This window comes from Actinoplanes awajinensis subsp. mycoplanecinus (assembly GCF_001509495.1).
GTDB classification, from domain to species: Bacteria; Actinomycetota; Actinomycetes; order Mycobacteriales; family Micromonosporaceae; genus Actinoplanes; species Actinoplanes palleronii.
Genome location: NZ_LLZH01000145.1, coordinates 1 through 57,465 on the forward strand (window position 1 = coordinate 1; position 57,465 = coordinate 57,465).

The 57,465-nt window shown below is 71.2% G+C and carries 49 protein-coding genes (1 of these 49 only partly in view); 23 read left to right on the forward strand and 26 right to left on the reverse strand.

Annotated features, from left to right (window positions below):
* Window positions 1–622 precede the first annotated feature (622 nt).
* Window positions 623–1,249, reverse strand: a complete 627-nt coding sequence (locus ADL15_RS17640; RefSeq protein ID WP_067691837.1) for a TetR/AcrR family transcriptional regulator — start codon at window positions 1,247–1,249, stop codon at window positions 623–625.
* Window positions 1,250–1,389: 140 nt separating this feature from the next.
* Here ADL15_RS17640 and ADL15_RS17645 point away from each other — a divergent pair, with 140 nt between their 5' ends.
* The 4 genes from ADL15_RS17645 to ADL15_RS17660 are packed head-to-tail and all read left to right on the forward strand — an operon-like array spanning window position 1,390 to window position 6,887.
* A complete protein-coding gene (locus ADL15_RS17645) occupies window positions 1,390–2,562 on the forward strand; it encodes an acyl-CoA dehydrogenase family protein (RefSeq protein ID WP_067692126.1) in 1,173 nt (390 codons plus the stop codon).
* Window positions 2,552–3,781 (forward strand): acetyl-CoA C-acetyltransferase, encoded by a 1,230-nt coding sequence (locus ADL15_RS17650; RefSeq protein WP_067691840.1) that lies wholly within the window; start codon window positions 2,552–2,554, stop codon window positions 3,779–3,781. The genes ADL15_RS17645 and ADL15_RS17650 overlap by 11 nt, the downstream gene beginning before the upstream one ends.
* Entirely contained in the window at window positions 3,778–5,808 is a 2,031-nt protein-coding gene (locus ADL15_RS17655; protein ID WP_067691842.1) for a 3-hydroxyacyl-CoA dehydrogenase NAD-binding domain-containing protein, read from the forward strand. Before ADL15_RS17650 ends, ADL15_RS17655 begins: the two co-directional genes overlap by 4 nt.
* Window positions 5,805–6,887, forward strand: a complete 1,083-nt coding sequence (locus ADL15_RS17660; protein ID WP_067691845.1) for a CaiB/BaiF CoA transferase family protein — start codon at window positions 5,805–5,807, stop codon at window positions 6,885–6,887. Before ADL15_RS17655 ends, ADL15_RS17660 begins: the two co-directional genes overlap by 4 nt.
* A 124-nt stretch (window positions 6,888–7,011) precedes the next feature.
* Here ADL15_RS17660 and ADL15_RS17665 read toward each other — a convergent pair whose 3' ends face one another.
* The 4 genes from ADL15_RS17665 to ADL15_RS17680 form a co-directional block, all read right to left on the reverse strand.
* Window positions 7,012–8,064: a GGDEF domain-containing protein gene (locus ADL15_RS17665; RefSeq protein WP_067691848.1), complete on the reverse strand. Its 1,053-nt coding sequence runs from the start codon at window positions 8,062–8,064 to the stop codon at window positions 7,012–7,014.
* Window positions 8,065–8,150: 86 nt separating this feature from the next.
* A complete protein-coding gene (locus ADL15_RS17670) occupies window positions 8,151–9,710 on the reverse strand; it encodes a methyl-accepting chemotaxis protein (protein WP_067691851.1) in 1,560 nt (519 codons plus the stop codon).
* A 134-nt stretch (window positions 9,711–9,844) separates the two neighbouring features.
* Window positions 9,845–10,189 (reverse strand): UBP-type zinc finger domain-containing protein, encoded by a 345-nt coding sequence (locus tag ADL15_RS17675; protein ID WP_067691854.1) that lies wholly within the window; start codon window positions 10,187–10,189, stop codon window positions 9,845–9,847.
* Between the two features lie 10 nt (window positions 10,190–10,199).
* Window positions 10,200–10,592 carry a winged helix-turn-helix transcriptional regulator gene (locus ADL15_RS17680; RefSeq protein ID WP_067691857.1) on the reverse strand — a complete coding sequence of 131 codons (393 nt, stop codon included), beginning with the start codon at window positions 10,590–10,592 and terminating at the stop codon, window positions 10,200–10,202.
* Between the two features lie 144 nt (window positions 10,593–10,736).
* On the opposite strand from ADL15_RS17680, the gene ADL15_RS17685 reads away from it, so the two are divergent.
* Window positions 10,737–11,600 (forward strand): SDR family oxidoreductase, encoded by an 864-nt coding sequence (locus ADL15_RS17685; RefSeq protein ID WP_067691860.1) that lies wholly within the window; start codon window positions 10,737–10,739, stop codon window positions 11,598–11,600.
* A 4-nt stretch (window positions 11,601–11,604) separates the two neighbouring features.
* Here the strand turns inward: ADL15_RS17685 and ADL15_RS17690 are convergent, their stop codons facing one another.
* On the reverse strand, window positions 11,605–12,066 hold the full coding sequence (locus tag ADL15_RS17690) for an aminoacyl-tRNA deacylase (RefSeq protein WP_067691863.1): 462 nt from the start codon (window positions 12,064–12,066) through the stop codon (window positions 11,605–11,607).
* 48 nt (window positions 12,067–12,114) lie between these two features.
* On the opposite strand from ADL15_RS17690, the gene ADL15_RS17695 reads away from it, so the two are divergent.
* Entirely contained in the window at window positions 12,115–12,489 is a 375-nt protein-coding gene (locus ADL15_RS17695; protein WP_067691866.1) for a DUF427 domain-containing protein, read from the forward strand.
* Here the strand turns inward: ADL15_RS17695 and ADL15_RS17700 are convergent, their stop codons facing one another.
* The 5 genes from ADL15_RS17700 to ADL15_RS17720 form a co-directional block, all read right to left on the reverse strand.
* On the reverse strand, window positions 12,490–13,497 hold the full coding sequence (locus ADL15_RS17700; protein ID WP_067691869.1) for a TIGR03617 family F420-dependent LLM class oxidoreductase: 1,008 nt from the start codon (window positions 13,495–13,497) through the stop codon (window positions 12,490–12,492).
* A gap of 37 nt (window positions 13,498–13,534) precedes the next feature.
* Window positions 13,535–14,392 (reverse strand): P1 family peptidase, encoded by an 858-nt coding sequence (locus ADL15_RS17705; RefSeq protein ID WP_067691872.1) that lies wholly within the window; start codon window positions 14,390–14,392, stop codon window positions 13,535–13,537.
* A gap of 237 nt (window positions 14,393–14,629) precedes the next feature.
* Window positions 14,630–17,644 carry an FtsX-like permease family protein gene (locus ADL15_RS17710; protein ID WP_067691875.1) on the reverse strand — a complete coding sequence of 1,005 codons (3,015 nt, stop codon included), beginning with the start codon at window positions 17,642–17,644 and terminating at the stop codon, window positions 14,630–14,632.
* Entirely contained in the window at window positions 17,641–19,920 is a 2,280-nt protein-coding gene (locus ADL15_RS17715) for an FtsX-like permease family protein (protein ID WP_338025546.1), read from the reverse strand. Before ADL15_RS17715 ends, ADL15_RS17710 begins: the two co-directional genes overlap by 4 nt.
* Window positions 19,921–19,941: 21 nt before the next feature.
* Complete coding sequence (locus ADL15_RS17720) at window positions 19,942–20,598, reverse strand: hypothetical protein (RefSeq protein WP_067691880.1); 657 nt, start codon at window positions 20,596–20,598, stop codon at window positions 19,942–19,944.
* 193 nt (window positions 20,599–20,791) lie between these two features.
* Between ADL15_RS17720 and ADL15_RS17725 the strand changes: the two genes are divergently transcribed.
* From ADL15_RS17725 to ADL15_RS17735, 3 genes are all read left to right on the forward strand, one after another.
* On the forward strand, window positions 20,792–21,964 hold the full coding sequence (locus ADL15_RS17725) for a hypothetical protein (protein ID WP_157441440.1): 1,173 nt from the start codon (window positions 20,792–20,794) through the stop codon (window positions 21,962–21,964).
* A 129-nt stretch (window positions 21,965–22,093) separates the two neighbouring features.
* The gene (locus ADL15_RS17730) at window positions 22,094–22,975 is read left to right on the forward strand and encodes an LLM class F420-dependent oxidoreductase (RefSeq protein ID WP_067691885.1); all 882 of its coding nucleotides are present in this window, start codon (window positions 22,094–22,096) and stop codon (window positions 22,973–22,975) included.
* A 356-nt stretch (window positions 22,976–23,331) separates the two neighbouring features.
* Window positions 23,332–24,369 carry a LacI family DNA-binding transcriptional regulator gene (locus tag ADL15_RS17735; RefSeq protein WP_067691888.1) on the forward strand — a complete coding sequence of 346 codons (1,038 nt, stop codon included), beginning with the start codon at window positions 23,332–23,334 and terminating at the stop codon, window positions 24,367–24,369.
* A 19-nt stretch (window positions 24,370–24,388) separates the two neighbouring features.
* Here the strand turns inward: ADL15_RS17735 and ADL15_RS17740 are convergent, their stop codons facing one another.
* The 3 genes from ADL15_RS17740 to ADL15_RS17750 all read right to left on the reverse strand — a co-directional run bounded on the left by ADL15_RS17740 (window position 24,389) and on the right by ADL15_RS17750 (window position 27,542).
* The gene (locus ADL15_RS17740) at window positions 24,389–25,288 is read right to left on the reverse strand and encodes a carbohydrate ABC transporter permease (RefSeq protein WP_198170846.1); all 900 of its coding nucleotides are present in this window, start codon (window positions 25,286–25,288) and stop codon (window positions 24,389–24,391) included.
* 2 nt (window positions 25,289–25,290) lie between these two features.
* A complete protein-coding gene (locus ADL15_RS17745) occupies window positions 25,291–26,139 on the reverse strand; it encodes a carbohydrate ABC transporter permease (protein ID WP_067691894.1) in 849 nt (282 codons plus the stop codon).
* 74 nt (window positions 26,140–26,213) lie between these two features.
* On the reverse strand, window positions 26,214–27,542 hold the full coding sequence (locus ADL15_RS17750; protein ID WP_067691897.1) for an extracellular solute-binding protein: 1,329 nt from the start codon (window positions 27,540–27,542) through the stop codon (window positions 26,214–26,216).
* Between the two features lie 271 nt (window positions 27,543–27,813).
* On the opposite strand from ADL15_RS17750, the gene ADL15_RS17755 reads away from it, so the two are divergent.
* The 6 genes from ADL15_RS17755 to ADL15_RS17780 all read left to right on the forward strand — a co-directional run bounded on the left by ADL15_RS17755 (window position 27,814) and on the right by ADL15_RS17780 (window position 36,005).
* Window positions 27,814–30,195: a glycoside hydrolase family 3 N-terminal domain-containing protein gene (locus tag ADL15_RS17755; RefSeq protein WP_067691901.1), complete on the forward strand. Its 2,382-nt coding sequence runs from the start codon at window positions 27,814–27,816 to the stop codon at window positions 30,193–30,195.
* 51 nt (window positions 30,196–30,246) lie between these two features.
* Window positions 30,247–31,452: a PP2C family protein-serine/threonine phosphatase gene (locus ADL15_RS17760; RefSeq protein WP_067691904.1), complete on the forward strand. Its 1,206-nt coding sequence runs from the start codon at window positions 30,247–30,249 to the stop codon at window positions 31,450–31,452.
* A gap of 104 nt (window positions 31,453–31,556) precedes the next feature.
* Window positions 31,557–32,993, forward strand: a complete 1,437-nt coding sequence (locus ADL15_RS17765) for a gamma-aminobutyraldehyde dehydrogenase (protein WP_067691907.1) — start codon at window positions 31,557–31,559, stop codon at window positions 32,991–32,993.
* Entirely contained in the window at window positions 32,993–34,270 is a 1,278-nt protein-coding gene (gene gabT, locus ADL15_RS17770) for a 4-aminobutyrate--2-oxoglutarate transaminase (protein WP_067691910.1), read from the forward strand. Before ADL15_RS17765 ends, gabT begins: the two co-directional genes overlap by 1 nt.
* A 44-nt stretch (window positions 34,271–34,314) precedes the next feature.
* Window positions 34,315–34,770, forward strand: coding sequence for an Lrp/AsnC family transcriptional regulator (locus tag ADL15_RS17775; protein WP_232344186.1), 456 nt, complete (start codon window positions 34,315–34,317; stop codon window positions 34,768–34,770).
* Window positions 34,771–34,772: 2 nt separating this feature from the next.
* A complete protein-coding gene (locus ADL15_RS17780; protein WP_067691916.1) occupies window positions 34,773–36,005 on the forward strand; it encodes an NAD(P)/FAD-dependent oxidoreductase in 1,233 nt (410 codons plus the stop codon).
* Between the two features lie 235 nt (window positions 36,006–36,240).
* On the opposite strand, the gene ADL15_RS17785 is transcribed toward ADL15_RS17780, so the two are convergent.
* On the reverse strand, window positions 36,241–36,636 hold the full coding sequence (locus ADL15_RS17785) for a response regulator (RefSeq protein WP_067691919.1): 396 nt from the start codon (window positions 36,634–36,636) through the stop codon (window positions 36,241–36,243).
* 154 nt (window positions 36,637–36,790) lie between these two features.
* On the opposite strand from ADL15_RS17785, the gene ADL15_RS17790 reads away from it, so the two are divergent.
* Window positions 36,791–37,522 (forward strand): alpha/beta fold hydrolase, encoded by a 732-nt coding sequence (locus tag ADL15_RS17790; protein ID WP_232344187.1) that lies wholly within the window; start codon window positions 36,791–36,793, stop codon window positions 37,520–37,522.
* Between the two features lie 28 nt (window positions 37,523–37,550).
* Here ADL15_RS17790 and ADL15_RS17795 read toward each other — a convergent pair whose 3' ends face one another.
* The 8 genes from ADL15_RS17795 to ADL15_RS17830 form a co-directional block, all read right to left on the reverse strand.
* A complete protein-coding gene (locus ADL15_RS17795; RefSeq protein WP_067691925.1) occupies window positions 37,551–38,933 on the reverse strand; it encodes an aspartate aminotransferase family protein in 1,383 nt (460 codons plus the stop codon).
* A gap of 167 nt (window positions 38,934–39,100) precedes the next feature.
* Window positions 39,101–39,907: an ABC transporter permease gene (locus ADL15_RS17800; RefSeq protein WP_067691928.1), complete on the reverse strand. Its 807-nt coding sequence runs from the start codon at window positions 39,905–39,907 to the stop codon at window positions 39,101–39,103.
* Window positions 39,904–40,767: an ABC transporter permease gene (locus tag ADL15_RS17805; RefSeq protein ID WP_067691931.1), complete on the reverse strand. Its 864-nt coding sequence runs from the start codon at window positions 40,765–40,767 to the stop codon at window positions 39,904–39,906. Before ADL15_RS17805 ends, ADL15_RS17800 begins: the two co-directional genes overlap by 4 nt.
* 4 nt (window positions 40,768–40,771) lie before the next feature.
* A complete protein-coding gene (locus tag ADL15_RS17810) occupies window positions 40,772–41,980 on the reverse strand; it encodes a polyamine ABC transporter substrate-binding protein (RefSeq protein ID WP_232344188.1) in 1,209 nt (402 codons plus the stop codon).
* 41 nt (window positions 41,981–42,021) lie between these two features.
* A complete protein-coding gene (locus tag ADL15_RS17815) occupies window positions 42,022–43,179 on the reverse strand; it encodes an ABC transporter ATP-binding protein (RefSeq protein ID WP_067691937.1) in 1,158 nt (385 codons plus the stop codon).
* Window positions 43,180–43,223: 44 nt separating this feature from the next.
* Window positions 43,224–44,642: an aminobutyraldehyde dehydrogenase gene (locus ADL15_RS17820; RefSeq protein WP_067691940.1), complete on the reverse strand. Its 1,419-nt coding sequence runs from the start codon at window positions 44,640–44,642 to the stop codon at window positions 43,224–43,226.
* Between the two features lie 172 nt (window positions 44,643–44,814).
* Complete coding sequence (locus ADL15_RS17825) at window positions 44,815–46,152, reverse strand: aspartate aminotransferase family protein (RefSeq protein WP_067691943.1); 1,338 nt, start codon at window positions 46,150–46,152, stop codon at window positions 44,815–44,817.
* A gap of 10 nt (window positions 46,153–46,162) precedes the next feature.
* Window positions 46,163–47,653, reverse strand: a complete 1,491-nt coding sequence (locus ADL15_RS17830) for a CoA-acylating methylmalonate-semialdehyde dehydrogenase (protein ID WP_067691946.1) — start codon at window positions 47,651–47,653, stop codon at window positions 46,163–46,165.
* Window positions 47,654–47,712: 59 nt separating this feature from the next.
* Between ADL15_RS17830 and ADL15_RS17835 the strand changes: the two genes are divergently transcribed.
* From ADL15_RS17835 to ADL15_RS17850, 4 genes are all read left to right on the forward strand, one after another.
* Window positions 47,713–49,041: a GntR family transcriptional regulator gene (locus ADL15_RS17835; RefSeq protein WP_067691949.1), complete on the forward strand. Its 1,329-nt coding sequence runs from the start codon at window positions 47,713–47,715 to the stop codon at window positions 49,039–49,041.
* A gap of 81 nt (window positions 49,042–49,122) precedes the next feature.
* Window positions 49,123–49,686, forward strand: coding sequence for a Uma2 family endonuclease (locus ADL15_RS17840; RefSeq protein ID WP_067691952.1), 564 nt, complete (start codon window positions 49,123–49,125; stop codon window positions 49,684–49,686).
* 83 nt (window positions 49,687–49,769) lie between these two features.
* Window positions 49,770–50,336: a Uma2 family endonuclease gene (locus ADL15_RS17845; protein WP_067691955.1), complete on the forward strand. Its 567-nt coding sequence runs from the start codon at window positions 49,770–49,772 to the stop codon at window positions 50,334–50,336.
* A 46-nt stretch (window positions 50,337–50,382) separates the two neighbouring features.
* Entirely contained in the window at window positions 50,383–50,949 is a 567-nt protein-coding gene (locus ADL15_RS17850) for a Uma2 family endonuclease (protein WP_067691958.1), read from the forward strand.
* Here the strand turns inward: ADL15_RS17850 and ADL15_RS17855 are convergent, their stop codons facing one another.
* Window positions 50,950–52,875, reverse strand: a complete 1,926-nt coding sequence (locus ADL15_RS17855) for a serine/threonine-protein kinase (protein WP_232344189.1) — start codon at window positions 52,873–52,875, stop codon at window positions 50,950–50,952.
* A 79-nt stretch (window positions 52,876–52,954) separates the two neighbouring features.
* Between ADL15_RS17855 and ADL15_RS17860 the strand changes: the two genes are divergently transcribed.
* A complete protein-coding gene (locus tag ADL15_RS17860; RefSeq protein WP_067691961.1) occupies window positions 52,955–53,722 on the forward strand; it encodes an inositol monophosphatase family protein in 768 nt (255 codons plus the stop codon).
* A 201-nt stretch (window positions 53,723–53,923) separates the two neighbouring features.
* Here the strand turns inward: ADL15_RS17860 and ADL15_RS17865 are convergent, their stop codons facing one another.
* The gene (locus tag ADL15_RS17865; RefSeq protein ID WP_083971388.1) at window positions 53,924–54,835 is read right to left on the reverse strand and encodes a DUF3618 domain-containing protein; all 912 of its coding nucleotides are present in this window, start codon (window positions 54,833–54,835) and stop codon (window positions 53,924–53,926) included.
* A 40-nt stretch (window positions 54,836–54,875) separates the two neighbouring features.
* Between ADL15_RS17865 and ADL15_RS17870 the strand changes: the two genes are divergently transcribed.
* Window positions 54,876–55,178: a hypothetical protein gene (locus ADL15_RS17870; RefSeq protein WP_067691967.1), complete on the forward strand. Its 303-nt coding sequence runs from the start codon at window positions 54,876–54,878 to the stop codon at window positions 55,176–55,178.
* 634 nt (window positions 55,179–55,812) lie between these two features.
* On the opposite strand, the gene ADL15_RS17875 is transcribed toward ADL15_RS17870, so the two are convergent.
* Entirely contained in the window at window positions 55,813–56,232 is a 420-nt protein-coding gene (locus tag ADL15_RS17875) for a phage holin family protein (protein ID WP_067691970.1), read from the reverse strand.
* Between the two features lie 285 nt (window positions 56,233–56,517).
* On the opposite strand from ADL15_RS17875, the gene ADL15_RS17880 reads away from it, so the two are divergent.
* A protein-coding gene (locus tag ADL15_RS17880) for an autoinducer 2 ABC transporter substrate-binding protein (protein ID WP_067691973.1) crosses the window boundary here: on the forward strand, window positions 56,518–57,465 show its 5' portion. 81 nt of this gene lie beyond the right edge of the window; the window shows 948 of its 1,029 coding nt (coding positions 1–948); it begins with the start codon at window positions 56,518–56,520; the stop codon falls past the right edge of the window.

Genomic DNA, 57,465 nt, shown 5'->3' on the forward strand with positions numbered 1-57,465 from the left:
GCGTTCGCCTTCCTCGCACTGATCTTCCCGTTCGCCGGCGCCGAACAGCCGTTCTTCACCCACGGCGCCTGGGCGCTGCTCCCGATGGCCGCCGCCGCCCTGGTAGGGACCGGAATCGGTCACGCCCTGCGCCACTGGACCGCCACACCGACGTGGACCCCGGCCCACCTGCTCGGCGCGGCCCTGGGTGCGGTGGTCGGCCACACCCTGTTCGGCCTGCTGGCCAACGCCGAGACCCTCCCCGACCGCCTCTTCCTCGCCGCCCTCGCCCTGACCACCACCGCGCTGGCCCCCCCAAGCAATCAAGCGCCGCTAACCCCCAGCGTGGGGACTTTCGGTGCGGAGCGCACCACAACTCCCCACACAAGCCCCACCAACCCCCAGCGTGGGGACTTTCGGCGCGCACCGCACCACAACTCCACACACAAACGCCGCCAACCCGCAGCGTGGGGACTTTCGGCGCGCACCGCACCACAACTCCCCACGCAAGCCCCGCCAACCCCCAGCGTGGGGACTTTCGGCGCGGAGCGCACCACAACTCCACACGCAAGTGCTGCTGAGCCGCGGCGTGGGGACTTTTGGGGAGGAGGGGGGCGTGGCTTTGCCTGCGCGGGGGGCTGGGTTAGAGGGCTTTGGGGAAGACTTTTTCGAGGATGGTGAGCAGGGTGGTGGTCAGCAAGAGGTGCACCTGGTCACGGGTCAGCACGTTTCGTTGGAGCCACTCCCGGGCCGTGTAGGTGGCCATTCCGACATAGGCGCGGGCCATTCCGCGCAGGGCCTCGTCCTGGCGGTCGCCCAGGCCGACCGCGGCCAGGACGCTGTCCGCCGCCACGTCGACGGCCTCGGTGATCACCCGGTCGACGTCGCTGTCGCCGGCCATCCCGCCGGCCGTGATCGCGGCCAGCCAGGACGTGCTGTGCCGGGACACCACGTCGAGGAACCAGGTGACGATCGCGTCCACCCGTTGCGGCGGGTCGCCGACCGGCAGGCGTTCCAGGGCCACCTCGGGCACGGTCAGCATCACCCGGACGACTTCGAGGTAGAGCTCCTTCTTCGTACCGAAGTAGTGGTTGACCAAGCCGCGGGCCACCCCGGCGTCGCGGGCCACGTCGGTGGTGGAGACCTCCGGGTACGGGCGCTCGCCGAACAGCCGGACCGCCACCGACAGGATCTGCTCCCGCCGGGCGTCCGGCTCCAGCCGCCGGCCCCGGATCGCGGTCTGGCCTGGTCGTTCAGCCCCTGTCGACACAGCCGTGACCTTACGGCACGTCGATTCATCGGCTTCCGAGATGCCCGGTTCGCCGATGGCGCCGCCGCGCCGAACGATGGATGCCGCCAATTCGTCACGAGCTTGTTGACACATCGCCAATAGTGCTCGAGGGTATGTCGATGCCGACGCCTGGACTGGAGACCTACGCCGAGCCGTGGCGTAAGCCGGAGCACGACGACCTCGCCGAGCTGGCGCGCACCTTCTTCCTCAAGGAAGTCGTGCCGCACGCCGCCCGCCTGGAGAAGCAGGGCCACCCCGACCGCGAGCACTACCTGCGAGCCGGCGAGCTCGGCCTGCTCGGCCTCTCGGTGCCGGAGGAATACGGCGGCGGAGGCGGCGACGTCACCCACGAGGCGGTGCTGCTGCACGAGCAGACCCTGACCGGCGAGGGCAGCCTCGGGCTGGCCGTGCACAGCGGGATCATCACGGGTTACCTCACGGCGTACGGCACCGAGGAGCAGAAGCAGCGCTGGCTGCCGCAGCTGTGCAGCGGCGAGCTGATCGGGGCGATCGCGATGACCGAGCCGGACGGCGGCTCGGACGTGCAGGCGATCCGTACCCGGGCGGTGCGCGACGGCGACGACTTCCTGGTCAGCGGCGCCAAGACGTTCATCACCAACGGGCACCTGGCCGGGCTGCTGATCCTGGCGGTGACCACCGACCGGTCGGCGAAGGCGCACGGCATCTCGCTGCTGATCTGCGAGCTGACCGACGACGCGCCCGGGTTCCGCCGGGGCCGCAACCTGGAGAAGATCGGGCTGCACGCGAACGACACCGCCGAGCTGTTCTTCGACGACTTCCGGGTGCCGGCCGCGAACGTGCTGGGCGGCGCGGAGGCCGAGAACACCGGCTTCTATCAGCTGATGCGCCAGCTCCCGCAGGAACGCCTGGTGATCGGGGTGGGCGCGGTCGCCGCGATGCAACGCGCTGTCGAGCTGGCCACGGCGTACGCAAAAGAACGAACCGCCTTCGGTAAGCCGTTGATCGGCCACCAGAACACCCGCATGGTGTTGGCGGAGTGCGCGACCCGGACCCGGGTCTCGCGGATTTTCCTGGACGACTGCATCGTCCGGCACGCCCGGGGTGAACTGGACGTGGCGACCGCCGCGATGGCCAAGCTCTACCTGACCGAGGGCCAGTGCGAGGTCGTCGACCGCTGCCTGCAGATCTTCGGCGGCTACGGCTACACCACCGAGTACCCGATCGCCCGGATGTACGCCGACGCCCGGGTCCAGAAGATCTACGGCGGTACCAACGAGATCATGAAGGAGCTGATCGCCCGTGCCCTCTGACGCTTATATCTACGACGCGGTGAGAACACCGCGCGGGCGTGGCAAGGAGACCGGCGCCCTGCACGGCACGAAGCCGATCACGCTGGTCACCGGCCTGATCGACGCCGTACGGGAAAGGTCCCCCGGTCTCGACCCGGACCGGATCGACGACCTGGTGCTCGGCATCGTCACCCCGGTCGGCGAGCAGGGCGGCGACCTCGCCCGCGCGGCCGCCCTGGTGGCCGGACTGCCGGACACCACCGGCGGGGTGCAGCTCAACCGCTTCTGCGCCTCCGGCCTGGAGGCGGTCAACCAGGCGGCGTCGCGGATCCGCTCCGGCTGGGAGCACCTGATCCTGGCCGGCGGCGTCGAGTCGATGTCGCGCAACCCGATGGGCTCGGACGGCGGCGCCTGGTTCCTCGACCCGGAGACCGCGCTGGCCACCAGCTTCGTGCCGCAGGGGATCAGCGCCGACCTGATCGCGACGCTCGAGGGCTTCAGCCGCGACGACGCGGACGGCTGGGCGCTGATCTCCCAGGAGCGGGCCGCCAAGGCGCAGGCCGGCGGCGCGTTCACCCGGTCGATCGTGCCGGTCCGCGACCCGAACGGCCTGGACGTGCTGGCCGTCGACGAGCACCCACGCCCGGACACCACCCGGGCCGGGCTGGGCAGGCTCCGCCCGTCGTTCGCCGGGATCGGCGAGCAGGCCGGGTTCGACGCGGTGGCGCTGCAGAAGTACCACTGGCTCGAGGAGATCAACCACGTCCACCACGCGGGCAACTCGTCCGGGATCGTGGACGGCGCGGCGCTCGTGATGATCGGCTCCGCTGAGACCGGGCGTGCTCTCGGGCTGACTCCCCGAGCCAAGATCGTCGGCGCGGCGGTCAGCGGCGCCGACCCCACGCTGATGCTCACCGGTCCGACCCCGGCCACCCGCAAGGCCCTGGCGGTCGCCGGGCTGGGTGTCGCCGACATCGACCTGTTCGAGATCAACGAAGCGTTCGCCGCGGTGGTGCTCAAGTACATCCGCGATCTGGAACTGGACCCGGAGAAGGTGAACGTCAACGGCGGCGCGATCGCGCTCGGCCATCCGCTCGGCGCGACCGGCGCGATGCTGGTCGGCACGGTCGTCGACGAGCTGGAGCGGCGCGACCTGCACCGGGCCGTAGTCACCCTCTGCATCGGCGGCGGCATGGGCGTCGCCACCGTCATCGAGCGCGTTACGGAGTTCTCCTCATGATCGAGTACGCCCGGGACGAGGCCGGCATCGTCACGCTGACGATGAATGACCCGGACCAATCGGCCAACACGATGAATGCCGTCTACACGGCCGCGATGAGCGCCGCGCTGGACCGCCTCGAGGCCGAGCGCGACCAGGTCACCGGCGTGATCGTGGCCAGCGCGAAGAGCACGTTCTTCGCCGGCGGCGACCTGCCGATGATGAGCCAGGCCCGGCCGGAGGACGCGCCCGCGCTGTTCGACCTGCTCGGCACGATCAAGCGGGACCTGCGACGGCTCGAGACGTACGGCCGGCCGGTGGTCGCCGCGATCAACGGGGCCGCGCTCGGCGGCGGGCTGGAGATCGCGCTCGCCGCACACCACCGGATCGCCCTGGACGCGCCGGGCACCCGGCTCGGCTTCCCCGAGGTGACCCTCGGGCTGCTGCCCGGCGCCGGCGGGGTGACCCGGACCGTACGGATGCTGGGTCTCGCCCCGGCCCTGATGACCTGGCTGCTCACCGGCAAGCGGCTCAAGCCGGCCGCGGCTCGCGACGGCGGCCTGGTCGACGAGATCGTCGCCACCCCGGAGGAGCTGATCACCAAGGCCCGGGAGTGGATCGCGGCGAACCCGGACGCGGCACAGCCCTGGGACCGGCCCGGCTACCGGATCCCCGGCGGCACGCCGGCCACCCCGAAACTCGCCGCGCAGCTGCCGGCCTTCCCGGCCACGCTGCGCAAGCAGCTCAAGGGCAACCGGATGCCGGCGCCCGAGGCGATCCTGGCGGCCGCCGTGGAGGGCGCCCAGGTCGACCTGGAGTCCGCGTTCGTGATCGAGACCCGGCGGCTGATCACGCTGCTCACCGGCCGGATCGCGAAGAACATGATCGGCGCGTTCTTCTTCGACATGCGCGCGGTCAACGGCGGGCAGGCCCGGCCGGCCGTCGAGGTCGAGCCGGCTCGCAAGGTCGCGGTGCTGGGCGCCGGGATGATGGGCGCCGGGATCGCGTACGCCTGCGCGAGGGCCGGCCTCGACGTGGTGGTCAAGGACGTCACGCCGGAAGCCGCGGCCCGCGCCGTGACCGAAGGTGATCCGGCCGTGCTGGCCCGGATCACCACCACCGCCGACGTCGAGGACCTGCGCGGCTGCGACGTGGTGATCGAGGCGGTGTTCGAGGACCCGAAGCTGAAGCACCAGGTGTTCGCGGAGATCGAGCCGGTCCTGGCGCCCGGCGCGCTGCTCGCCTCGAACACCTCCACGCTGCCGATCACCGGCCTGGCCGAGGGGGTGAGCCGGCCGGCCGACTTCATCGGCATGCACTTCTTCTCCCCGGTCGGCAAGATGCCGCTGCTGGAGATCGTGGTCGGCGAGCGGACCGGTGACGCGGCCATCGCCCGGGCGTTCGACCTGGGCCGCCGGATCGGCAAGACGCCGATCGTGGTCAACGACGGGCGCGGCTTCTTCACCAGCCGGGTGATCGGCCAGTTCATCAACGAGGCGATCGGGATGGTCGCCGAGGGGGTGCCGGCCGCGTCGGTCGAGCAGGCCGCGCTGCAGGCCGGGTACCCGACCGGTCCGCTGGCGCTCGCCGACGAGGTCACGCTGACACTGATGCGCAAGATCCACCTGGCGTACCGGGCGGCCGGGGTGGTGGCCGGGCACGAGCGGGCGCACGCTCTCGTCGAGACGATGTTGACCGAACACGATCGGTCCGGGCGGTCGTCGGGGCGCGGTTTTTATGCGTACGAGAACGGGCGGCGCGGCAAGCTCTGGACCGGGTTGGCCGAGCTGGCCACCGACGAGGGACGAGCGGTCCCGTTCGCCGATCTGCAGGAGCGTCTGCTGTTCAGTGAGGCCCTGGACGCGCTGCGCTGTCGTACCGAAGGGGTGTTGCGGACCGACGCGGACGGCAACATCGGATCGATCCTGGGCATCGGATTCCCGGCCTGGACCGGCGGCGTGATCCGCTACGTCGAACAGCACCCCGACTTCAAGGGCCGCGCGTCCGAGCTCGCGGCGCGGTACGGCGAACGGTTCGCACCGGCATGACCGCGCTCAACGGGATCCGGGTGGTGGAGCTGGCCGGGCTGGCTCCCGGGCCGTTCGGCTGCATGATGCTCGCCGACCTGGGCGCCGACGTGGTGCTGATCGAGCGGCCGGGCGGGACCGGACCGCTCGTTCCGCAGGCCGGTCCGCTGCAGCGCGGCCGCCGCACGGTCACCCTCGACCTCAAGTCGCCGGACGGACTGACCGGTCTGCTCACCCTGATCACCGAGGCCGACGTGCTGGTCGAGGGGTACCGCCCGGGCGTCGCCGAGCGGCTCGGCTTCGGTCCGGACCGGTGTGCCGAGATCAACCCGCGCCTGGTCTACGGGCGGATGACCGGATGGGGACAGGACGGTCCGCTGGCCGCCGCGGCCGGGCACGACATCGACTACCTGGCGATCGCCGGCGCGCTCGACCCGCTGGGCCGGGCCGGTGAACGACCGCACGCCCCGATCAACCTGCTCGCCGACTTCGCCGGTGGCGGCATGCTGCTCGCCGTCGGGGTGCTCGCCGCGCTGCTGGAACGCGAGCGCTCCGGCCGGGGCCAGGTCGTCGACGCCGCGATGGTGGACGGCTCGGCGCTGCTCACCACGTTCCTGCACGGCATGATCGGGGCCGGGACGTGGCGTGGCGGGCGCGGGGAGAACCTGCTCGACGGCGGGGCGCCGTTCTACGACACGTACACCACCGCGGACGGCGGGCACGTCGCGGTCGGCGCGCTGGAACCGCAGTTCTACGCCGCGCTGCTCAAGGGGCTGGGACTCGACGACGACCCGGACCTGCCGGCCCAGTTCGACCGGAAGGCCTGGCCGGAGCTGCGCCGGACCTTCACCGCACGGTTCCTGACCCGGACCAGGGACGAGTGGGCGGACGTCTTCGCGGGACTTGACGCGTGTGTCAGCCCGGTGCTCTCGCCGCGCGAGGCACCGGACCATCCGCACAACCGGGCCAGGTCCGCTTTTGTCGAGGTGGGCGGGCAGGTCCAGCCCGCTCCGGCTCCGCGATTCGGTCGTACGCCGTCAAGCGTGCCGGAACCGAGCCGGACCGCGAGTGTCGCCGAAATCTTGGAGTCCTGGTCCTGACCTGCTCGTGAGGGACCGCCCAGCCGGGCCGTTTGCCGGACCGTCCCGGCTGGGCGGCGTCAGCGGGATCAACGCCGGGGCGCGCGGAACGGCACGCGGCATCGCGGGAACGTCAGATGGTGAATCATGCCGCCCGGCGGGCGTGTTTCTCCCGGTACATGGCGGCGTCCGCCTCAGCGGTCAGCGCGTCCAGGTCCGCGGTGCTCCCGGCCGGGCGGAACGCGGCGCCGATGCTCACCCCGACGGTCACCGCGGCACCGCCGCTGATCGTGATCGGCTGGGAGATCGCCGCCCGGATCCGCTCGCCGGTCAGCCGCGCCGACGCGGCGTCACCCTCGGGCAGCAGCACCACGAACTCGTCGCCACCCAGCCGCCCGGCCAGGTCACCGTCGTGCAGCACCGCGCCCAGCCGCTGACCCACCTCGTGCAGCAGCACGTCGCCCGCGGCATGCCCGTACGTGTCGTTGACCTGCTTGAACCCGTTCAGGTCGAGCAGCAGCACGGCGAGCGGCCGGCCGTCGCAGCGCTCGGCCCGCACGGCCAGCTGGGCCCGGTTCGGCAGGCCGGTCAGCGAGTCGTGGCTGGCCTGGTGCTGCAGCTCGCGCCGGACCTGCTGCAGGGTGGTGAGCTGGCGCTGGAACGCGCTGGACTGCGCGCCGGTGATCAGAGCGATCATGATGTTCAGGCAGATCCCGCCGAGGCCCTCGCCACCCGGCAGCGGCATGCTCAGCAGCGCCACCGAGGTGACCACCCACGCGGCCAGCGCGCCGGCCAGCTGGTGCCGGATCGCCGCGATCGCGATCGGCAGGCCGAGCACCGGCCAGGTGGTCTGCGTGGTGTGCGCCTGGGTGACCGCCACGAAGGCGATCACGGTCACCGTGTCCAGGGCGACCTGGAGCACGCTGAGACAGGTGTACCAGCGGGATCCCGGCGCCCGGACGCCGCGCAGCGAGAACACGCAGGACACCGCCATCAGCAGCGCGCCCAGCAGGCTCACCCCGGTCAGCGCCGGCACCGGGTCGGCCGGGCCGATCCCGCCGATGCCGAAGCCGTAGAGCAGCGTGGTCACCAGGCCGATCGACCGCGACAGCAGAGCAGCCATCTCGACCATGCGCCGCCGGGTGAGCAGCGTGTCGTCGAGTGCCGCCGCCCGGTGCTGGACAGTCTCGGTTCCCACGTGCGTTCCATCGGCTCCCCGGCCCGGGACATGAGAGAAGGGCCGGTCGCGTCGGCGACCGGCCCTTCTGCGCTACGTCGTACGGATCAGAACGTGAACGCTCCCACCAGGGCCCGCAGCTCCTCGGCGGTCCGGGAGACCTCTTCGCTGGCCTCGCGGGTCTGGTTGACCCCGCTGACCGTGGCCTGGCTGGCCGACGAGACGTCGGTGATGTTCGAGGCGATCCGGTTCGAGCCGGCCGCCACCTCGCCGATGCTGCGGCTCATCTCGCCGGTGGTGGCGGTCTGCTCCTCCACCGCCGAGGCGATGGTGGTCTGGAAGTCGTTGATCTGCGCGATCACCTCGGAGATCCGGTTGATCACCTCGACCGCGCCGCTGGTGTCCTGCTGGATCGCGAGGACCCGGGTGCCGATGTCCTCGGTGGCCCGGGCGGTCTCCTGGGCCAGGTCCTTGACCTCGGAGGCGACCACGGCGAAGCCCTTGCCGGCGTCGCCGGCCCGCGCCGCCTCGATGGTGGCGTTCAGGGCGAGCAGGTTGGTCTGCTCGGCGATGCTGGTGATCAGCTTGATCACGTTGCCGATCTCGGCCGACGAGTCGCCGAGCTTGCGGATCGTCTCGGTGGCCCGCGCGGCCTCACCGACCGCGATCGAGGCGACCTGGGCGGCCTCGGCGGCGTTGCGGGAGATCTCCCGGATCGACAGGCCCATCTCCTCGGAACCGGCCGCGACGCTCTGCACGTTGCGGGAGATCTCGTCCGCCTCGGTGGCGGCCGAGCTGCTCTGCCGGTCGGTGTTGTCGACCGCCGAGGCGATCTCCGCGGAGACCGCGGCCAGCTCGGTGGCCGCGGTGGCCAGCGAGTCGGAGTCCTTGGCGATGGTGGTCATCGAGTCACGCAGCTTGTCCAGCGAGCGGTCCAGGCCCTGTGCCATCACACCCAGCTCGTCGCGGGACTTGATGTGGCTGCGCCCGGTCAGGTCACCGCGGTCCAGCGCCTCGATCACCAGGCCGATCCGGCGGATCGGGCCGAGGATCGAGCGGACCATCGGGATCGCCATGCCGACCAGCAGGGCCAGCGCGATCAGGGCGACCACGATCGCGGTGTTCCGGGTGGAGCCGACGGTGCTGCCCATCGCGGCCTGCTGCGCCGCGACCTCCTTCTCCACCACCTCGGTGATCGCGTCCAGGTCGTCGTCGGTCTGGTTGTTCTTCTCGGCGATCTGGTCGATCTTGTCGATCACCGACTTGGGGTTGGCCACGCCGGCCGCGACGAAGTCGTTGATGAACGTGTTGAAGTCGGCGAAGTCCGCGTCGTAGCTCGTGAACTGCTCGACGATCGGAGCCGGCAGGCCGCAGGAGTTCACCCCCGCCGAGGCGTCGACCGAGGACTGGATGTCGTCCGCCGCGTCCTGGGTGACGTCCTGGCCCAGGGCCGCCCGGTAGGCGTCCACCTTGAGCTCGCTCTGCCGGTTGTTCAGGTGGTTGAGCGCGGCCTGGCCGCACTGCAACTGGCCCACCCGCAGCGCCTGGTCGGCCAGGCTGTCCTGGCCGATCAGGGTGATGGCAGCCATGCCACCGAGCGCGACCGCGCCGGTGACGACGATGATGCCCAGCCGTTTGGCTGTGCCGATGTTCTCCAGGCCGAGCATCTTCCCTCCAGGGTTGGCTGACTGCCCACACGATCGACCGTGAGCTTGGCCACCTGAGGAAGACGCAGGGCCTTCGTGCGGTTTGCTCGGTTTCCATCCGGTTGCAACCGCCGAACGCCGGAGAGGTCTGACTCCTACCGGTGAATCTTGGTGCGCCAGTCCGCCGGTACGGCGCCGTCCGGGCCGGGCACCGGCTGATCGTCCGGGTGACTGGTGGGTGCGGCCAGTTCGGGGCCGTTGTCCGCCTGCTCACTCCGATAGTCCCAGAACCAGTCCTCGCCCGGTTCAAAAGACTGGATCACGGGGTGGCCGGTCTCCCGGAAGTGTGCCGTGGCGTGCTGCGAGGGCGAGGTGTCGCAGCAGCCGATGTGCCCGCACTGCGCACATCGGCGCAGGTGGACCCACCAGCCGGCGGACTCCAGACACTCCGCACAACCGGTGCCGGACGGCAGGACCTCGGGCTGAATCGACGCGCTCACGACCGAAAACCTACCTCACCGGGGCGGGGTGCTCCCGGTCGTACTCCTCGCGCGCCGACTGCACCTGGTCGACCTCGCCCTCGAGCAACTCGATCAGCTCGATCAGCTTGGCGGCCACCCGGGCGCCGAGCGGGGTCAGGGTGTATTCCACCCGCGGCGGGATGGTGGCCTGCACCTCGCGGTGGACCAGGCCGTCGCGCTCGAGCGCCTGCAGGGTCTGGGCGAGCATTTTCTCGCTCACGCCGTCGACCCGGCGGCGCAGGGCGTTGAATCGGAAGGCGCCGTCGTGCAGCGCGGCCAGGGCCAGGCCGCCCCAGCGACCGGTGACGTTGTTCATCACGCCCCGGGAGGTGCAGTCCCGGGCGAAGACGCTGGGGATCAGGTCGTCGGCCGGATCAGTCATGCGTCGAATCTACCCCGCCCCACCGTGCCTCCCTGGGTGACGGCGCCCACGTTTCGTTTGCGCTTTCGAAAAGTTAGTGCATTCTCAGATGCAGCACTTCCGCCGGTTCGTTGTCGTCCCGCCCCGTTCTTCAGAGGAGCTCTCATGACCACCATCGCTGTCACCGGCGCCACCGGACACCTCGGCCGTCTCGTCGTCGAGTCCCTGCTCAGCCGAGGTGTCGAGCCGAGCTCGATCATCGCGGCGGTGCGGTCCCCGGAGAAGGCGGCCGGGCTGCTCGCCCGCGGCGTCCAGGTCCGTGCGGCCGACTTCGACAAGCCGGAGACCCTGGCCACCGCGTTCGCCGGCGTCGACCGGCTGCTGCTCGTCTCCACCAGCTCGCCGGGCAGCCGGCTCGCCCAGCACCACGCGGCGATCGAGGCGGCCAAGGCGGCTGGCGTCGGGTTCGTGGCCTACACCAGCATCCTGCGGGCCGACACCACCCCGGTCCTGCTGGCCGCCGACCACAAGGCGACCGAGGAGGCCCTCGCGGCGTCCGGCCTGAAGCACTCGTTCCTGCGCAACGGCTGGTACCACGAGAACTACACCGCGCAGATCCCGACCGCGACGGCGAACGGCGGCTTCCTGGGCAGCTCCGGCGAGGGCCGGATCGCCGGGGCCAGCCGCGCCGACTACGCCGAGGCGGCGGCCGCGGTGCTGGTGGCCGAGGACGTCAAGTCCGTGTACGAGCTGGGCGGGGACGCGCCGTTCACGATGGCTGAGCTGGCGGCCGAGGTGAGCAAGCAGACCGGGACGGAGATCGGGTACAGCGATGTGCCCGCCGACCAGTTGGTCACGATCCTGGCTGGTGCGGGGGTGCCGGAGGGGTTCGCGGCGATCCTGGCGGACACCGACGTGCACATCAAGGAGAACGGGGCGCTGGACAACCCGGGCAGTGACCTGCGGGAGCTGATCGGGCGGCCGACGACGTCGCTGAGCGACGCGGTGGCGGCGGCACTGAAGGGCTGAACTGCTACGCGGGGTCGGTGACGTCGGCGAAGGTGCCGCTCAGCGCGGTCACCGCGTCGTCGGCGCCGACCCGCAGGCCCACACCGTGCTCCCCGCCGCCCAGACTGATCGTCCGCCCCCGGGTCCGCTCGTCCGCGATCACCGGCCACGCCGTCGCCGACCCGAACGGTGTGATCGTCCCCCGCTCGTACCCGGTGACCTCCTTGGCGGTGCCGGCGTCCGGCATCGACAGGCGGTTCACCCCGAGCAGCGCCCGCAGCTTCGGCCAGGAGATCGACCGGTCCCCGGGCACCAGCACGAACAGGTACTCGTCCGGCCCGCGCCGCACCACGAGCGTCTTCACCAGGTCGCGCAGCTCGACACCGAGGGCCTCGGCCGCCTCGGCGACACTGCTCACCCGGCCGTGCCGGACCACCTCGTATCCGATCCCGGTCCCGTTCACGGCAATGATCGCGGCGCTCGTCACGTTGCCACCGTAGTAGCTTCGGAACTGTCGAAATCAGGAGGCTGGACAATGAGTGACAAGCCCCGGCTGCTGCCCGGACCGGATCACCCGATCACCATCACGCCGACCGGCAAGCGGGTCGTGGTGACCGTCGCCGGCAAGGTGGTGGCCGACACGCAAGACGCGCTCAGCCTGCAGGAGTCGACGTATCCGGCGATGCAGTACGTGCCGCTCGCCGACGTCGACCGGTCGCTGCTGACCCGCACCGAGACCCGGACGTACTGCCCGTACAAGGGTGACGCCGGGTACTACTCGGTCACGGTCGACGGCCACACCGTGGTGGACGCGATCTGGGAGTACGTCGCGCCGTACGACGCGGTCGCGCAGATCAAGGACCACGTCGCGTTCTACCCGGACCGGGTGGACAGCATCCAGGTCGGGTGACTAATCAGCGCGTAGTGCCGAGCGGACCGCTGCCAGCTGGTAGCGGTCCGTTTCGTACGGCGTGTAGAGCGAGATGCGGTCGATCGTCGTACCGAATCGGTCCTTGAGCCCGGCCGCGACCGTCGCCGGATCGCCGGCCACCGCGAACGTGTCGAGGACCTCGTCGGTGACCTCGGCGGCCATCGCGGTCCAGTCCTGGCGGCGGGACAGCACGTTGAGCCGGTCGGCCAGGTCACCCCAGCCGTGCACCTCGAGCACCGGACGGTACGCCGGAGTGGAGGCGTAGAACGCGATCTGCGCGCGCACCGCCTGCTCGGCCCGGGAGCGTTGTGCCTCGTCGGCGCCGAGCACCACCATCGCGCCCAGCCCGATGGTGAAGCCGTCGAGTGAGCCGCCGCGTGCCGCGCGCACGGCCGGCAGGGTCCGCTCGGCGAGGTACGTGACGCTGGTCAGCGGGTGAGCGAGCAGCCCGTCGGCGACCCGCCCGGCCACCGCGGTCATCAGCTCACCCACCGCGGCCAGCTCGATCGGCGGGTTGCCGTGCGGGTTCGGGCCCGGGTCGAAGAACTCGGTCATCAGGGTGTGCTTGTAGAACTCGCCGCGGAACATCAGCCGCTCGCCGGTGGCCCAGGCGTGCCAGATCGCCCGCAGGGCGGCCACGAACTCCTCCATCCGCGCCGCCGGCCGGCTCCACGGCATCGCGAACCGGCGCTCGATGTGCGGCTTGACCTGGGAGCCGAGCCCGAGCCGGAACCGGCCCTCGGAGATCAGCCGCAGGTCGTTGGCGAGCACCGCCACGGTCATCGGGTTGCGGGCGAACGCCACCGCGATCGCGGACTGCAGCGAGATCCGTTCGGTGGCCCGGGCCACCAGGGCGAGCGTGGTGAAGACGTCGTGCTTGGTCTCCGCCGCCCCGAAGCCGTCATAACCGACCTGCTCCGCCGACACGGCCGCGGCTTCCGCCTCGGCCGGGGACGCCGCCACCGGCGCGGTGAAGTCAACAAACATCCCACAGTGATAACACCAGGACGATCCAGGAAAAACCTCAGGGGTACGCCACGGCGGCCCGGATCGCCGCCGCCATCGTCTCGGTGGTCACCGCGCGCAGCAGGTCCAGGTCGACGTCCGCGGTCAGCTCGCCGGTGGCCAGGGCGACGACGGCGTCACCGTCGTAGCGGGAGTGCGCCGGGTGCAGCGCCCTGGCGAAGCCGGTGTGGCCGCTCTGCGCCAGCAGATGACAGTCGTTCTTGGTCAGCTTCGCGTCGGTGAGCACCACCGCGATCGTGGTGTTCGCGCGCTGGAACGGCATGGCGGCCTGGTACGTCTCGGCACCGCCGAAGAACGGCCGGCCGTCCGGGGCGAGCACGTCGCCCCACGCGTTGACCACGACCAGGGCGGTCACCCGGGCGGGGCCGGCCCGGCCGTCGGCGCGGCCAAGCCCGCCGGGGTCGGCACGGCCGCGCCACGTCCCGGTGTGCGCGCCCGCGCCGGCCCCGGTGGCGCCGGTGCGGAACTCGTCGCCGTCCAGGGCCGCGAGCGCGGCGGCCCGGCCGGCCTCGGCGGTCGGCGGCGTCCCGGCCACCGAGCCGTCGAAGATCGACATGCCGACCACGATCGGGACCGGGCCGAGCGCGGTCGGGAAGCCCAGGCCGCGTTCGCGCAGCAGGGTCATCACACCGTCCGCGGCGGCCAGGCCGAACGCCGAGCCTCCGGAGAGGACGACCGCGTCCACCCGGTCGACCAGGCGGGCCGGGTGCAGCAGGTCGAACTCGCGGGTGGCCGGTGCGCCGCCGCGCACCTCACCGGACCCGACGGTGCCGGGCGGCGGCAGGATCACGGTGACGCCGGTGCCGTCGCCGGTCCAGTTCCCGGCGTGCGCGGAGAGCAGCTGCGGTTCACTCACCGGCCCAGCCTAGAGACCCCGGCTGGATCTCAGGGGTGCCTCAAGGGCTCCGAGACACCCCTGAGAGCCAGCCGGAACCCGCAGGCGCGCCACGGCCCGGAGCGACAGCGACCTCGCGCGGCGGCCGGCAGCCCGCAGGCGCGTCGTGGTCCGGGACGAGCGGGCCTCGCGCGGGACCGGCCCGGGGCGTGGCTCGTAGCCTGCGGCGGGGCGCTCGGTATCCGTACCGGAAAGGTTTTATCGGATCTTGCGGAGGGTGCGGCGGCCGGCGAGCAGGGCGGTCCCGCCGAGGACTGCCGCGAGGGTCGCCGCGGCCAGCAGCACGCTGAGCGCCGACGGCCAGGACGGCCGGGGCAGCGGGGACGGGTCCAGACCGGCCAGCGGCAGCGCCCACCCGGTCGCCGCCCAGCCGGCCAGGGCGATCACCACGCCGACCGGCACCGCACCGGCCACCAGGACCGGGTACGCCCACAGCGCCGCCCGTCGCATCGCGCCCCGGCTCAGCCCCTGCGCCCGCAGCGCGGACAGGTCCTCCACCTGCCGGTCCCGGCCGGCCGCGGCGGTCAGCACCAGCACCCCGGCGGCCAGGATCGCGACGAGGGCGGCGACCAGCCCGGCGTATCCGAGCGCGACGGCCGGGCCCTGCCGGTCCAGCCGTGCGGCCGTCTGCCCGGCCCGGATGTCGGCGGTGACCTCCAGACCCTGCGCGGCCAGCCGGTCGAGCACGTCGGCGGGCGCCTTCGCGGAGAGCCAGACCTGGGCGCCGGGCGTGGGCGCGCCGTCGGCGGACACCCGGTCGGCGTACTCCAGGTCGATCAGCGCGGCGGGCGCGCCCACCCCCGGTACGGCCGGCAGCCGACCGGCCACCGTGACCGGGACCTGGCGATAGTCGAGTCCGGTCACCGAGCCGGGCACGTACGTGCCGGTGGCCACGATCGGCAGTGGCCACGGCACGTCGGCCGGCTGCACCAGCAACCCCTCCGGCAGACCGTCCAGACTGGTCACGTCGATCCGCAGCCCGTCCGGGGCGGCGCTGAGCCGGCCGCCCTCGGTGACCCGCCAGGCCGCCGGGTCGCCGCTGCCCCAGCCGTGCACGGTGAGCACGCCGTGCACGCCCAGGACCGCGTTGCCGCCGGCGATCCGCAGCGCGTTCAACCGGCAGCCCTCGGCGCACCCGGCCGCCGAGTACGTGTAGGTGTGCCGGCCCGGGTCGATCACGCCCATCGGCGCGACCACGTCCGGCCCGTGGCCGTCGGCCGGGGTCAGCACCGCGTCCATGCTGACCCCCTTGCCGTGCTCGAAGTCCGCGGCGGTCACGTCCAGGGTGACGGTCGCGCCGCGGGGCGCCTCCAGCGGCGCGGGCGCCTCCGGGTGCAGCGCCGCGACGATCTCGTCCGGGTCGGCGGCGCCGCCACCGGGCCAGCTGGCCACCGCGGGCAGCCGTGACGAGTCGACGCCGAGCAGCGGCGGCTCACCGGGGGTCTGGGTGATCCGGACCGCGGCCATCGCGAACGCGCCGTCCGGGTCGACCGCCCGCACCGCGGCGAGCAGCTGGTTGCGGCCGGTGTCCCGGATCGACAGCACCCGGTCGGCGCCGGTGCCCAGCCCGGCCTCCACCTGCCGGCCGCGGGCCGCGACGTCGGACGCGGCGACCAGGTAGCAGCTCACCGCGACCGCCGCGACCAGCAGCGCGAACACCCGGCCGGTGGACGGCCGGCGGGACAGCAGCAGGCCGGTCAGGCCGGGGCCGAGCCGGCCGCGCTCCAGCGCGCGGTGCCCGGAGCGGGCGGCCAGCGGGCGCAGGGCGCGCGCCACCAGCAGGGCCAGGGCCAGCATGACCAGGGCCGGGGCGGTCGCGCCGACGCCGACCAGGTCGCCGCCGCCGAGCGCGAGCTGCACCGCCGCAGCGGCCGCGAGCGCGCCGATCAGGATGTCCACGGTGAGCCCGGCCCAGCGGCCCGGTGCCGGGGCGCGGCGCAGCAGCTCGCTGACCGGGCGCAGCATCGTCGCGCCCTGGGCGAGCAGCACGGCCAGCACCACGGCGGCCGCGGCGAGCGGGGCGTAGACGAACGACCCCGGGTGCGGGTCGGCGCCCACCCCGGGCCAGCGGACCGCCACCACGGCGTCGACCAGCCACTGCCCGGCCAGGGCACCGGCCACCGTGCCGGCCAGCACCGCGACCAGGCTCTCCCCGGTGGCCAGCAGCCAGCGGTGCGGACGGCGGGCACCCCGCAGCGCCAGCACCGCGGTCTCCGGGCGGCGGACCTCGGCGACGGCCGCGACGGCGAGCAGGATGGCCAGGCAGGCCAGCACGATCAGGGCGACGGCGGGGACCGGGACGATCCGGCCGGCCGTGGTGCGCCCCTCGTCGATCCGGGCCATCAGCGCCGGCATCTGCGACTCCAGCCGCAGCCCGGCACTCGTCGTACCGGGGACGGAGAGGTCGGCGCCCAGGTCGGCGACGGTCGCGCCGAGCCGGTCGAGGGCGGCGCGCAGAGCCGGCAGGCGATCCACGTCCAGGGCGCCCGGCCCGGCCCAGCCGTCCACGCCGAGCTCGGCGTCGCCGTGTTCCATCAGGGCGAACGTGGTCTGGTCGGTGAACGCCGGCTCACCCGGGGCCAGCTCGTCCGGCGCGAAGTAGCCGTGCGTGCCCCAGTACGCCTCGGCCGGGTCCGGCACCCGGTAGACGCCGGCCACGAAGAACCGTTTCGGGGCGCCGTCCGCGGTGTACTCCATCACGTCCGGGTCCTTGCTGAACACCGCGTACGACAGCGACACCGACTGCCCGGCGACCAGCTTCAGCCGTGTCGCGGTCTGCTCGCCGAGCACCACGTCACCCTCGCCGAGCAGGCACCGCCCGGTGACCATGACCAGGTGCGCGCAGACGTCCTGCCGCTGCACCAGCCGGGTCCGGCGCCGGTCGTCCCGTTCGAGGCCGACGGTGGCGAACTCGGCCGAGTACGCGTACCGGAACCCGGGCAGGTCGACGAGGCTCACGCCGGTGGTGGAGAGGTCGACCCCGCCGCCCGGTCCGGTGCCGGCCGCTCGATGGTCCTTGTCGTCGGCCCGGATGCTGACCGTCCGCTCGGCCGGTGCGGCCTGCGCCACCTGCCCGGCGGCCACCACCCGGCCGGCGGCCCGCAGGTAGGCCGGCGCCGCGACCGCCGGTGCGACCGCGAACGCGGCCAGCACGGCCAGGACCAGCGCCGGACCGCGCCGGGCCCAGACCATCGCGAACACCAGCGCGATCATCGGGGTGTCCCCTCGGTCCGGGTCCGTTCGACGGCCGCGGTCAGCCAGCCCAGCACCCCCAGCACCAGGAACCCGGCCAGTGCGGCGCCGAGCAGCGGCAGCCAGCCGAGCGCCTCGGGTGGTGGCAGCAGCCGCCAGCCGTCGGCGAAGAACGACGCCGGCTCACCGACCACCCGGCGGGCCACCAGCGCGGCCAGCACGCCACTCGCGGTGCCCGCCACGACCAGGGCGAACGGTCCGAGGTGGCGGGTCGCGGCGGCCGTCGACGCGGGCAGCCCCTGCACCCGCAGGGCCCGCGCCGAGGCACGCTGCGGGGCCCGGTCGACCGCGGCCGCCACCGCGCCCGCGGCGGCCGCGGTGAGCAGCGCGATCACCGCGCAGAGCAGGGCGAACGACCCGGCCGGCGCGGTGCCCCGGCCGGGCGTGCGGCCGGCCCGGGCGGTGACGGTCTCGTCGGCCAGCACGATCAGCCCGGCCCCGGTCAGCCGGTCGACGACGGCGGCCGGGGTGTCACTGGTCAGCCACACCTGGGTGATGCCGGTGGCGCCGGTCTCGGCCGCGATCCGGCGTACCGCGTCGAAGTCGGTGAGCACCCCGGTGGCGCCGAGCACCGGCAGCGCGGCGACCTCCGCGGTGACCCGGGCCGGGACCTGACCGGCGCCGAGCACGTTGATCGCCGGTTCGCCGAACCGCCACGCCACCGGGATCGGCCCGGCCAGCAGCAGGGGGAGGGGGAGGGTGGCGTCCACGGCGTACAGCCGGTCGGCACCGCTCTTGACGGCGGTGCGGCCGGCCGCGACGGTCAGGCCGCCGGCGCCACCGGCCAGTGCCAGGCCGGCGTCCGAGGTGGCGGTCCGCCAGCGGGTCGCGTCGCCGAACCGGGCCGTGCTGAGCAGGTCGGTGTCCGGGTCGCGTCCGCGGAGCGAGTGCAGGGTGATCGGTTCCGGTGCGGGCGCTCCGTCCGGGCCGGGCGGGCTGGGGATCTGCCAGCGGACCAGGCGGCAGCCGCCGGCGCAGCCGGTCACCGGCCGGGTGACGGTGTGCTCGCCGGGCGGCACCGGTCCGAAGCCGACGGTCACCGTGGCGCCGGTGACCTCGTCCTGCAGGATCGCGTCGACGGTGGCCGGGGCGGGACGGTCGTTGCGGACCCGCAGCACCAGAGCGTGGCCGGTGATCAGCGGGACGGCGTCGACGGCGGCCGGTGGCTGCGGGCGCGGGCCGAACTCGGGGCACCACACGCCGACCGCGGCGAGCCGGGCGGTGTCCACCACGACGACCGGCGGGCTGGCGGTGCGGTCGACGGCGGCGGCCATCGCGTACCGGCCCTGCGGGTCGGCGACCGCGACCGCGTGCCGCAGCGCGGTCCAGTTCTCCGCGCGGACGGTGAGCACCCGTGCGGCGCCGAGTTCGGCCTCGGCCCGCGCGGTGTGCGCGTCCCGGTCGGCGGTGGCCGCGCCGGTCGTGCCGGCCAGCATCGCCACCGCGACGGCGAGCAGCGCGCACACCCGGTCCAGGCCGGCCAGCCGGGACATCCGGACCGCGGTCAGGCCGAGCCGCAACCGCCCGGCCCGCAACGCGGCGCCACCACCCCGGTCCGCGGCCCGGATCAGCAACCGGGCCAGCAGCACCGCGACCGCGACGGCGACCGCGAACGGGGCGATCGCGCCGACGCCGGCGTCCGGGCTGCCGGACCGGGCCTGGTAGCCGGCCGCGATCGCGACCGCGATCACCAGGAGGTCGGCGAGCAGGGCCGCCCGTCCGCTGCGGGCAGTGGGCACCTCGCGGTTCAACAACACCACGGGGGTACGGATCAGCAGCAGGTCCGCCACCACCAGCGTGCCCAGCGCCCCGAGCAGCACGGCCAGCACCGCCCCGATCGCCCAGGCGGCCGTGACCACCCGCTCGCCGGCGACCGGCGCCCCGGCCAGCAGCCATCCGGCGCCCGCACCGGTCAGCAACCCGAGCAGGCCACCGGCCAGCAGCGGGGCCAGGTGCTGGCCGGAGAGCAGGGCCAGCAACCGGGATCGGCTGCCGCCGCGGAGTTTCGCCCAGGCCGCGTCGCGCCGCCGGTCCCGGGCGGTGTACCGGCCGGCCAGCGCGATCGCGTACCACCCGAGCAGCAGCACCGGGACCGCGGCGAGCAGGACGGCCCGCAGCAGCCGCTCCCCCGCCTCGGCCAGGACGGCCCGCAGCGGCCCGGTCGGGTCGGTGATCTCGCCGAGCGCGCCGGCCCGGGCGACCAGGTCACCGAGGTCGTACCCGCCGTCGCCGCGCATCAGCGGCACCGGCACCTCGGCCTACCAGGCGAGGACCGGCTGGCCGAGCGCGGTGCCGGTGAACGTCGGCGCGACCGTGAAGATCGGGTCGAGGCCGCTCTCCACCTTGAACAGCGGGTCGGTCCAGTACCCGGTGGACGCGTCGCCGATCGTGTAGATCCCGGTGACCCGCAGCGGGATCGGCACGCCCTCGGAGTTGACCGCCACCCCGATCGTCCCGCCGGGCCGGACGCCGAGCCGCCGGGCGACCGGTGCGGTGATCGCGGCGTCGCCGGCCACCGCCGGGCACGAGCCGGTGATCCGGACGTGCGCGCAGAAGCCGTCCCGGTAGTCGACGTTGACCTTGTCGGGGGTGCCGGCCGGGTCGGTGGTGCTCATCGCCCGGCTCAGCCCGAGCACGCCGTCCGCGCCGGGCATCGGCAGGTCGCGCCGCACCGATGCGCCGAAGGCGCGCAGCGCGGCGTCCGGGTCGCCGCCGGTGTCACCGGGGCGGTGGACGTAGAGGGTGCGCTCGGCGGCCGGGACGCCGGCGACGACGCCGGCCGAGGCGTGGGCGGTCGCGGTCAGCGCGTACCAGGGCGCGGCGGCGGCCACCGCGGCCGGCAGCGCGGTGAGCACGAGCAGCGCACACGCCTGAGCGGCCCGGGAGCGCACCGCGCCCCAGAGGATCGTGAACATTCCCCCGTCTCACCCCCTGGAACACACCTTCACGCTCCCCGGCCCGGAAGGCACGCCCCAACGATCAGACCGTTACCCCTCTGATATCGACGGCCTCAACGATCGTGCGGTAAAGCTTCCTGTTCATCCGATGCGCCAATTCGGGCTCCGGCCGGGGCAGCACGAATGGTGATCAACCTGCCACCCTGTGTCGATGGCCGCGCCCCGTCACAGTGCACAGCCCCGCAGCCGCCGCACCCCGGCCGAGCCCGGCACCAGCCGCTCCCCCGCCGAGCCCGGCGCCCATGCCGTCGAGGTCTGGTCCGGCACCCGCCGCGACCAGGCCGATTCCGGCACCCGCCGCGAGCCGGCCGAGTCGCCGGCCGGGCGTCCACGCTGGACGGATCCGGCGGCGTCCCGGCCCGGGCAGCTCGTCTGGCAGCTCGTCACCGTGTGGGTGCTGGGCGGCTGCGCCCCGCTCGTGCTGGCCGGCATCACGCGCGGCTTCGACCTCGGCGGCGGCGTCGCCGTCCTGGCCACGGTCATGCTCGTGGTCGCCGCGCTCGGCGCCGTCGCCCTGCTCTACCTGCTGGCCCGGGCCACCTCGGTGGTCACCCCGCTGGGCGCCACCCCGGCCCGCCGCCTGCTCTGGGCCGCCCTGATGATCGGCGGCGGCACGATCGCCTGGCTGGCCGGCCGGGCGATCGTCAACGCGCACGACCTCGGCATCCTGCACAACGGCCGGCTGACCGTCCTGCTCGGCGGCGCCGTGATGCTCCCGGTCGCGGCCCTGCTGACCCGCGGCTGGTGGCTGCGCACCCCGGCCGCGCTGATCCTGCTGGTCCTGGCCGGCTCCGGCCTGGTGGCCTTCCGCGACAGCGGCCCCTCCGAGATCGACCTGCGCCTGGCCCACACCGGCTGGACCCGCGACCAGCTGCGCGTCGTCACCATCCCCGGCTACCAGCCGACCCACCAGAGCTTCGGCCTCGGCTCCGGCGGCGACGAATACCGGGCGACCGGCGCCATCCTGAACAGCTCCTCGGTGACCGGCCGGATCCGGCTGGTCGCCACCCTGCTCCCGATCGAGTGCCAGCTGACACCGGACTGCCCCGGCTTCGCCCACCCGCTGCTGCCCCCGACCGGCCCGTCCACGTTCCTCGGCACCGCCTGGGGCATCGACGAGACCGACCCGCCGAACGCCGCGATCCGCGACGGTGACCTGATCCTCGAACTGACCGGCGGCCCCGGCGTCACCTCGGCCCAGCTCCGCACGGCCGTCGCCACCGCCCGCCGGGCCACCGACGCCGAGGTCCTGACCGCCCTGCCGGAGTCCGCCGCCCCCAACCCCGCCGAAGCCCTCCGCCGCTGGCTCCGCAACCACACCTGACCCACCCCTGCTGCCGCGAGGGCGGGCGGTCTCGCGGAGGCACGGGCGGGACGCGGCTCGGAGCCTGCGGACGGGACTCCCCGCTCGTACCGGAAAGGGGTCTGCCAGAAGGTCGGTAGGTTGAGCGGTATGAGCATGCGTTTCGGGGTTTTCGTGCCGCAGGGCTGGCGGATGGACCTGGTCGAGATCGACGATCCGGTGGAGCAGTACGAGGCGATGACCGCGGTGGCCAAGCTCGCCGACGCCGGCCCGTGGGACAGCGTCTGGGTGTACGACCACTTCCACACCGTGCCGGAGCCCACGGTCAACACGACGTTCGAGGCCTGGACGGTCAGCGCGACGCTGGCCCGGGACACCAGCCGGGTGAAGATCGGGCAGATGGTCGGGTGCAACGGCTATCGGCAGCCGTCGTTGTACGCCAAGATCGCGTCGACGGTGGACGTGGCGAGTCGCGGGCGGCTCTACGCCGGGCTGGGCGCCGGGTGGTACGAGCACGAGTGGAAGGCCTACGGCTACGAGTGGGCGGACGTGCCGGAGCGGATGCGGGCGTTCCGGGAGGCCGTCGAGATCGTCCACAAGATGTGGACCGAGGAACAGCCGGTGTTCCAGGGCAAGCACTACCGGATCGACGGGGCGATCAACCAGCCGAAGGGCGCCGGGCAGCGCAAGCCCGACCTGTGGCTGGGTGGCGGCGGCGAGAAGGTGACGCTGAAGCTGGTCGCGAAGTACGCCGACGGCTGCAACATCGGCGGCGGTGACCCCGAGGTGATCCGGCACAAGCTGGACGTGCTCCGCCGGCACTGCGACGAGCAGGGCACCGACTTCGACCGGATCGCCAAGTCGACGAGCCTGAACCTGGAGCCCGGCGAGTCCACCGCGGCGATCCGTGAGCGGGTGGAGCGGATCGCGGAGGCCGGCGCGGACTACGTGATCGCGTACATCCCGCGGGTGGCGTACGAGCACGAGCCGCTGCTGGCGTTCGCCGACGAGGTCATCCCGCAGTTCTCCTGACCGTTCGCGCGAAAGGGGGAGCCGAGACCGGCTCCCCCTTTTTCGTGTGGATGAGGTGCGTCACCAGGCGTTCCCTGATCACAAAGCGCCCTCCGCCACCCGCCATCCGGCCCTGACCAGCGGCTCCCTTTCCTGACGCGTTCCAGGGAGCGCTCTCCGGAACTTTCGGGACTTCGACCGGAAGCGCTCCCAGGGCAAAACCGCAGCCAGCGCTTAACCGGTTAACCGAAAAACGGCGGTTTCCAGCGTGCAAAACCGACACTCCGGCATGGCATGATTTCGGTGCCGGGCCCGGAAGTTGCAGGCATGAGATGTCCCCACAGGCATTGCACCCCGGAGGTAAGGAGTGCACCCCCATGGTCGTCGGCAAGCAGCGCGTCACCATCGCGTCCATCGCGGAATCCGCCGGAGTCTCGGTGCCGACCGTCTCGCGGGTGCTCAACGGGCGCTCCGACGTCTCGCCGCAGACCCGTGAGCTGATCGAGCGATTGCTCCGCGAGCACGACTACCGCCCCCGGAACTCTCGGCATTCCGGACGCGCCCGGCTGATCGACCTGGTCTTCAACGACCTGGACAGCCCGTGGGCCCTGGAGCTGGTCCGCGGCGTGGAGGACGTGACCCACGCGGCCGGCGTCGGGACCGTGGTGTCCCAGGTGCACCGGCGGACCACGGCGACCCGGCAGTGGCTGCAGAACCTGCGTGCCCGGGCCTCCGACGGCGTCATCTTCGTGACCTCGGACGTGGCCGAGCCGGTGCACAGCGAGCTGCACCGGTTGCGCGTGCCCGTGGTGATCATCGATCCGGCCGGTGGCGCGGCCACCGACGTGCCGACGATCGGGGCGACGAACTGGTCGGGCGGGCGCACGGCCACCGACCACCTGATCGGGCTCGGACACCGGCGGATCGGGTTCATCGCCGGGCCGAAGGATCTGCTCTGCAGCCGCGCCCGGCTGGACGGCTTCCGCGCCGCCATGGAGGCCGCCGGGGTGCCGCTCGACCCCGACCTGATGGAGCAGGGCAACTTTCTCAACGAGTCGGGTTTCCAGGCCGGTGGCCGGCTGCTGGACCGGCCCGACCGGCCCACCGCGATCTTCGCGTCCAGCGACCAGATGGCGTTCGGGGTCTACGAGGCGGCCCGCCGCCGCGGCCTGCGCGTGCCGGACGACCTGAGCGTCATCGGTTTCGACGACCTGCCGGACGCCTGCTGGGCGTCCCCGCCGCTGACCACGATCCGTCAGCCGCTCGCCGAGATGGGGTCGCTCGCCGCGCGGACCGTCCTGCGGCTGTCGCGCGGCGAGACCATCGAGACCCCGCGGGTGGAGCTGGTCACCAAGCTGATGGTGCGGGAGAGCACCGCGCCGCTGGCCGCCACCCGGGGCCACACCCCCGAGTAGCGGCCGGCGGCCGCGCGGCCTACTTGCCGAAGCCGGCGGTCAGACCGCTGAGCAGCTGACGGCGGCCGATGATGTAGAGCGTCAGGATCGGCAGGGTGGTCAGCACCACCGAGGCCAGCACGGCCGGGATGTTGACGCTGTACTGCCCCTGGAAACTCGCCAGCGCGAGCGGCAGGGTGCGCTGCTCCGGGCTCTGGGTCAGGATCAGCGGCAGCAGGAAGCCGTTCCACACCTGCAGGCCCTGGTAGATCGTGACGGTCACCAGCGCCGGCCGGGTCAGTGGCAGCGCCAGCCGCCACAGCGTGCCCCACTCGGTGGCGCCGTCCATCCGCATCGACTCGAAGAGCTCCTTCGGCACGTCACGGATGAAGTTGGAGAGCACCAGCACGGAGAGCGGGATGGCGAACGCGATCGACGGCAGGATGATCGCCCCGAGCGTGTCGTACATCTCCAGCTTGATGATGATCAGATAGACCGGGATGATCACCGCCTGCAGCGGGATCGCCAGCCCGAGCAGGAAGATCGCATTCGCGGTGCGCAGGAACCGGCTCACCGCGCTGCCCCGGACGATCGCGTACGCGGCCATGAAGGACACCGCGACGGCCGGGATGATCGAGCCGAGCGTGACGATCACGCTGTTGAAGAAGTACCGGACGAAGTGGTTCTCCAGCACGAACCGGTAGTTCTCCAGCGTGGGGCTGACCGGCGGTGCGAGCGGGTTGGTCCCGTAGTAGTCGGCCTGCGCCTTGAAACTGGTGATCACGATCCAGTAGATCGGGATCACCACGATCAGCAGCCAGAGCCAGCCGGCCAGGCCGCCGGCCCAGTTGAGCTGGGACAGCTTGGAACGCCGGCTGCCCGAGGGCGGCGACACCTTGGCCGATCGGCCGGGCGCCCGGGTGTCGAGCACAGTGGTCATGATCAGGCTCCTTCCAGCTGACTCTGCGACGCGTCGCGGCCACCGAGCCGGCGCAGCAGCAGAGCCAGACCCAGGCCCACCAGGACCAGGATGACAGCGATCGCGCTCGCCGGGCCCATCAGGTTGGACCTGAATCCGGTCACGTACATGTCGACCGCGAGCGCGCGGGTCGCGTCACCGGGGCCACCCGCGGTGAGCACCCAGATCAGGTCGAAGAAGGTCAGCGAGCCGACCACCATCAGCGTCGACGATGTGATGATCGTGTACTTCAGCTGCGGCAGCGTGATGCTGAAGAACTGCCGGATCCGGCCGGCGCCGTCGATCTCGGCGGCCTCGTACATCGAGGCCGGGATCTGCCGGATGCCACCCTGGTAGATCAGCGAGTGGAACGGGATCCACTGCCAGGACACCACGAAGATCACCACGCCGACCGCGAGGGTGCTGTCGCCGAGCCAGTCCTGCTGGAGGAACTCGACGCCGAGGCTGGCGCCGAGGCCGAAGTTCGGGTCCAGCAGCATCTTGTAGGTGATCGCGATGGCGGCCTGGCTGAGCAGCAGCGGGATGAAGAAGAGCACCGCGAGGACCGTGCGGTACCGCTTGTGCGCGGCGATGAAGACGCCGAGCAGGATCGAGAGCGGGGTCTGCGCCAGCCAGGAGAGCGCCATGATCAGGAAGGTCACCCAGATCGCGTGCGGCAGGCCGGGGTCGCTGAGCACGGTCTTCCAGCTGTCCAGCCCGGTCAGGCTGAGCTCCGGGCTGATGCCGTTCCACGACGTGAAGCTGAGTGCCAGCACGCCGAAGAGCGGCAGGATCCCGAAGATCGTGAATGCCACGAGCGCCGGCCACGCCATCCAGGAGACGGAACCGCTCCCCCCACCGCGGGAAGCGGTGGAGGGAGCGGTCCGCACGACAGGCGGTGCGATCGTCATTTGCCGATGACCGCGTTCATGTTGGTGGCGAACTGCTGCGGCGTCACCTGCAACTGGAACAGCTTGGCGATGTTGTCCAGCAGCGTCTCGGCGGACGACGGGCTCAGCGCCTGGTCCCAGGACTGACCGAACGCGGCGGCCTTGGAGGAGACGTCGAAGACGAAGTTCAGGAACTCGGCGTCCGGCGAGGCGGCCAGCTTGGCCTTCGCGTCCTGCACGATCGGCACACCGCCGGTCTGGATCCAGCCCTCCTGCTCGGTGTCGTCGAGCAGGCTGGTGAAGAACTTCTTCGCGGTCTCCTTCTGGTGCTCGGAGGCCTTCGAGTAGATCGACAGGTACTGGCCGGCGTTCCCGTACGTGTTCGTCGGGTCGCCCTTGCCGCCGTCGACCGCCGGGAAGTTGAAGAAGCCGAGCTTGCCGTCCTTGATGAAGTTGCCGCCCTCGGCCTTGATGATGCCGTAGGACCAGCTGCCGTGCAGCTCCATGGCCGCCTTGCCGCGGTAGAGCAGCGCCTGGTCGGCGTTCGAGTCGGCGGTGATCGACGAGAAGCCCTTGATGAAGCCCTTCGCGTTGACCAGTTCCTGGGTCTTGGTCAGGGCGTCGATCGCGGCCGGGTTGTTCCAGGCGTCCTTCTGGCCGCCGTAGACGGCGTCCATCACCTCGGGGCCACCGATCCGGTCGAAGAGGAACTCCAGCCACATCATGTTCGTCCAGCGGGACTGCCCGCCGAGCGAGAACGGCGCGATGCCCTTCTCGTTGAACTTGGGCAGGATGCTCATCAGCTCGGCCCAGGTCTGCGGCGGGGCCGCCACACCGGCCTTCTCGAAGGCTTCCTTGTTGTAGAGCATCACGATCGGCTGCACGGTCTCGCACGGCATCGCGTAGATCTTCTTGTCGATCGTGGCCGGGCCGAAGGACGCCTTGAACAGACGGTCCTTGACGGCGGCGTTCTGACCGAACCAGTCGGTCAGGTCGTCGACCTGGCCGGCGTCGACGTAGCTCTTCAGGCCGCCGCCGCCCCAGCCCCAGATGATGCTGGGGGCCTGGCCGGCGCCGAGCGAGGTCTTCAGCTTGTCCTTGTAGGCGTCGTTCTGGATCGCGGTGACCTTGATCTGGTTGGCCGAGTTGGCCTTGTTGAACCGATCGACCGCACCCTGCCGGATCGGCTCTCCGGGCGGGCCGCTGAGGAACCAGTAACCGGCGGCGTCCTTGTCACCGGAACCGCCACCGCTGGAGGAGTCGCCGGGGCCCGACTTGCCGCACGCGGCGAGACCGGTGGCCGCGGCGGCACCCGCGGAGAGACTCAGAAAATTCCTGCGCTTCACGCTTATTCTCCGTACTCGAAGCAAGCCGCGCCGAAGCGCGGTGGGTGATTTAGCGATGGCGACGGCGGTCACCGAGTTCCGGAACTTTCGAGTGACAGCCGCAAATTAACGCGAGGTTTCGTTAACGTAGGGTTTCGCTGTGACAGGTGTCAAGACCCTTGCCGTAACCGTGCCCGGAGCGCGAGAGTAGGCAGCGTCGGCAGGCATTTTCAGAACGTCGGCGCGCACGCCAAGGCCCCCGAAAGTTTCGGGGGGACCCCCGGAGGAAACGTTGACTACTGAACAGGTGACCCAACCATGGCGTAACCCGGCATTGCCGGTAGCCGACCGGGTCGAAGCGCTGCTCGCCGAGATGACCCTCGAGGAGAAGGTCGCACAGCTCGGCAGCCGCTGGGTCGGCAACGACATGGGCGACACCGGCGAGGACGACGGGTACGACCCGGAGGAGCAGCACAACGTCGCCCCGATGCAGGACGTCTTCGCGGCCGGCGGCAGCGTCGCGCTCGAGGACGCCGCCCGGCACGGCCTCGGCCACCTGACCCGGGTGTACGGCAGCGTGCCGCTCACCCCCGCGGAGGGCGCCACCGAACTGATCCGCCAGCAGCAGATCGTGATGGGCAGCCGGCTCGGCATCCCGGCCCTGGTCCACGAGGAGTGCCTGACCGGGTTCACCGCGTTCGGCGCCACCGTCTATCCGGCCGCACTCGCCTGGGGCGCCACCTTCGACCCGGAACTGATCGAGCGGATGTCCGCCGCGATCGGCCGGGACATGGCCGCGCTCGGCGTGCACCAGGGCCTGTCCCCGGTGCTCGACGTGGTCCGCGACTACCGGTGGGGACGGGTCGAGGAGACCATCGGCGAGGACCCGTACCTGGTCTCGATGCTCGGCTCGGCGTACGTGCGGGGGCTGCAGAGCTCCGGGGTGATCGCCACCCTCAAGCACTTCGCCGGCTACTCCGCCTCGCGCGGCGCGCGCAACCACGGCCCGGTGCCGATGGGCCGCCGCGAGCTGATCGAGCTGATCTTCCCGCCGTTCGAGACCGCGGTCGCCGACGTCAGCCGGGGCGGCGGCGGGGTCGGGTCGGTGATGAACTCCTACTCCGACGTCGACGGCGTCCCGGCCGGCGCGGACTCCTGGCTGCTCACCGAGGTGCTGCGGGACGAGTGGGGATTCACCGGCACCGTCGTCTCGGACTACTGGGCGGTCCCGTTCCTGGCCACCATGCACGGTGTCGCCGAGGACAACACCGACGCCGGCGCGCAGGCCCTGGTGGCCGGCATCGACGTGGAGCTGCCGGACACCATCGGGTTCGGCGCCGGGCTGATCGAGCGGGTGCGCCGGGGCGAGGTGCCGGAGGCGTACGTCGACCGCGCGGCCCGCCGGCTGCTCACCCAGAAGGCCGAGCTCGGCCTGCTCGACGAGGGCTGGACCCCGGAGGCGTCGGTGCTCGCCGCGCCGCTGACCGACCTGAACGCGCCGGAGAACCAGCAGATCGCGATCGACCTGGCCGAGCGCTCGATCGTGCTGCTGGAGACCGGTACCGCGCTGCCGATCACCGAGCCGTTCCGGATCGCCGCGATCGGCCCGTGCGCCGACGACGCCCGCACCTTCCTCGGCTGCTACGCCTTCCCCAACCATGTGCTCCCCCGCTACCCCCAGCTCGGCCTCGGGCTGGACATCCCCACCGCGGTCGACGGGCTGCGCGCGGAGTTCCCGGCCAACGAGATCACGTACTCCCGAGGGTGCGACGTGAACGGCGACGACCGCACCGGTTTCGCCGAGGCGGTCGGCAACGCCCGGGACGCAAACCTGGCCGTGGTGTTCGTCGGCGACCTGGCCGGCCTGTTCGGCAAGGGCACCTCCGGCGAGGGCTGCGACGCCGAGGACCTGCGGCTGCCCGGCGTGCAGGCCGAGCTGATCGAGGAGCTGCTGGCCACCGGCACCCCGGTCGTGGTGGTGGTGGTCTCCGGCCGGCCGTACGCGCTGGGCGCGCTGGACGGCCGGGTCGCCGGGCTGGTCCAGGCGTTCATGCCCGGTCAGGCCGGCGGGCACGCCATCGCCGGGGTGCTCAGCGGGCGGATCCAGCCGACCGGGAAGCTGCCGGTGCAGATCCCGCGGCACCCGGGCGGGCAGCCGGGCACGTACCTGCAGCCGATCCTGGGCGCCACGCACAGCGGGGTGAGCAACCTCGACCCGACACCGCTCTACCCGTTCGGGCACGGGCGGTCGTACACCACGTTCGCGGTGGACGAGCTGCGGGTGGACGCGGAGACGGTGCCGACCGACGGGGAGTTCGCGGTGACCGTACGGGTGCGCAACACCGGCGAGCGCGAAGGCGCCGAGGTGGTGCAGCTCTACCTGGCCGACCCGGTCGCCCAGGTCACCCGTCCGGTGCGCCAACTGTCCGGTTTCCATCGCATCGCGCTGGCCGCCGGCGCGGAAGCCGACGTGACGTTCCGGGTGCACACCGACCGGACCGCGTTCGTCGGCCGCGACTTGCGGCGCGTGGTGGAGCCCGGTGACCTGCGGATCCTCGTCGGCACCTCGGCCGGGGACCTGCCGTGCACGGCCTCCGTCCGGCTCACCGGCCCGGTCCGCGAGGCCGGTCCGGAGCGCCGGCTGGTCACTCCGGTGGAGGTGCGCACCCGCTAATCGTGACCGGCGGTCACCGCTCGCCTGCGGAACCGACACTAGGCTGAACCGGTGCCCCGACGCATCAAGGACGACGAGCGGCTCCGCCGGTTCGAAGCCGTCACCGATGCGGCACTCTCCCGTCTGGACGTCTCGGACCTGCTCGACGAGTTGCTCGACCGGGTCCGGGACCTCCTGGACGTGGACACCGCGGCGATACTGCTTCTCGACGAGCACGCCCAGCAGCTCGTCGCCACCGCGGCCAAGGGGCTCGAGGACGAGGTCCGGGCCGGGTTCCGGGTCGCCGTCGGCACCGGTTTCGCCGGGCGGGTCGCCGCGCTCCGGCGCCCGGTCCGGCTGGCCGACGTCACCCCGGAAGACGTGGTCAACCCGATCCTGCTGCAGAAGGGGATCCGGTCGCTGCTCGGCGTACCGATGATGGTCGGCACCGACCTGGTCGGCGTGCTGCACGTGGGGACGCTGAACCCGCGCCGCTTCGGCGCCGACGACGTACGCCTGCTGGAACTCGTCGCGGACCGGGCCGGAGCGGCCGGCCGGATCCGGGCCGACAAGCTGGACCAGACGGCGGCCCTGGCCGTGCAGCGCAGCCTGCTGCCGGCCCGGCTGCCGGAGATCCCCGGCGTCGAGCTGGCCGCGCGGTACGTCCCCGGGCACGCGTTCGGCATCGGCGGCGACTGGTACGACGTGTTCACCCTGCCCTCCGGCTGGCTGGGCATCGTGATCGGCGACGTCTCCGGGCACGGCCTGGCCTCGGCCGTGGTGATGGGCCGGGTCCGCAGCGCGCTCCGGGCCTACGCGCTGATCTGCGACGGCCCGGCCGAGGCGCTCACCCTGCTGAACCGCAAGGTGCACCACTTCGAGGCGGGCAGCCTGACCACCGCCCTGTACGCCATGATCAGCCCGGACCGGGACCGGATCCTGGTCTCCTCGGCCGGCCACCCGCGCCCGGTGCTGGCCCACCCGGACGGCCCGGCCCGGCTGGCCGCCGTGCCGGTCGACCCGCCGCTCGGCATCGGCCGGCCGGCCACGAAACGGCGCAGCAGCGTCCTGGAGTTCCCGCCCGGCGCGCTGCTGCTCTGCTACACCGACGGTCTCGTGGAACGCCGGGATCAGGTGATCGATACCGGATTGCGGCGCCTGGTCGGCCTGGTCAGGGCGGACAATGCGGAGACGGTCTGCACCACGGTGATGACCACGGCCGGCGCCGAGCCACCCGGCGACGACGTGGCCGTGCTCGCGGTCCGCCGGCACGCGTAAGCACACACACTCGTAACACGGAAAAATGTCTGCACCCCCTTGTCCGCCACGGATTCAGCGGAAAAGATGGGGCCGCATGCACTGATACCACAGTTGGAGGCCGGATGACCGCCAAGCAGGTTCTGCACAATTTCGTCGGTGGCGCCGCGGTCGCGCCCGCCGAGGGCCGGTACGCGGACCTGATCGACCCGTCCAGCGGCGAGGTGTTCGCGTCCGCCCCGGTCTCCGGCGCCGAGGACGTGGACCGTGCGATGACGGCGGCCGCCACGGCATTCGACCAGTGGCGCAACACCACGCCGAGCGACCGGCAGCGCGCGCTGCTGAAGTTCGCCGACGCGGTCGAGGCCCGGGCCGACGAACTCGTCGCCGCCGAGTCGCAGAACACCGGCAAACCGCTCGGCCTGACCGCCAGCGAGGAGCTGCCGCCCGCGGTCGACCAGATCCGGTTCTTCGCCGGTGCTGCCCGGCTGATCGAGGGCCGCTCCGCCGGGCAGTACCTGAACGGCTACGAGAGCTACGTGCGGCGCGAGCCGGTCGGGGTCTGCGCCCAGGTCACGCCGTGGAACTACCCGCTCATGATGGCGGTCTGGAAGATCGCTCCGGCGCTGGCCGCGGGTAACACCGTGGTGCTCAAGCCGTCCGACACCACCCCGGTGACCAGCGTGCTGCTGGCCGAGATCGCCGCCGAGTTCCTGCCGGCCGGCGCGTTCAACGTGGTGCTCGGCGACCGCGGCACCGGCCGTGCGCTGGTCGAGCACAAGACCCCGCAGATGGTGTCGATCACCGGCTCGGTGCGGGCCGGCATGGAGGTGGCCGGCTCGGCCGCCGCCGACCTCAAGCGCACCCACCTGGAGCTGGGCGGCAAGGCCCCGGTCGTGGTCTTCGAGGACGCCGACATCGAGGCGGCGGCCGCCGCGATCGCCGAGGCGGGCTACTTCAACGCCGGCCAGGACTGCACCGCGGCCACCCGGGTGCTCGTCGCCCCGGCCGTCTACAAGGACTTCGTGGCCGCCCTCGCGGCGCAGGCCCGTGGGATCAAAACCGGTCAGCCGGACGACGAGGACGTGCTCTACGGCCCGGTCAACAACGCCGGCCAGCTGGCCCGGGTCTCCGGTTTCATCGACCGGCTGCCCGACCACGCCTCGCTCGAGGCGGGTGGCGCCCGGGTCGGCGACCGCGGCTTCTTCTGGTCACCGACCGTGGTGGCCGGGCTGCGCCAGGACGACGAGATCATCCAGAACGAGGTGTTCGGCCCGGTCATCACGGTGCAGCAGTTCACCGACGAGGACGAGGCGGTGCGCTACGCCAACGGCGTCGACTACGCCCTCGCCTCCAGCGTGTGGACCAAGGACCACGGGCGCGCGATGCGGATGACCCAGCGGCTCGACTTCGGCTGCGTCTGGGTCAACTGCCACATCCCCCTCGTGGCCGAGATGCCGCACGGCGGTTTCAAGCACTCCGGGCACGGCAAGGACCTCTCGGTGTACGGCCTCGAGGACTACACCCGGATCAAGCACGTCATGCACCACGTGGGGGCCTGATGACCTCCTCCGAGGAGCTGCACAAGCGGCGGCTCGCCGTGGTGGCCCGCGGCGTGGGGTCCACGATCTCCGCGTACGTCGACCACGCCGGCGGCGGCACGCTGACCGACGTCGACGGGCGGGAGTGGATCGACTTCGCCTCCGGTATCGCGGTCACCAACGTCGGCAACGCGGCGCCCCGGGTGGTCGAGGCGGTCCGTGCCCAGGTGGAACGGTTCACCCACACCTGCTTCATGGTCGCGCCGTACGAGTCGTACGTGGCGGTCTGCGAGCAGCTGGTCGACCTGACCCCGGGCTCGTTCGAGAAGCGGGCGGCGCTGTTCAACTCGGGCGCCGAGGCGGTGGAGAACGCCGTCAAGATCGCGCGGCACGCCACCGGGCGGCAGGCGGTGGTGGTGTTCGACCACGCGTACCACGGCCGGACCAACCTGACCATGGCGCTGACCGCGAAGAACATGCCGTACAAGCACCGGTTCGGTCCGTTCGCGCCGGAGGTGTACCGGGCGCCGATGTCGTACCCGCTGCGCGACGGCGGGCTGGACGGCGCCGAGGCGGCCCGCCGGGCGATCGACGTGATCGAGAAGCAGGTCGGCGCGAGCAACGTGGCGGCCGTGCTGATCGAGCCGATCCAGGGTGAGGGCGGCTTCGTGGTGCCGGCGCCGGGCTTCCTGCCGGCGATCGCGGCATGGGCGTCCGAGGCCGGCGCGGTGTTCATCGCCGACGAGATCCAGACCGGGTTCTGCCGCACCGGCCAGTGGTTCGCCAGCGAGCACGAGGGCCTGGAGCCCGACCTGATCACCACGGCCAAGGGGATGGGCGGCGGGCTGCCGATCGCCGCCGTGGTCGGCCGGGCCGAGCTGATGGACGCGGTGCACGCCGGCGGGCTGGGCGGCACGTACGGCGGGAACCCGGTGGCCTGTGCCGCCGCCCTCGCCGCCATCGAGACCATGCGCGAGCTGGACCTCGACGCGGCCGCGAGACACATCGAGTCGATCTTGACAACGGCTCTCAGCGAGATCGCCGGGACGGACGACGGCATCGCCGAGATCCGCGGCCGGGGCGCGATGATCGCCATCGAGCTGGTGAAGCCGGGCACCATCGAGCCCGACGCGGCACGCACCGCGGCGGTGTCGAAGGCCTGCCACGAGGCCGGGCTGCTCACGCTGACCTGCGGCACCTACGGCAACGTGCTCCGGTTCCTGCCGCCGCTGGTCATCCCGGACGAACAACTGCGCCGCGGACTCGACCTCCTGACCATCGCACTTCGGGACAACTAGGACGTTCTTTGCCGGACCATGTCCCCACAGGGAAGAATCGCGCCGTGAGCGACGTGGCCCTGGACGAGATCAACAAGCAGATCATCGATCATCTACAGCAGGACGGGCGGATGTCGTACGCCACCCTGGCGAAGACGATCGGGCTCTCGGAAGCCGCGGTGCGCCAGCGCGTACAGCGGCTCCTGGACAACGGCCTGATGCAGATCGTTGCGGTGACCGACCCGCTCACCCTGGGTTTCGCCCGGCAGGCCATGGTGGGCCTGCGGGTGAACGGCGACCTCCGGGAGATCGCCGACAAGCTCGCCTCGATCCCCGAGGTGGACTACGTGGTGATCTGCGCCGGACGGTACGACCTGCTGGTCGAGCTGGTCTGCACCGACGACGAACACCTGCTCGACCTGCTCAACGAGAAGGTACGGGTGATCGAGGGCGTCGCCGCCGTCGACACCTTCATGTACCTCAAGCTCGCCAAACAAACGTATGCGTGGGGAACCAGGTAACCATGAGCTTCTGGCTGGAATCGCTCGGTCCGATCGAGCGGCGGTCCCCGCTGCCCGGTGACCGGGATGCCGACGTCGCGATCGCGGGCGGCGGCTTCACCGGCCTCTGGACGGCGTACTACCTGGCCAAGGCAGATCCCACGCTGCGCATCGTGATCCTCGAGGCGGAGTTCTGCGGGTTCGGCGCGTCCGGCCGCAACGGCGGCTGGGCGTCCGGGCTGTTCCCGGTCTCCGAGGCCAAGCTGGCCCGCACGTTCGGCGCCACCGCGGCCAAGGCCATGCACACCGCGCTGGCCGACGCGGTCGACGAGATCGGGCGCACCGGCATCGAGTGCGACTACGCCAAGGGCGGGGTGATCTCGCTGATCCGGACGCCCGGCCAGCTGCGGCGCGCCCCGCAGGACGCGCTGGACGCCGACGCGGCCCGGGCGATCTGCAACGCCTCCGGGGTGCTCGGCGGCGTCTACAGCGAGCACTGCGCCGCGCTGCACCCGGCCAAACTCGTCCGTGGCCTGGCCGCGGCGGTCGAGCAGCTCGGCGTGACCATCCACGAGGGCACCAGGGTGCGGTCGCTGCGCCGCGGCGAGGTGGTCACCGAGCACGGCACGGTGCGGGCCGGCACGGTGGTCCGGGCGCTCGAGGGCTACACCGCCGAGCTGGCCGGGCACCGCCGCGAGCTGGCACCGGTCTACTCCCTGATGATCGCCACCGAGCCGCTGCCGGCCGAGGTCTGGGACCGAATCGGGCTGCGCCGGCGGGAGACGTTCAGCGACGAGCGCCGGATGATCATTTACGGCCAGCGGACCGCCGACGACCGGCTGGCGTTCGGCGGCCGGGGCGCGCCTTACCACTTCGGGTCCCGGGTCCGCCCGGAGTTCGACCGGGTGCCGGCGGTCTTCGGCAAGCTGCGGCACACCGTCAAGGAGCTGTTCGGGATCGACGTCCCGGTCGCGGCCCGCTGGGGCGGCCCGCTCGGCATCCCCCGCGACTGGATGCCCAGCGTCGGCCTGCGCGACGGCGTGGCCTGGGCCGGCGGCTACGTCGGCGACGGCGTCGCGGCGACCAACCTGGCCGGCCGTACCCTCACCGACCTGATCCTGGGCCGCGAGTCCGAGCTGACCGCCCTCCCCTGGGTCGGCCACCGCTCCCGCCGCTGGGAACCGGAGCCGGCCCGCTGGCTCGGCATCAACGGCGGCTTGCACGGAACCGCCCTGCTGGACGCTCTGGACCGCTGACCACTCCCGGTCACCCGGACTTCCGACCGCGCCTATTCGGTACGACTACGGAGCGCACGTCCGCAGGCTACGAGCCACGCTCACTGGTGGTCTCGCGCGACACTGCGGCCCCCTCCGGACCGTGGTGCGCCCACCGATCCCGGCTGGCGCTGAGGGCTGCCTCAACCCCCGCGAGACAACCCTGAGCACCAGCCGGAGCGGTGAGCCGGCGGGAGACGCGCACCGGGGCGGCCGGTTAGACGGCGCAGTGCTGGTCGTGCTGGTGCGGGCCGTTGTCGAGCATCTCCTGGATGGCGGCCAGCAGCTGATCGTTCGGGCACGGCTTGAGCAGAACGGTGCAGACCTCGGCCTCGGCCGCGCGCGGGTCGCCCGGGGTGAGCTGGCCGGTCAGGATGGCCACCGGGATCTGGCCCACCTCGGGGTGGGCGCGGACCGCGCGGATCAGCTCCCAGCCGTCCATCCGGGGCATGCCCAGGTCGGTGAGCAGGGCGTCCGGATGCTTCTCCAGGATCATCTCGAGGGCGGCCTGCCCGTCCGGCGCGCGCAGCACGGTCAGGCCGGCCCGCTTGCACACCCGGGCCAGGACAGTGGCGATGTCCTCGTCGTCCTCGGCGATAAGCAGTACGGCCATGCCGTCAGCATGCGCCACCGAGGGGCGCTCCGGGACGTTTTACGACAATTACCAGTGTCGATCAACGGGGCGGTGACCCGTCAGTAACATCGCCCCGCGAGGAAACTCTCCCGCCGGCGCGCGGATCTCGACAACCGTCGATACTCTCGATCAGGTGACGCTTCAACTACCCATTGTGTTCATAGCTGCCCTCGGTGAACCCGGACAGAACTGGTCACCCGTCCTGGAACACCTGGGGGACCTGACCACCGTCACCTACGACCGGCCAGGCACCGGCGCCGCCCCACCACGGCCGGCGCCACGCGCCCCACTGCCGTACAGCGTGCTCGCCGACGAGCTGGCCGAGGAGCTCGACGAACGGCGGGTGACCGGACCGGCGATCCTGGTCGCGCACTCGATCGGCAGCCTGGTGGCCCGGGTCTACGCCGGCCGGCACCCGCACCGGGTGGCCGGGCTGGTGCACGTCGACGGCTCGATCCCGCAGCTGCGCCTCTGGCCGACGGACGAGACGACGGTGGACGGGGACGGCCCGGACGCCTCCGAGCTGGACACCGTCACCGGCCAGGTGGAGGTGCTCACCGCCACGACGCCGCCGGTGCCCGCGCTGGTGCTGACCCGCAGCCCGGTCCACCCGACGACCGCCGACCTGCCCGCCGGGGTCGAGGAGCTCTGGCTGACCAGCCAGCGGATCCTGGCCCGGGAGCTCGGCGCGCCGCTGATCGTCGCGGACGACTCCGGGCACCGGATCCCCAGCACGGCGCCCGACCTGGTGGCCTACGCGATCCGCGCGGTGCACACGGCCGCCGGCACGGCCCGGCCGGTCCGGGTCGACCCGGAGGAGCTGAGCAAGGCCGGCGGCCACCTGGATCGCACGTCGGCGACCTGACCGGCCTCACCCGGGTCAGGAGCCTGCGTCAGAGCAGGGTGCCGGCCTTGGTCAGCACCGACCGCAGGATCTGCTCGATCTCGATGAACTGGGTCTCGGTCGCGGTCAGCGGCGGCGCGAGCTGGATCACCGGGTCGCCGCGGTCGTCGGCACGGCAGTACAGGCCGGCCTCGAACAGCGCGCTGGAGAGGAAACCGCGCAGCAGCCGCTCCGACTCGTCGGCGTTGAACGTCTCCCGGGTGGCCTTGTCCTTGACCAGCTCGATGCCGAAGAAGTAGCCGTCGCCGCGGACGTCGCCGACGATCGGCAGGTCGAGCAGCCGCTCCAGGTACGACCGGAAGAGCGGGCTGTTCTCCGTCACGTGTCGGTTGAGGCCCTCGCGCTCCATGATGTCGAGGTTGGTCAGCGCTACCGCGGAGCCGACCGGGTGGCCGCCGTAGGTGATGCCGTGCGCGAACCAGTTCGAGCCCTTCAGGAACGGCTCGGCCAGCCGGTCGGAGGCGATCATCGCGCCGAGCGGTACGTACCCGGAGGTCAGGCCCTTGGCGACGGTGATGATGTCGGGCTGGTAGCCGTACTTGTCGGCGCCGAAGTACTCGCCGAGCCGGCCGAACGCGCAGATCACCTCGTCCGAGACGAGCAGCACGTCGTACCGGTCGCAGATCTCCCGGACCCGCTGGAAGTACCCGGGCGGCGGCGGGAAGCAGCCGCCGGCGTTCTGCACCGGCTCCAGGTAGACCGCGGCGACGGTGTCCGGGCCCTCGAACTCGATCGCCTCGGCGATCCGGTCGGCGGCCCAGACGCCGAACTGCTCGGGCGTCATGTTCTGGTCGGGACGGCGGTAGAAGTTCGTGTTCGGCACCCGCAGCGTGCTCGGCACCAGCGGCTCGAAGTCCTGCTTGAGCGCCGGGATGCCGGTGATCGACAGGGCGCCCATCGAGGTGCCGTGGTACGCGATGGCCCGGGAGATCACCTTGGTCTTCAGCGGCTTGCCGGTGTGCCGGTAGAACGACCGGGCCAGCTTCCACGCCGACTCGACGGCCTCGGAGCCGCCGGTGGTGAAGAAGATCCGGTTCAGGTCACCGGGCGCCATGCCGGCCAGCCGGCCGGCCAGCTCGATCGCCTTCGGGTGCGCGTACGACCAGATCGGGAAGTACGCCAGCTCGGCGGCCTGCTTGGCGGCGGCGTCGGCGAGCTCCTGCCGGCCGTGGCCGGTCTGCACGACGAACAGGGCGGAGAGACCGTCGAGGTAGCGGCGGCCGGCCGAGTCCCAGACGTAGCAGCCGTCGCCGCGGGTGATCACCGGCACCGGCGCGTCCTGGTACGCCGAGAGGCGGGTGAAGTGCATCCACAGGTGGTCACGGGCGGTCGCGGAGAGGGTGTCCACGTCATCGGGCTGTCGGTCGGTCACGATTTCTCCGTTGCCACTAGTTCCTACTGTTAACCCTGATCCTGCCCACGGAATCCGTCGTGCACAAGACCAAGAGCAACTATTTCCGTACTATTTCCGGGAATTCCTCAGCATGCCGAAGGCGCCGGTCACCACGTTCGTGACCGGCGCCTTTCCGCTGAGGACGATCAGTCCCGCTTGGCCTTGGCGCGGGAGCGCAGGTTGGCGATCACGGCGATCAGCAGGCCGGCCGCGAAGATCAGCGTGCCCATCACGTTGACCTGCGGTGGCAGGCCGACCCGGGTGGCGCCCCAGATCCACAACGGGAAGGTCACCGTGGTGCCCGCGGTGAAGTTGGTGACCACGAAGTCGTCGATCGACAGCACGAACGCCAGCAGCACACCGGACATCACGGCCGGCATGATGATCGGGAAGGTGATCTTCCAGAACGTCGTCCACGGACCGGCGCCCAGGTCGGACGCGGCCTCCTCGATCGACCGGTCCAGGGTGACCACCCGGGCCCGGACCACGGTGGCGACGAACGACACCGAGAACATCACGTGGGCGATGGTGATCGTGGTCGCGCCCAGCCCGGCGCCCAGCGTGACGAACAGGGTGAGCAGCGAGATGCCCATGATCAGCTCAGGCGAGGAGATCGTGGTGAACATGATGAAGTTCAGCGTGCTCGAGCCGCGGAACCGCCAGCGGCCCAGCGCGTAGCCGATCCCGGTGCCCAGCGCGCCGGAGATCACCGAGCTGACCACCGCGATCACCAGCGAGGTGATCAGTGCCTTGGTGAGGTCACTGATCCCGAAGACCTGGGAGTACCACTTGAAGGTGAAGCCCTGCCAGGTCTGGTTGTACCGGCCGTGCGGGTTGTTGAACCCGAACGCGATCATGATGAGGATCGGCGCCACCAGCCAGAGGATGATCAGCCAGGTGTAGGCGAACATCACCTGCTCGCCGCCGAACCGGAAACGACGGGTCTTGGTCATCGCGCCGCCGCCTTCATGACGTCCTCGGTGCCGAGCAGCCGCGCGTAGACGAAGATGCCGGCCAGCAGCACCGCCATCAGCGTGAACGAGATCGCGGAGGCCATCGGGTAGTTGGAGTTGGCCAGCGCCTGCGCCTGGACGACCTGACCGATCATGGTGGTCGAGGAGCTGCCCAGCACCGCCGAGTTGACGTAGTCCGAACTCGCCGGCACGAACGTCATCAGCACACCGGCGAAGACACCGGGCAGCGCGAGCGGGAAGACCACCTTGCGGAACACGGTGGCGGGCACCGCGTACAGGTCCTGCGCCGCCTCGATGACCCGTGAGTCGATCCGCTCCAGGGCCACGTAGATCGGCAGCACCATGAACGGGAGGAAGTTGTAGACCAGGCCGCCGATCACCGCGTACGACGTGCCGAGGATGTGGAAGCCGGGCGAGAGCAGCCCGGCCTCCTTCAGCGGATGCAGCAGCATCCCGTCGTCGGTGAGGATCTGCCGCCACGAGATCGTCCGCAGCACGAACGACACGAAGAACGGCAGCAGCAGCAGGAACAGGTAGGTGGACTTGCGTTTGCCGCCGTAGAAGGCGATCCAGTAGGCGATCGGGAAGCTCATCACGACCAGCACCACCGTCGTGACGAGCCCGTACACCAGCGAGCGGATCATCTGGGTCCGGTAGTCGGTCACGGCATCCACGTAGTTCTGCCAATGACCGGTGAAGCGGTACCCGTTGACGACGTCGCCCTGCTGCAGCGACAGCGACAGCATGGTCACCATCGGCACCACGAAGAACAACAGCAGCCACAACCCGCCGGGTAGCACGAGCAGGTAGGGCGCGAGTGTACGTTTTACCCGATTCATCGACTCAGCTCAGGGTGATCGGTTCGAAGATGCTCTGGAAGCCCTGCTGCTCCTCCGCGGTGTTGAAGTCCACGTAGTAGTGCAGCTTGGCGTAGTCGGCCTCGCCCGGGAACACGAGCGGACTGGTGGCGAGTTTCTCGAGGAGCGCCTTGTCCTCCCCGGTCTTCGTCGCCGCGTCCTTCTTGATCTGCTCCTGGGCGGCCGGCACCGGGCAGACGTAGTTGATGTACTCGGCCAGCGACGCGGCGTTCTCGACCTCGTAGAAGAAGTCCATCATCATGATCGCGTCGACCGGGTTCGCGGCGGTGACCGGGATGGTGAAGTTGTCCGTCCAGATCGTGCCGCCCTCCTCCGGGATGATGAACTGGAAGTCGGTGCCGTCCGAGACGTTCTTCTGGAAGATGTCGCCGGACCAGGCCTGCGTCAGCCAGACCTCGCCCTTGCCGAGCGCGTCGACGTAGCTCTGGTCGTAGTAGTTGCGGACGATGCCGGCGTCCTTCTGCTCCTTGAGCTTGGCCGCGGCCTTCTTCCACTCCTCCTCGCCCGAGTCGCCCGGCTTGAGGCCGGCCGCGAGCAGACCGAAGTTGGCCAGCTCCTGGGTGTCCGAGAACATGCCGACCTTGCCCTTGAACGCCGGGTCCCACAGGTCGGCGAGCTTGGTGATGTCCCGGCCGGTCTTCTTCCGGTCGTACGCGATGCCGGTGATGCCGGACGCCCACGGGATGCTGAAGACGTTGCCCATGTCGAACGACTCCTGGGCGTACGCCTTGCCCGCGTTGGCGGCGTAGTTCGGGAGCTTGGAGTGGTCCAGCGGCGCCAGGAAACCGGCGTCGCGGAACTGTCCGAACTGGATCGAGTTGGTGATCACCATGAGGTCGAAGCCGATCGACTGCTTGGCCGACAGCTGCGGCTGGACCTTGGCGAACCAAGGACCCATCTCCTGGATGACCTCCTGATAGTTGACCTTGATGCCGGTCTTCGCGGTGAACTTCGCGATCTCCGGCTTCTTCGGGTCCATGTAGAGCGGCCAGTTGGCGAAGTCGAGCTTGCCGTTCTGCGCCTTGCCGGCCCAGAACTTCTCCACCGCGTCGGGGGCGACGCTGGCCTGCGGCTTGCCCTTGCCCTCGACGCCACACGCGGCGAGGAACGCACCAAGAGCCGACACACCGCCGAGGCGGAGCGCGTCGCGGCGGCCGAGGCGCCGTTGCGTCATGCCGCGGAGGAGGGAGGGGTCCGGCTTATTGGTCGGGAACATCAGACTCCGATCGGGTACGAGTGCTGCGGGGCCCAGGTGAGGAAGACGCGCTCGCCGCGCGAGGCGACGTCCTCGGCATCGTTAGCATTCTGATCGAACACCACGAAATCTGATCCGGTCGATGTCGTCACGGCGTAGTTGGTCGATGTCCCGTGGTAGACGACTTCGGCGACCGTTCCGGCCAGCACACTGCCGGTGAAGCCGGACGGTTCGGTGCGGTGCAGGTCGATCTTCTCGGGGCGTACCGAGACCTCGAGCTTCTGCCCCGCGACGACCGCGCCGGGCACCGGCGCCAGGATCCGGCCCTCGGTGCCCAGGTCGAGCACGGCGAACCCGTCCTCGACCCGGCTGACCTCGCCGTCGATCAGGTTCGAGGTGCCGATGAAGCCGGCCACGAACCGGGTCGCCGGCTTCTCGTAGATCTCCCGCGGCGTGCCGAGCTGGTCGATCAGCCCGTTGTTCATCACCGCGATGCGGTCGGACATGGTCAGCGCCTCACCCTGGTCGTGGGTGACGTAGACGAAGGTGATGCCGACCTCGCGCTGGATCCGCTTGAGCTCGATCTGCATCTGCTGGCGCAGCTTCAGGTCGAGCGCGCCGAGCGGCTCGTCGAGCAGCAGCGCCCGCGGGTGGTTGACCAGGGCCCGGGCCAGCGCGACCCGCTGCTGCTGGCCACCGGACATCTCCTTGGGCTGGCGCTTCTCCATGCCGGTCAGCGACACGATCTCGAGGATCTCGCCGACCCGCCGCTTGATCTCGGCCTTCGCGACCTTCTTGCGCTCCAGCCCGAACGAGACGTTCTGCAGCACGTTCAGGTGCGGGAACAGCGCGTACGACTGGAACACCATGTTGACGTCGCGCTTGTTGGCCGCGATGTTGGTGACGTCCTGACCGTCCAGGAACACCTTGCCGGCGGTCGGGTCCTCGAAGCCGGCGATCATCCGCATCGTGGTGGTCTTGCCACAGCCGGACGGACCGAGCAGCGAGAAGAACTCGCCCTGAGCGATCGTCAGGTCGAGGCTCTTGACGGCCGGCACCGCCTCGCCGTGTGACAGGTAGTCCTTGCGCACACCGACGAACTCGATCGCCGGATGCCCGGTCCGCTCACCGGTGGCGGACACGGCCGTCACGGAGGAGTGCGGGGGAGACGTGCTCATTCATTCACCTCGGAGGCGGGGGTGTTCATATGTGCGGGGCCTGATCAGCCGTGAAAGCTCATCACGTGCTTGATCCGGGTGTACTCCTCGAAGCCGTACATGGAAAGGTCCTTGCCGTAACCGGAATGCCCGTAACCGCCGTGCGGCATCTCGGAGACGAACGGCAGGTGCGTGTTGATCCAGACCGCGCCGAAGTCGAGCCGGCGGGACACGCGCATGGCACGGCCGTGGTTCTGCGTCCAGACACTGGAGCTCAGGCCGAACCGCACGTCGTTCGCGTACCGGATCGCCTCGGCCTCGTCGGCGAACGGCTGGACCGTGATCACCGGGCCGAACACCTCGTCCTGGATCATCTCGTCGCGCTGGCGCAGGCCGGCCACCACCGTCGGCTCGAAGAAGAAGCCGCGGTCGCCGATCCGCTTGCCACCGGCCACCACCTCGGCGTGGTCCGGCGCCCGGTCCAGGAACCCGGCGACCCGCTCGAGCTGGCCGGCGTTGTTGACCGGGCCGAAGAACGCGTCCGGATCGGACGGCGCGCCCACCCGGGTGTTCCGGGCCGCCGCGGCCAGCGCGGCGGTGAAGTCGGCGGCGATCCGCTCGTGCACCAGCACCCGGGTGGCCGCCGTGCAGTCCTGGCCGGCGTTGAAGAACCCGGCGCCGGCGATCGCCTCGGCGGTGGCCGCGATGTCGACGTCGTCGAAGACCACGACCGGCGCCTTGCCGCCCAGCTCCAGGTGCACCTTCTTGAGGTCGGGGGCGGCCGCCGCGGCGACCTCCATCCCGGCCCGGGTGGAGCCGGTGATCGACACCAGCTGCGGGACCGGGTGCGAGACAAGCGAACGGCCGGTGTCCCGGTCGCCGGTGACCACGTTGAGCACACCGGCCGGCAGGAACTCGGCGGCGATCTCGGCGAGCAGCAGCGTGCTGACCGGGGTGGTGTCGGACGGCTTGAGGACCACCGCGTTGCCGGCCGCGATCGCCGGGGCCAGCTTCCAGATCGCCATCACCAGCGGGTAGTTCCACGGCGTGATCTGGGCGCAGACGCCGATCGGCTCACGTCGGACGTATGAGGTGTGGTCGCGCATGTACTCCCCGGCGGCCTTGCCCTCCAGCATCCGGGCCGCACCGGCGAAGAACCGCAGCTCGTCCAGGACCGGGCCCATCTCCTCGGCCCGGGTCGCCTCGACCGGCTTGCCGGTGTTGCGGCACTCGGCCTCGATCAGTTCCTCGGCCCGGGCCTCCACCGCGTCGGCGATGCGCAGCAGCGCCCGCTGCCGCTCGGCCGGGGTGGTGTCCCGCCAGACCTCGAAACCGGCCTCCGCCGCGGCCACCGCGGCCGCGACGTCCCGCTCCGAGGAGACCTGCGCGTGGGCGTAGGTCTCCCCGGTGCTGGGGTCGACGACCGGAGACGTCCGCCCCTCCTCGGTGTCCGTGTAGGACCCGTTGACGAAGTTGCGAAGCACGGGAAATGCGGTGCTCACAGGGGAAGTGCCTTCCGGTCGGTGTGGGCGTGCTCACCCGAAGTGGGGGAACCCTGTCACACGGGCGACTTATGAATCAAGGGAATCCGAAGTAATTTCCAAGCCTGAAACGGAATCCAAATCTCCGGTGGCCTGGAGACAACGCAATCCGGCGTCAGGAGGCGTAAAAACCGTCGGCGACGGTCAGTGCCTCGTCGAGGATCGCGAGGCCCTCGCGGACCTCCGCCACGCTCGCCGTGCAGGGCGGCACCACGTGGATCCGGTTGAAGTGCACGAAGGGCCAGAGGCCCCGCTCCTTGCAGGCCGCGGCCACGTCGTTCATCGGCCCGGCCGCCGCACCGGAGGCGTTGAACGGCACCAGCGGCGTCTTGTCCGCGTCACGGATCAGCTCGATCGCCCAGAACACCCCCAGGCCACGGACGTCGCCGATGCTCGGGTGCTTCGCCGCCAGCGCGGCCAGGCCGGGGCCGATCACGTCCTCGCCCAGGGCGCGGGCGTGCTCGATGATCCCCTCCTCCTTGAAGATCTTCATGGAGGCGACCGCGGAGGCCACCGCGAGCGGGTGACCGGAGTAGGTCAGCCCGCCCGGGAACGGCCGCTCCCGGAACGTCTCGGCGATCTCGTCGGAGATCACCACCCCGCCCAGCGGCAGGTACCCGGAGTTCACCCCCTTGGCGAAGGTGATCAGGTCGGGGGTGACGCCCCAGTGGTCGACGGCGAACCACTCGCCGCAGCGGCCGAAGCCCGCCATCACCTCGTCGGCGATGAACACGATGCCGAACTCGTCGCAGAGCGCCCGCACGCCGGCCAGGTAGCCGGGCGGCGGGATCAGGATGCCGTTGGTGCCGACCACGGTCTCGATCAGGATCGCGGCGATGGTGCCGGCGCCCTCGAAGACGATGGTGTCGCGCAGGTGCTGCAGGGCCCGCTCGCCCTCCTGCTCCTCGGTCTCGGCGTAGAACGGCGACCGGTACGGGTACGGGCCCCAGAAGTGCACGACACCGACCGCGACCGGCTCGTTCGGCCAGCGCCGCGGGTCGCCGGTCGCGGTGATCGCGGTGGCGGTCGAGCCGTGGTAGCTGCGGTAGGTGGAGAGCACCTTGTGCCGGCCGGTGTGCAGGCGGGCCATCCGGATCGCGTTCTCGTTCGCCTCGGCGCCGCCGTTGGTGAAGAACACCTTGTTCAGCGAGCCGGGCGCCACCTCGGCGATCATCCGGGCCGCCTCGCCGCGCTTGTCGTTGGCGAAGGCGGGCTGGATGGTGCAGAGTTTCGCGGCCTGCTCCTGGATGGCCTCGACCATCCGCGGGTGCTGGTGCCCGATGTTGATGTTCACCAGCTGGGACGAGAAGTCGAGGTACTTCTTGCCGTCGTAGTCCCAGAAGTACGAACCGAGGGCGCCGGCGATCGGCAGCGGGTTGATCAGCCCCTGGGCCGACCAGGAGTGAAAGACATGCGCGCGGTCGTCCGCGCGAACCTGAGCTTCGTCGGTCACAGTTTCATCCTCACCGGGTCTGCGGGAAGCCGAGGTCGATCGCGGAGGTTCCGGGGTCCGGCCAGCGGGACGTGACCACCTTGCCGCGGGTGAAGAAGCTGATGCCCTCCGGGCCGTACATGTGGCTGTCGCCGAACAGCGACGCCTTCCAGCCACCGAACGAGTAGTAGGCCACCGGGACCGGGATCGGCACGTTGATGCCGACCATGCCGGCGTTCACGTCGAACTGGAACTGCCGGGCCGCGCCGCCGTCCCGGGTGAAGATCGCGGTGCCGTTGCCGTACTCGTTGTCGTTGACCAGCTGCAGGGCCTCGGCGTAGGTGTCCACGCGCACGACCGACAGCACCGGGCCGAAGATCTCGTCGGTGTACACCGTCATCTCGGGGGTGACGTTGTCGAGCAGCGTCGTGCCGAGGAAATATCCCGACTTGTCCGAGATTTCATTTTTACGGCCGTCGGCGAGCACCGTCGCACCTTCGCGCTCGCCCGCTTCGATGTAGCCGATCACCTTCTCCTTGTGCGCCGCGCTGATCAGCGGGCCCATGTCGACGCCGGCGTCGGCGCCGTTGCCGATCTTGAGCTTCGGCAGCCGGGCCGCGATCGCCTCGACCAGCGGATCGGCGATCTCACCGACCGCGACGACCACCGAGATCGCCATGCAGCGCTCGCCGGCCGCGCCGTACCCCGCGTTGATCGCCGCGTCGGCGGCCGCGTCCAGCTCGGCGTCCGGCAGCACGACCATGTGGTTCTTCGCGCCGCCGAGGGCCTGGACCCGCTTGCCGTGCGCGGTGCCGGTCTCGTAGATGTACTTGGCGATCGGGGTGGAGCCGACGAAGCTGACCGCCGCGACGTCCGGGTGGACCAGCAGCGCGTCGACCGCCTCCTTGTCGCCGTTCAGGACGGTGAACACGCCCTCCGGCAGACCGGCCTCGGCCCACAGCCGGGCCAGCCAGAGCGCCGCGGACGGGTCCTTCTCGCTCGGCTTGAGCACAAACGAGTTGCCCGCGGCGATCGCGGTGGCGCACATCCAGAGCGGCACCATCGCCGGGAAGTTGAACGGGGTGATGCCGGCGACCACGCCGAGCGGCTGGCGGATCGAGTACACGTCCACGCCGGTGGCGGCCTGCTCGGAGAACGAGCCCTTCATCAGGTGCGGGATGCCGGTGGCGAACTCGACGTTCTCCAGGCCCCGGGCCACCTCGCCGGCCGCGTCGGCGAGCACCTTGCCGTGCTCGGCCGTGATGATCGCGGCGAGCTCACCGGTCCGGGCCGCCAGCAGCTCCCGGAACGTGAAGACCACTGCCGAGCGCTTCGACAGCGACGCCGAGCGCCAGCCCTTGGCGGCTTCCTTGGCGATCGCGACGGCGCCGTCGACCTCGGCGGTGCTGGCCAGGTCGACCTCGGCGGACTGCTCGCCGGTGGCCGGGTTGAAGACCGGGCCGACCCGGCCGGACGTGCCGGGACGCTCAGCGCCACCGATCCAGTGCGCAATGTGAATCATGCGCCGAGATTATGTGACGACCGTAGACCGAACAATGCTTCAAATGTACTGTCACAAAAATGTTCGAGGCCCTTGGGGAACGACTGAGCGCACCCAGCGCCCGCGGGCTGGCCGAAGCGGTCAGCCGGGCGGTCGGCGACGGCGCGATCGAGCCGGGCGCCAAACTCCCGCCGGTCCGCAAGGTCGCCACCGAACTGCACCTCTCCCCCAGCACCGTCAACGCAGCCTGGCAGCTGCTGCGCCGGGCCGGCACCATCCGGACGGACGGACGCCGCGGCACTGTCGTCGCGGCACCCGGCTCCGGCGGCCCGGGGCGATATCGCGCCGCGTTGCGCCGGACCGGCGGATTCGGCCTGGACCTCTCCACCGGGGTGCCCGATCCCGCCCTGCTGCCACCGATCCCCGCCCTGCACGGGCTCTCCCCCACGCCGACCAGTTACCTCGACGAGCCGGTGCTGCCCGAGCTGGCCGGACTGCTGCGGGAGCGGTGGCCGTACCCGGCCGAACGCCTCGCGGTCTTCGACGGGGCGATGGACGCGATCGACCAGGTCTCCTCCGCATTGTTGCGCCTCGGGGACCTCGCCGTGGTGGAGAATCCCAGTTTTCCGCCGCTGCTGGATCTGCTCGAGGCGCTGGGCGTACCGGTGGTCGGTGTCGGCACCGACGCCGAGGGGATGCTGCCCGACCAGCTCGCGGCCGCACTCACCCGCCGCCCGGCCGCGGTCTTCCTCCAGCCGCGCGCGCTCAACCCCACCGGCGCGTCGTGGTCACCGTCGCGGGCCGCGTCGCTCGCCGCTGTGCTCTCCCCACACCCCGAGGTGTACGTCGTGGAAGACGACTCGGCCGGTGACCTGGCGTTCGGCGAGGCTCGTTCGCTCGGGTCGTACCTGCCCCGTCAGGTGCTGCACGTGCGCAGCTTCTCCAAGTCGCACGGCCCGGACCTGCGGCTGGCCGCGGTGACCGGGCCGGCCACCGTGCTGGACCCGATCCTGGAGCGGCGGCTGCTCGGCCAGGGCTGGACCAGCCGGCTGTTGCAGCGCCTGCTCTTCTCCCTGCTGACCGACCCGCCGTCGGTGACGGCGGTCCGCGCGGCCCGCGACGAGTACGCGCGACGCCGCCGCCTGATCGGTGACGGCCTGCGAACGGCCGGGATCGACCTGCCACCCGGCGAGGGCATCAACATCTGGCTGCCGGTGGCCGACGAGCAGGCCGCACTGCTGAGCCTGGCCAGCGCGGGCATCGGCGCGGCAGCCGGCACGGCCTTCACCATCGGCCCGGGCCGACCCCACCTGCGCGTCACGGTCGGCCTGGTAGCCACCGACCACGAGGCCATCGCCGGCCACCTGGCCCGAGCCGCACACACCCTGGCACCTGCGATCCCCCGCTGACATCCACTGACACACGACACCTTGCCCGGTGACAACTAGGCATGAGATGATTTCGGCATGACCACGTGCGAGACTTTACCCATGGGCAAGGGGACGCTTGACAACCACGAGGGGCCCTGGACTGAGGCGGACTGGCTGGCGCTCGGCGAAACGCACGAACGCATCGAGCTGTTCGACGGGAGCCTCTTGGTGACCTCAGCCAACGACTACCACAACACCATCTTGTTCAACCTCATGAAGGCGCTACACCCCGCAGCACGAGCCGCAGGCCTCCGAGCGGCCCAGACCCCCAACGTCCGGCTGAACAGCGAGCGCACCCTCATCCCCGACCTCGCCATCAAGAAGAGCCCGATCACGACGGCGATCAGCAGCGCGGACGAGGTCGTTCTCGTCTGCGAGATCACCTCGCCGAGCAACGCCGCGAACGATCGCATCAACAAGATGCAGGCATACGCCGAGGCGCAGATCCCCTGGTACCTGCTCATCGAACCGGACTTCTCCGGCTACGAATCGGTGGCGCTGGTCCTGTATCGCCTCGAGGGCAGGACCTACATCGAACACGCCGCCGCGAAGCAGGGCGAAACGCTGACCTCAACATTGCCGTTCCCGCTCGCGATCAGCACCGAGGACCTGCTCGCCTTCTGACGCGATCCCACCCCGCGACATCTTGTCATGCAACAACTAGGCATGAGAGGAAATGCGACATGACTGCGTGCGAGACTCTGCTCATGAGCAAGGGGACGCTCGACGACCACAACGGGCCCTGGACTGAGGCGGACTGGCTCGCGCTCGGCGAGACGAACAATCGCATCGAGCTGATCGACGGGAGCCTCTGGGTGAGCCCGGCACCCAACCGACCGCACCAGCACATCTCGAGCCAACTCTGGTCCCTGCTCGATTCCGCCGCACGAACCGTCGGACTGCGGGCATTCCAAGCGACGAACCTGCGGGTGTCCCCCGACCTGGTCCTCATTCCCGACCTGGTCGTGGATGCGGGACCACCGATCGACACCATCGGCGACGCCACCGACGTCGCCCTCGTCTGCGAGATCACGTCCCCGAGCAACGCATCCGCCGACCGGATCCTGAAAAGGGCGTTCTACGCCGCCGCGGCAATCCCGTGGTATCTCCTCGTCGAGCCGGACTTCTCCACCTACGAGTCAGTGACCCTGTTCCTGTACCGCCTCGACGGCAAGGCCTACGTCGAGCACGCGACCGCGAAACAGGGCGAGACGCTGACCTCGGAACTCCCGTTCCCCATCGCGATCAGCACCGAAGCCCTGCTCGACTTCTGATCAAGTCATGGGAGTTCACAACATGCCCGCATGCGAAACTCTCCCCATGGGTCAGGTCACGCTTGACGATCACGAAGGTCCCTGGACCGAGGTCGAATACCTCGCGCTCGGCGAAACCATCAATCGCATCGAGCTGATCGACGGGAGCCTCTGGGTGAGCCCGGGACCGAATTTTCCGCACCAAAGCATTTCGTACCGTCTCACTTCCGCGCTCCACCACGAAGCGCGGACGGCCGGCTATCGCATCGCCGAGGCGATGAACCTTCGCATCGCCGAGAGCCGCATCCTCATTCCGGATCTGATCGTCGGACGCATCGACCGGCTCGCCGGCATCGTGGACGCCGCCAGCGTGACTCTCGTTTCCGAGATCACCTCGCCGAGCAACGCCGCGACCGATCGTGGGCAGAAGGCGCAGTTCTACGCCGCGGCAAAGATCCCGTGGTATCTCCTCGTCGAACCGGACTTCGCCGGCTACGACTCGATTGAACTACGGCTGTTCCGCCTCGACGGGACGACCTACGTCGAGCACGCGACCGCGAAACAGGGCGAGACGCTGACGTCGGATTTGCCGTTCCCCATCGCGATCAGCACCGAAGCGTTGCTCGACTTCTGATCAGTCTTTGTCCGGGACGAAGCTTTTGAAGACCACCTCGAGGACGTCTGTGCGGTATGTGGACCAGTCCGCGTCCGGGGTCTGGAACCAGAAACCGTAGGCCTGGTGCGCTGAGGTGACGACGCCACGGTTGTTCACGTGCTGGCGGCCGCCGTCACCGTTGTAGGTCCACTCCCAGTCGGCGGCCTTCTGGAAGTAGTCGACCGACTTGATTTTGATCTCGTCATAGCCCGGGAAGTCGCCGTCGGCGCGCCGCGCGTCACGCTGCGATTTCCAGTCGGCGACCGGATTTGATCGCGGTTTGTCGGTCTGGTCGATGCCCAGGAGGTGGCCCTTGCCGTCCTTCCAGTAGCGCATCGACCCTTTCGTATACGTGCTCCAGCCGCTCGGGACGTACACCGAAAAACCGGTCTTGTCGGTCCAGTTCTGCCACCCGGACAGCAACGCCGGCCGACCGCCTGCCTGGTCCGGGCTCTTGCTCGCCGACGGCGGCGCCGACGGCGACGGCGCGGTAGTCGAGGGCTTTGCGCTGGTGGGAGCGGTGGTGGTGGCTGCCTGGGTCGGCTGCGTCGTCGCGGTGCGGTCGCCGGCCGTCGTCTCCGGCTCCGACGACGGCCGCGTCACCAGGAAGATCGCCAGACCGGCGATCACCAACACCAGGGTGGCGGCCAGGGCGATCAACTTCCGGTTCTTTTTCGGTACGGCCGGAAGCGCCGTCCGCATCTCATCATTCGCGGGCGGACGGGGCTTCGGGACCGGGGCGGAGCGGGTGACCGTGGTGTCCAGCGCGGTCACCGCCTCGCGGAGCAGCCGCTCGGCCTCCTCGGCCTCGATCCGCTCGTCCGGGTCCTTGCGGAGCAGCCCGTCCAGCACCGGCGTGAGCGGGCCGGCCTGCTGCGGCGGGGTCGGCTCCTCGGTGGCCAGCGCGGCCAGGGTCGCCATCGTCGACGTGCGCTGGAACGGCGAGTGCCCCTCGACCGCGGCGTACAGGGTGGCGCCCAGGCCCCACAGGTCGGCGGCCGGGCCACTGATCCCGAAACGGGCGCGTTCCGGTGCCATGTAGAGCGGTGAGCCGATCAGCACATCGGACTTGCTGGTCAGGATGTCGTCGTCGATCGCCGCGATGCCGAAGTCGGTGAGCAGCACCCGGCCGTCGTCGGCGAGCAGCACGTTCGCCGGTTTCACGTCGCGGTGCTGCACGCCGGCGCGGTGTGCGGCCTGCAGCGCGGCGAGCAGGTCCAGACCGATCCGGGCCACCTGGTACGCGTCCAGCGGGCCGTCCTCGGTGATCGCCTCACGCAGCGAGCGGGACGGGACGTACTCCATGACGATCCAGGTATGGTCGTCGACCGAGAGGACGTCGTAGACCTGCACCACGTTGGGGTGGCTCAGCCGCGCCGACGCGCGGGCCTCCCGGATGGTGCGTCGCGCGGCGGCCTCACCCTGGGCGAGTTCCTCGGGAAGGTCGATCTGCTTGATCGCGACCTCGCGCTCGAGGATCTCGTCGTGCGCGAGCCGGACCAGGCCCATGCCGCCGCGACCGAGCTCCACTCCGAGGCGGTAGCGGCCGGCGAGCAGGGTCGGCGCGTCAGGCATGTCCGATGACATACCCGGGTACGGCCGCGCTGCAACGTCGGCTTTCGGCTCGTTCTCATCTTTCCGGTCCGGGTCGTTCTCCCGGGCCGGCTCGTCCTGGTCCGGGTCGCCTTCCGGGTCCGGGTCGTCTTTCCGGTCCGCGGCGTCGTTCCGGGCCGGCTCGTCTTTCCGGTCCGGGTCGTCTTTCCGGTTCGCGGCGTCGTTCCGGTTCGGGTCGGCGACCACCGAGGTTTCCGCGCCGGCTGCCGCTTCCTCCTCCTCCGTCCGGGCGGGCTCGTCACGGGCCGTAGCGTCCGCCGCGGGACCGGGCGGATCTGCCGGGGAGTTCATCGGTGAGCAAGCCTGCCGTTCTGCGCCGGAGGGGTTCGGTGCCGCTCCATCCTCGCACCCCTGCGTTACGGTCCGTTCCATGGATCATGAGACCGCCATCGCCGCCGCGCTGGCTGCCGCAGACGTCATCCGGGAGCGGTACGGACGCGCCCTGGCCCGGGTCGACAAGGGCGGCGGCGACTTCGCCACCGAGGCGGATCTCGCCGCTGAACAGGCGATCCATGCCGTGCTGAGCGCCGCTTCCCCGGACGACGCGATCACCGGCGAGGAGACCGGCGCGTCCGGCCCGGCCGGCGCCCGGCGACGCTGGCTGGTCGACCCGCTCTGCGGCACGCTCAACTACGCGGCGCAGACCCCGCTGGTCGCGGCGAACGTCGCCCTCCGCGACGGCGACCGGATCACCGCGGCCGCCTCCGCCGACCCGTTCACCGGCGAGACCTACTGGACGGACGGCACCGTGGCCCGGGTCCGCGGCGCGGACGGCACCGACCGGCCGCTGGTCCCGTCCCCGGTCACCGCGATGGTGGACATCAACCTGGACCCGCCGTTCCCGGTCGAGCCGTCCCGGGTGATCGCCGCACCGGGCTTCCGGGACCGGTTCCGCCCCCGGGTCATGTCCACCACGCTCGCGCTGCTCTGGGTGGCGGACGGGCGCCGGGCCGCTTATCTGTCGTATGGGGACGTCCGCGACAGCGTCCACTTCGCGGCCGGCATCGCCATCTGCGAGGCGGCAGGCTGCGTGGTCACCGGCGTGGACGGCACACCGTGGCAAACCGGCACCGGCCTGGTAGCCGCGGCGGACGCCGGCACACACGCCGCTTTGCTGTCCTTCATCCGCACCGCCTGACCCCGCCCCCAACCTCGAAACCGCGATCCAGCGCACCTGTGCGGCCCAGCGATCCGGCGCAGCCGAGCCACCCGGCGCGGCTGTGCGGCCCGGATCGCGGACCGCCACCGCCCTTGTGACGGGGCACCGCAATCGACGGTGCTGCGACTGGGTCGGCTCGGCCGGGTGGGTAGGCACCGGCCGAGCCCGTGATCCGTACCGTCAGCGGGACCGACGGATGAAAGCGACCCCGGCGGCGACGGTGCCCACCGCGGCACCGAGGATGGCGTACCTCCCGGGGTTCGCGACGATCCGCCGCCGCGCAGAGCCGATCACGGCGGTGGCCCGTCCGGCGGCGTCCGCCGCCGAGGCACACATCCGGGCGCTGGTCTGCGCCGTCGCCTCCGCGATGTGCCCGGTCTCATGAACTCCCCACGGGCCACCGGCGGCCAGACCGGCGGTCTCGTTCCGGCGAGCCCCGCTCGGCGCGGCCGCCTTCTGGGGTTGCCCGGCCTTGCTCGCGGCCGCCTCTCGCAGGCCGGCAGCCCGGTCCGTGACCTTCCCCGCGGTGTCGGCGACGACACCCTTGAGCTCAGCAGCCCTCGCGGAGACCGCGCCCCCGAGATCAGCAGCAGCCTCCTTCAGGTCCGCGGTCCTGGCGGAAACCGCCTCCCCGAGATCAGCGGCCTTCGTCGTGGCCGCGTCCTTGAGATCCGTGGCTGAGGCCTTGAGCTGGGCGGTCTTGTCCACGGCGGAATGTTTGACCCGGGACGGGACGTCAACCTCGGCCACCAGAGCCTCGACCGTCTCCCCCAACTCGGCGCGTGTCTGCTCGATCTCCGCACGAAGCTCCCCGGCATTCCGCGGCGCGGCAGCACTCTCCTGCCGCGCACCGTCACCAGCGCCATGGTCTCCGCCCACGCCGGAACCCACACCGGAACCCGCGGCGTCAGGCCCGGCCGGCTTCCCGGACGCACCGTTTGCCCCCGGCTTCGACTGCACCGACATCGACGAACTCTCCTTCGGCATCTCAGGCTTCTTCCCCGCACCCGGCACCGGCCCGGGTCTCGGGCCAGGACCGGCCGGCCCTTTCAACACCCCGGGCTTCGGCCCGGGTTCCGCCGAGGCGGCCATCCCGCCGGAAGCACCCTTCGAAGGCGCCGGCGCGGGCTTGATGACCGCCCCGGAGGCCGGGCCGTTCGGCTCAGCCACTGCCTGGGGCGGTGCCGGCTTCGCAGGCACCGTCGGCCCGGACGCCCGCGACCCCGAACCGTTCACCCCGGACACCCCCGCTCCGGCCGACGACACCCCCGCCGGAACGGAGGACGCGGCAGGCGACGCCTTCGGCGAAGCGGAGGACGCGACAGGCGACGCCTTCGGCGAAGCGGAGGACGCGACAGGCGACGGCTTCGGCGAGGCGGAAGATGCGGCAGGCGACGTCGTCGGCGGCCCCGGCGTGGGGACGGGCGGATGCTGACCGTCCGCCGGCACCGGCTTGGGCGGCGCGGGTTTCGGCGGCGCCGGTTTCGGCGGCGCGGGCTTGGGGACAGCGGTCCCCGAAGGCCCCGCAGCGGCCTTGGGCGGGGCCCCGGCCGCGGACTCGGTGGTCACCGCCGATGGCGAACCGGGACCCGCCGCCGGCGTCCCACTCGCCGGCTTGGCGCCCACACCCTGCGGCGGGCCAGGAACGGGCTTGGACGCGGCCTCGACCGCGGGTTTGTCGGTCGGCGTGCCGGGGACAGGCTCGGAAGTAGCGGCCTGCGGCTGGCCGGGAGCCGCCGGCGAGGACGTCCCGGTGGGTGGCTTCGGGGTGGCGCCCGGCGGTGGACCGGGAGCGGCCTTGGGGGACGTCCCGGCTGACGGCTTGGGGCCGCGGCCGGCGCCGCCCGGTGAGGTGTTGCCCCGGCCGGTTCCGCTGGGCGCCTTCCCCGCCGGGCCGGAGCCCCCGGGGTTGCCGGCGACCGGGCCCGGCACCGGAGCGCCGGTCCGGGTGCTGCCCTCCGCCGACGTGCGACCGGACGCCACCGGCCCGGACGCCACCAGACCAGACGCCGCCAGCCCGGATGACGCCGAACCGGATGACACCTGGCTGCGGGCTGCGCTGTCGTCGTTCACAGGGACCTCCCCGCGCGGGCCGCGTCCATGAAGGCGTCGACGTCCTCGCGGCCGCTCGCCATCGCCGCCTGCGGCAGGGCCGGGCCGGCGTGGTGGATCTCCTGCCGGCCGGCCAGTGCGGTCACCGCGGCCGCCAGGAACAGCACGCCGGTCACCGCCAGCGCGGCCACCCACACCGGCACGACCAGCGCCAACGCCGCCCCGGCGGTGACCAGGAGGGCGCCCGTGCCGTACATCGTCATGACGCCGGCCGCGCCCAGCAACCCGGCGCCCTTCCCGGCTCGCCTGCCCTTCTCCATCATCTCCATGCGGGCGAGCATCAATTCGTCCCGTACCAGCGTCGAGACCTGCTCACTGAGCCGGCTGACCAAAGCCGCGGTGGAAGCCTGCTCACTCCGCGTGTCCGTGTACGCCATCGTCCCCTCCGTCCTGCACCAGCCTTGCGGAGGGCTGACGTACCCGCACCAACCCTCCCTAACCACCCCCAATCCCACACCCCCGAGCGCCCGTCCGGCCCCGTTCCGCGGGTTCGGGCACGAGAAGGCCGCGCTGGACCGGACGAACTCCGCAAAAACCCCGCCCAGTTGAAACGTTGAAACTCTGATTGGACACAATCACGCACGCCTCTTGACCCAACCTCTAACCGGATCGTAACGTGGGTCACATTCCAGATAGAACGTTTCAAGTCGCTGGAGGCATCAATGCGTTCCCGGCTGGCCCTTCCGATCGCGATCCTTACCACCGCCGCCCTGGCGGTTTCCGGTTGCACCAAGAAGAACGACAACGACACCAGCTCCGGCAGCACCGCCGGTGCCAAGACCTACAAGGTCGCCTTCGTCCCCAAGCTGCAGGGCGTCCCCTACTTCGAGGCGATGAACGCCGGTGGCAAGGCCGCCGCCGCCGCTCTCGGCAACGTCGAGTGGCTCTATCAGGGTCCGACGCAGGCCGACGCGGCAGCGCAGGCCGACATCGTGCGGTCCTACATCCAGCAGAAGGTCGACACCCTGATCGTCGCGCCGAACGACCCGGACAGCATGGCCCCGCTGCTGCAGCAGGCCAACGACGCCGGGATCCACGTCGCGACCGCCGACACCGACGCGCCGAGCAGCGTCCGAGAGGTGTTCGTCAACCAGGCCACCGCCGAGGGCATCGGCCAGGGTCTGACCGACGCGCTGCTCACGGCGATGGGCGGCAAGGGGAAGTACGCGATCGTCTCGTGCGGCCAGACCGCCGAGAACCTGAACTCCTGGATCAAGGTCCAGCAGGCGTACACCAAGGAGAAGTACCCGGACGCCACCATCGTCGACGTCGTCTACGCCGGTGAGGACCAGGCGAAGGCGACACAGATGGCGACCGACCTGATGAACGCCCACCCGGACCTCACCGGGCTGGTCGGCGAGTGCACGTCCAGCGCGCCCGGGGTGGCGCAGGCGGTCAAGGACGCCGGGAAGATCGGCAAGGTCTTTACCGTCGGGCTGGGCACGCCGCAGGCGATGAAGCCGTACCTGACCGACAAGTCGTCGACCGCGGCCATCCTCTGGGACGTGCAGAACCTGGGCTACCTGACCGCCTGGGCCGGTGCGCAGATCGCCGAGGGCAAGCAGTTCCAGGCCACCAACAACGTCAGCGACAAGCTCACCGGCGTCACC

Excerpts from the sequence above, each read along its gene's own strand:
- ADL15_RS17685 (WP_067691860.1), top strand. The coding sequence starts at position 10,737 with ATGACCACCATCGCTGTCACCGGCGCCACCGGACACCTCGGCCGTCTC.
- ADL15_RS17850 (WP_067691958.1), top strand. The coding sequence starts at position 50,383 with ATGGGTCAGGTCACGCTTGACGATCACGAAGGTCCCTGGACCGAGGTC.
- ADL15_RS17840 (WP_067691952.1), top strand. The coding sequence starts at position 49,123 with ATGGGCAAGGGGACGCTTGACAACCACGAGGGGCCCTGGACTGAGGCG.
- ADL15_RS17845 (WP_067691955.1), top strand. The coding sequence starts at position 49,770 with ATGAGCAAGGGGACGCTCGACGACCACAACGGGCCCTGGACTGAGGCG.
- ADL15_RS17810 (WP_232344188.1), bottom strand. The coding sequence starts at position 41,980 with ATGACGCAACGGCGCCTCGGCCGCCGCGACGCGCTCCGCCTCGGCGGT.
- ADL15_RS17695 (WP_067691866.1), top strand. The coding sequence starts at position 12,115 with ATGAGTGACAAGCCCCGGCTGCTGCCCGGACCGGATCACCCGATCACC.
- ADL15_RS17870 (WP_067691967.1), top strand. The coding sequence starts at position 54,876 with ATGACCGCCCCGGAGGCCGGGCCGTTCGGCTCAGCCACTGCCTGGGGC.
- ADL15_RS17670 (WP_067691851.1), bottom strand. The coding sequence starts at position 9,710 with ATGCTCGGCCTGGAGAACATCGGCACAGCCAAACGGCTGGGCATCATC.
- ADL15_RS17700 (WP_067691869.1), bottom strand. The coding sequence starts at position 13,497 with ATGTTTGTTGACTTCACCGCGCCGGTGGCGGCGTCCCCGGCCGAGGCG.
- ADL15_RS17780 (WP_067691916.1), top strand. The coding sequence starts at position 34,773 with ATGAGCTTCTGGCTGGAATCGCTCGGTCCGATCGAGCGGCGGTCCCCG.
- ADL15_RS17785 (WP_067691919.1), bottom strand. The coding sequence starts at position 36,636 with ATGGCCGTACTGCTTATCGCCGAGGACGACGAGGACATCGCCACTGTC.
- ADL15_RS17730 (WP_067691885.1), top strand. The coding sequence starts at position 22,094 with ATGAGCATGCGTTTCGGGGTTTTCGTGCCGCAGGGCTGGCGGATGGAC.
- ADL15_RS17835 (WP_067691949.1), top strand. The coding sequence starts at position 47,713 with ATGTTCGAGGCCCTTGGGGAACGACTGAGCGCACCCAGCGCCCGCGGG.
- ADL15_RS17765 (WP_067691907.1), top strand. The coding sequence starts at position 31,557 with ATGACCGCCAAGCAGGTTCTGCACAATTTCGTCGGTGGCGCCGCGGTC.
- ADL15_RS17725 (WP_157441440.1), top strand. The coding sequence starts at position 20,792 with ATGGCCGCGCCCCGTCACAGTGCACAGCCCCGCAGCCGCCGCACCCCG.
- ADL15_RS17875 (WP_067691970.1), bottom strand. The coding sequence starts at position 56,232 with ATGGCGTACACGGACACGCGGAGTGAGCAGGCTTCCACCGCGGCTTTG.
- ADL15_RS17710 (WP_067691875.1), bottom strand. The coding sequence starts at position 17,644 with ATGATCGCGCTGGTGTTCGCGATGGTCTGGGCCCGGCGCGGTCCGGCG.
- gabT (WP_067691910.1), top strand. The coding sequence starts at position 32,993 with ATGACCTCCTCCGAGGAGCTGCACAAGCGGCGGCTCGCCGTGGTGGCC.
- ADL15_RS17815 (WP_067691937.1), bottom strand. The coding sequence starts at position 43,179 with ATGAGCACGTCTCCCCCGCACTCCTCCGTGACGGCCGTGTCCGCCACC.
- ADL15_RS17680 (WP_067691857.1), bottom strand. The coding sequence starts at position 10,592 with ATGACTGATCCGGCCGACGACCTGATCCCCAGCGTCTTCGCCCGGGAC.
- ADL15_RS17805 (WP_067691931.1), bottom strand. The coding sequence starts at position 40,767 with ATGAATCGGGTAAAACGTACACTCGCGCCCTACCTGCTCGTGCTACCC.
- ADL15_RS17740 (WP_198170846.1), bottom strand. The coding sequence starts at position 25,288 with ATGACCACTGTGCTCGACACCCGGGCGCCCGGCCGATCGGCCAAGGTG.
- ADL15_RS17645 (WP_067692126.1), top strand. The coding sequence starts at position 1,390 with ATGCCGACGCCTGGACTGGAGACCTACGCCGAGCCGTGGCGTAAGCCG.
- ADL15_RS17830 (WP_067691946.1), bottom strand. The coding sequence starts at position 47,653 with ATGATTCACATTGCGCACTGGATCGGTGGCGCTGAGCGTCCCGGCACG.
- ADL15_RS17720 (WP_067691880.1), bottom strand. The coding sequence starts at position 20,598 with ATGTTCACGATCCTCTGGGGCGCGGTGCGCTCCCGGGCCGCTCAGGCG.
- ADL15_RS17660 (WP_067691845.1), top strand. The coding sequence starts at position 5,805 with ATGACCGCGCTCAACGGGATCCGGGTGGTGGAGCTGGCCGGGCTGGCT.
- ADL15_RS17800 (WP_067691928.1), bottom strand. The coding sequence starts at position 39,907 with ATGACCAAGACCCGTCGTTTCCGGTTCGGCGGCGAGCAGGTGATGTTC.
- ADL15_RS17655 (WP_067691842.1), top strand. The coding sequence starts at position 3,778 with ATGATCGAGTACGCCCGGGACGAGGCCGGCATCGTCACGCTGACGATG.
- ADL15_RS17855 (WP_232344189.1), bottom strand. The coding sequence starts at position 52,875 with ATGAACTCCCCGGCAGATCCGCCCGGTCCCGCGGCGGACGCTACGGCC.
- ADL15_RS17715 (WP_338025546.1), bottom strand. The coding sequence starts at position 19,920 with ATGCGCGGCGACGGCGGGTACGACCTCGGTGACCTGGTCGCCCGGGCC.
- ADL15_RS17735 (WP_067691888.1), top strand. The coding sequence starts at position 23,332 with ATGGTCGTCGGCAAGCAGCGCGTCACCATCGCGTCCATCGCGGAATCC.
- ADL15_RS17745 (WP_067691894.1), bottom strand. The coding sequence starts at position 26,139 with ATGGCGTGGCCGGCGCTCGTGGCATTCACGATCTTCGGGATCCTGCCG.
- ADL15_RS17865 (WP_083971388.1), bottom strand. The coding sequence starts at position 54,835 with ATGGCCGCCTCGGCGGAACCCGGGCCGAAGCCCGGGGTGTTGAAAGGG.
- ADL15_RS17860 (WP_067691961.1), top strand. The coding sequence starts at position 52,955 with ATGGATCATGAGACCGCCATCGCCGCCGCGCTGGCTGCCGCAGACGTC.